Raw genomic sequence first — 51,850 nt, 5'->3', positions numbered from 1 at the left:
GCCGGCGCTGCGGCGGCGCCCTTGGCGGGCGGCGTCGTCTGCGACCAAGCTGCGCTCGACGCGAGCAACGATACGGTCCCTGCGAAAATCAGACCTGCCGCAATGCGCATGGCGTGTTCCCTGCTGATCGCGCTCCCGGTGCCGGCACTGCCGCAACCAAGGCCGCTTCACCCCCAACCGATCGTACCCTAGTCACAGTGCCGACGCCAAGGCAATGAACGTGGCGGGGCCCTGTCCGAAATCCCAGTTAATTCCGGGGATTACCGCCGCCTCTCAGGCCGCCGCCAGTGCCCGTGCGATCCCGGTCTTGATGCGCGTGTCGTCCGGCGTGACCGACTCAGGGAAGACGTCGGCGATATAGCCGTCGCGGCCGATCAGGTATTTGTGGAAATTCCAGCGCGGCACGTCCTTGGGCCGTGTTTCCGCCGCCCAGCGGTAAAACGGATGCGCGTTTGCGCCCTTGACCACGGCCTTCGCCGTGATCGGGAAGGTGACGCCGTATTGATGCTGCGCGGTCTCGGCGATCTCGGTCGGGCCGCCGGGTTCCTGGCCGCCGAAATCATTGGAGGGTACGCCAATGATGACGAAGCCGCGATCGCGGAATTCGTTCCACAATTGCTGCAGGCCGGCATATTGCGGCGTGAAGCCACAGAGCGAGGCCGTGTTCACGATCATCAGCGGATGGCCGGCATAGTCGGCAAGGCGAATGTCGCCGCCAGAGAGTGCCGGGAATGAGAAGGCGTAGGCGGTGATCCGGCTCATCGCCGGCTGCTCCGCATGCAGCGCACGGGATCCTGCGGCCGCGGCGAACGCCGCCACGATCAGTGTCCTGCGGTCCATCATGGTCTCGTCCCCGGAACAGATGTCGCTGACATCATAATCCAGCGGGCAGGCGCAAGCTTTCAAGAAGGCGTTATAGGTCGCACTCAGCGCAGGGGCAGGATGAAGTCGGTGCCTTCGCCGGTCTCGCCCTGGTTCACGCCGAGGTCGGAGACGATGATCGATCCGCCGGTGCCGAGCGCTTCGTTGATCCGCGCCATCGCGTCGGCCGGGATCGAGATGCGGTCGAGCGCCTCGGCCGGGGTGTCGGTCGCCGGCTGCGGCTTCGCCTCGACCGGCGCTGCGGCCGCCAGCTTGCGACGATGCGCGGCACGCTCCTCGACGTCGATCCGGGCGGCGTTGCGGGTCGGCAGCGTCACCACCGACCAGCGCAGCAGGTTCGCATCGGTCTTGTCGGCTTCCGCGGTGAACACATGCGTGCCGAGCGGCCGGTCGCTCGCCGCGATCGTCACCGGCGCCTCGAACAGCGGCGCAAAGTTCTGCCGCACATAGAGCTTGGAATCCTTGCGGCTGATAAATACCGCGATCTGTCCGGCGCGCCTCGGTGCGTCGATCTTGGCCACGCCCGGCAGCCGTGCCGGATCCTTGGCTGCGTCCTGCTTGGCATCGGGGGTATCAGCGGTGGTTGCGGCCTCGGCGGGCTTGTCCGCCGTCTTGACCGTATTCGCCGCATTGGCGGCGTCCTTGGCCGCATCAGCCTTCGATGCGTCGGCCTTGGGTGCCTCGGCAACGCCGGGCCTGGCGGCGTCCGGCTTGGGCTCATCGGCCTTGGCTTCGGCCTTCACCGGGTCGCTTGCGGACACCTCGGACTTCGGCGTGTCGGTGCTGCCGGTGACTTCGCCGACGGTCTTGTCGTCGGTGGCAGCGCTGCTGTCGTCAGCGGCCGAATTGGTGTCGGCCGGCTTGTCGGCCGCGGCAGTCTCGGTCGCGCTCGTCTTGGACTTGTCAGCCGCGATCTTCTCCGCAATGGCGTCGCGGGCGGTCGAGGAGGAGGCATCGGACATCGTCGCCGACGCGCTCGCCGCCGGCATCGCGCCGCTGGCGTCGGCGGTGTGGGTGTTGTCGCGCAGCGACGCGGGCGCCGCCGCATGGCCGACGCTGGTGCGCAAGTCGAGACTGGATTGCTTGTCCGCACCCTTGTCGCTCTTCACGCCGAGCGGCGCATCCATCTTCAGGACGTCATCGGCAACCGGCTGCTGCGGGATGACCTTCTGCGTCGCCAGCAGCGGATGCGAGAAACTCTCCGGCGAGATCGTGCCCGGCGTGACGAACACGCGGGCGCCCATCCGCGTCCAGTTGTACATCTTGACCGCAAACGACATCGGCATGCGGATGCAGCCATGCGAGGCCGGATAGCCCGGCAGCACGCCGGCGTGCATGGCGATGCCCGACCAAGTGATGCGCTGCATGTACGGCATCGGCGCGCCGCTGTAGATGTTGGACTGGTGGTATTTCTGCTTCTGGATAACGCTGAAGACACCCATCGGGGTCGAATGCCCCTTCATGCCCGTCGATACCGGGCTCTCGGCGTAGAGGCCGTTGGTGTCGTAAATGCTGACGCGCTGCTGGTCGATCGAGACCGAGATGATCAGGGGACCCTGCGGCTTGCGGCCGGCCTCCTTCTCGATCGCCGGATTCTTCTTGACCGTGCTGCGCTTCGGCTTCGGCCGGGGCTGCGGCGGCATCGGCTCGACATCGCCGTAATAGCCGGAGTCACGGTTCCAGTAGAACAGGGCTGCATCGGCCTGCGAGGAGGCGGCCACGGTGCCGGCCGCCGTCAGAATCGCAAACTGCCAGAACCGCCCATTCGCAGAATCAAAAATTGAAATCCGACGTCCGCGTGCGCGCATATTCCGAATCCCAGTCCAAACTATCTGTTGGTTGTCGCAGACGCCGAACGCGTTCACCAGCGCAAGCGATCTAACCGTTCCGTGAGGGGCAGATTTTCGACGAAACAGTAGCAAAAAAGCCTCACAGGAGGTTAAAGCGCCCGGCCTGATCACCGAACTGTCAGCGCCTTCCTGTGCGGCGTTTGCGCACTACATAGGCGGGACCCACCCCGCGGAGACCTCAATGACATCGAGAAATGTGAGCTTGTGTGACGTGCGATTGTTGTCTCGATGGGGCTGTGCGGCGCTGCTGATGTTGCTGGCTTTGGGGCAGGCAGTTCCCGCGGCCGCGGCCGACGAACCAGACCTGATCTTTCGTCGCTCGACAGTGTTCAAATGGGTGAGCCCCAACGACAAGCTCGCGACCTATGGCGTCGACGACCCCGAGGTCGAGGGCGTCGCCTGTCACTTCACCGTGCCCGAGAAGGGCGGCTTCAAGGGCTGGCTCGGCCTTGCCGAGGAAGTCTCCGATATCTCGCTGGCTTGCCGGCAGATCGGGCCGATCCGCTTCAAGGGCAAGCTCGGCCAGGGCGACGACATGTTCAGCAAGCGGCGGTCGCTGTTCTTCAAGAAGATGCAGATCGTGCGCGGCTGCGACGCCAAGCGCAACGTGCTGGTTTACATGGTGTATTCCGACAAGCTGATCGAGGGGTCGCCGAAGAACTCGACGTCGTCGGTGCCGATCATGCCGTGGGGCGCGGCCGACGCTACCGCCGTGCAGAAGTGCGGCGAGTTCATTCAGTAGCGGGACCATGGGCTTGGCTCGGGTGGCTGACGCGACGGATGAGCTACGCATGATCCGGAAATGTGCGAAGCGGTCTTCCGAAACGTCATGCGCAAACAAGTAGCTAAAGCGCGCTCTTCATCGCGTTTTAGCTACTTGATTTGCCCGAACTGCTTGGCGCCGATACTGAGGCCTGGCTTGACCTTCGGGTCGCGGCAGCCGACGAGGTGGACCAGCTTCTGCTGCGCGCACTCATTGTCGCCCATCACATAGGCGCCTTGTTGCGGCATCGCGGCCGTCATCTGTTGCTGCCGGCCGGATTTGCCGGCCGCGGATGGATTGCCAACACCGACGTTGCCATTGCCCACGACTGACATCCTTCGTTGGATCGGGAATCACCACAACGTGCCACCGCCGAGATGGTTGCACCGCGCCCAGATGAGTCGGCCAAACCGCCGGCCGGTTCACGCCGCCCTTGCTGTACTGCTTCCTGTCTCAGCAGAGGAAAGTTAAGAAAGCGCGGTAGCCCGCTCAATTTGCACGCATAATCCGCGGGCTGAGTGCAGCCGCCGGGCGGCTCCCCCCGATGCGCGAAATTTTGAACGCGCTTATGGGCGTCGCACCTTCACTGAAAACATTGGTGTTTTCCGGCCCAATGTTTCGTGGGCTGCCCGCCGACGAAACAATTCTCCGGCCGACGAAACCATTTTCAGCTTGTTCCGCAGAACTCCCGAAACGGCAGATCGTTATCAGTCCGTCAACAGAACGGCGACGCCGAACAGGAATGACGGAGACTGCCAGATGCGGACCATGAGCCTGATCCTCGCCTTCGCTTTCGTGATGGCCGGTTCGTCGATGGCTGGTACCCCGGACAATGGTTTGCCCGGCATCGGCACCTTCTCCTACAACGGCTCGCCGGTGGTCACCTCGGCCCCGATGGTGATGGCGCAGGCCAACTGAGCGCGACGCGACAGACAGAACTGCCGGTAAAGGCTCCCCATGTTGCTCCGCATCTGTTCCGCCGCGATCCTGGCATCGCTCGCCCTCTTAGGTTCCGCGCAGGCCCAATCGCAACTTCCGCTCGACTCGATACAGATCCGGTCGCTCTACCGCGTGCCCGAACCGCGCGACGAGTTCGTGCGCCAGTGCGCGCCGCATATGCTCGGGCGCTGGGCGCATCCCGAGGCCGTGTGCGGTTGCCTGCATGACCATGCTGCCGCGACGGTGGACGATCCCGATCTGCGCCAGGCGCTGCTGCGTGGCATCAGCGAGACCGGTGTGCCGACCATCGAGACCGATTGGGTGCCGCCATCCAAGCAAAACGAGATTGGCCCGACCTTCACCAAGATCGCCAAGCCGACGCTGCAATGCATGTTCGAGCCGATCTCGAACTGAGCGGCGCGTTACCGATGCAATGATGGACGAGGCGCCTCGCGACAGCGGGGCGCTTTACTTTTTGGCGAGGCGCGGCACGCAGCTTTGGGTCCGCATCACACCGTTCTGGCTCAGCTTGGCGCCGATCACCTGCTTGATCTGCCCGGCCGGGCAGGAGCCGTCATCGACCAGGACGCGCTGACCGACCCGGAGGTCGACGATGTCAGCCTCGCGCATGACGGTCTGTGCGGAGGCGGCATGAATGATCGCGACAAGTGCTGCGGCGCTGACCAGCGCGACCAATCCAATGCGCGGCATCGCAGCCTCCTTCACTTGTTCTGGATCTTGACCCCGTCGGGGCCGACATTGATCTGCAATCCTTCGGGCTGCTTCTTTGCCTGATACAGATTGTAGCCGAGCATCCCTGCGATCACGACCAGCGCGCCGATCACGAGATACAGGACGTTGCGATTGGGCATCCGGTATCTCCGTAGGCGGACACTGACTGAACGCGGGCGACCTTAGTCAGGTGGTTGCGATTCTCCTAGAGCGCTGCGGCCTGGCGGATGGCTTCACCGATATCTTGCGCGTCGCGCGCAGCGCAGTCAGCGTTGTCTTCGCCAATTGTTCCGCCGACGCGACGAGTTGCGGAACCGGATGACCGGAAAATCCCAGCACGAAGCCAGGCAGTGGGCGTGCGCGATGATAGGTCTCGGCGAGCAGCCAGCCGCCGACGCCGGCAGCCGCTTTGGCCTGTGCGGCAACCAGCGGATCGGTCGCGGGATCGAGCCGCGCCACGAGATGCAGGCCTTGCGACGGCACCGGAACCGTGAGCTCGCCCTCGGATGCGCGGGTGAGTGTCGACGCCAGCACGTCGCGCGCCTCGCGATAGAGCTTGCGCGATTTGCGCAAGTTCGCAGCGAAGACGCCGGAGTTCAGCATGTCGGCGACCGCGCCTTCCATCAGGGTGCCGGGAAAGCGATCGAGCGCGGCGCGCGCCGCCGTCACCGGACCGATCAAGGCTTCGGGCAGCGCGCAGTAACCGATCCGCAATCCCGGAAACAGCGTCTTCGCAAACGTCCCCATGTAGATCACGCGGCGCAGATGATCGATGCCGGCGAGCGACAGCAGCGGCGCGCCGTCATAGCGGAACTCGCTGTCGTAATCGTCTTCGAACACGAAGGCGCCGGCGTCCCTGGCCCAGTCGAGCAGCTCGAGCCGGCGCGGCATCGCCATCTGCACGCCGAGCGGAAACTGGTGCGACGGCGTGACGTAGGCGGCGCGCGCCGCGGCAGCGGATACGCGTCCCCTATCGATGCGCATGCCTGATCCATCGACCGGCACCGACACCGGGCGATAGCCGCAATGCTCGATCGCGCGCCGCGCCGCCGGATAACCTGGGTCCTCGCACCAGACCTGGTCGCCGGGCTTGAGGATCGCGCCAAGCACGATGCGCAGCGCATGCAGTGTGCCCGAGGCCAGCATGATCTGGTCGGGATCGCAGCGCAGCCCGCGCGCCGACAGCAGATGGTCTGATATGGCTGCGCGCAATTCGCTGCTGCCGCGGGGATCGCCGTAGTGCAGGTGCTCGGAGCCGAAGGCGCGCAGCCGTCGGCCGGCAAAGGCGCGGAAGCGCTGCAACGCGCGGTCATCGATATGCGTGCAGCCGAGCGACAGCGCATTGTGCTGCGGCGGCTCGATCTCGATCTTCGCGCGTCGCGGCGCTGTGGCCTGCGCCGGAATGCGCGCGGCGACGAAGGTGCCGGAGCCCGTGGTCGCCACCGCAAAGCCGTCGGCGATCAGCCGCTCATATGCCGTGGTGACCGCGTTGCGGCGAAACCCGGTCTGTCTGGCCAGCGCGCGCGACGGCGGCAGCGGCTCGCCCGGCTTGACGAGGCCGCCAACGATGGTGTGGCACAGCGCCTGATAGAGCCGCTGCTGCGAGGCCGCTGCCGCCGTCACGTGCGGGCCGGTGAGGTCGAGCGGCAGCTCGGGCTTGCGCGCCGCGGGCTTGCGGGAATTGGTCGGAATTTTTCGCATGGAATTGGCACTATCGCAGACCAAATGGGCCGCTACAACTCTGGACAGATTCCAGATTTCGAAAGGCACTGCCGTGACCGAAGGCGCGTCCACTCCGTCCTACCCCATGTCGTCCCGCAACCGGGTCAAGCGCCGCCACGACCGCGGCTTCTACGACCACGCCACTGTGCACAAGATCCTGGACGCCTCGATGCTGTGCCACGTCTCCTACGTGATTGACGGTCAGCCCTATTGCACGCCCGACCTTCTTCTGGCGCGAGGGTACCAAGCTCTATTGGCACGGCTCCAGCGCGAGCCGGATGCTGGAGAACCAGTCGGAAGGGCAGCGGGTGTGCCTGACGGTCGCCCATCTCGACAGCCTGGTGCTGGCGCGCTGCGGCTTCAACCATTCGGCCGACTATCGCGCGGTGATGGCGTTCGGGTCAGCCTATCTCGTCACCGATTCCGCGGAGAAGGAGCGCGCGATCGTCGCGATGGTCGACCGCTTCTTTCCCGAGCGTACCGCGAGCTTGCGCGCCAGCAACAAGCAGGAAATCAAGGCGACCTCGTTCATCGCGATGGAGATCGAGGAGGCCTCGGCAAAGGTGCGCGCCAAGGGCGTCGCCGACGACGACGAGGATTACGAGTTGCCGATCTATGCCGAGCGCATTCCGGTGCGCACGGTGCTCGGCGCGCCCGAGCCGTGCCCGCGGCTGCTCGACGGCGTGACGCGGCCGACAACGCTCGATGGCTATTCGGAAGGCCGTCTGCTCGAAGATGCATTGCGGGATGCCTATTTTGCGCAATACAAGGAGGGGTGAAATCGGGTTACGGTGCGGCTCCCGCCCTTTCTGATGTCCCCCATGGAGCTGCCGAATGACTGCCGAGATGCAACAACGAATCCTGGCTGCCGTTGACGAGGGATTCGATGCGCAGCTTGCGACGACGCAGGCCTTTGTCGCGATCCCCTCGACCCGCGGCGCCGAGGGGCCGTGCCAGGACATGATCGGCGATTTCTTGCGCGAGCGCGGCTATGAGGTCGACGACTGGCACATCAATCTCGACGAGCTGAAGGATTTGCGCGGCTTCGGCCCGATCGAGCATGATTTCTCCAAGGCGCGCACCGTGGTCGGCACTTACCGCCCGGCCACCAATGCCGGCAAATCGCTGATCCTGCAGGGCCACTGCGACGTGGTGCCGACCGGTCCGCTCGAGATGTGGGAGACGCCGCCGTTCTCGCCGGTCATCAAGGACGGCAGGATGTACGGCCGCGGCGCCTGCGACATGAAGTCCGGCACGATTGCCGCGCTCTACGCGCTGGATGCGATCAAGCAGGCCGGGCTGAAGCCGACGGCGCGGATTCACTTCCAGTCTGTGATCGAGGAGGAGAGCACCGGCGTCGGCGCGCTCTCGACCTTGCAGCGCGGCTACCGCGCCGATGCCTGCTTCATCCCGGAGCCGACCAACGGCAAGATGATCCGCTCGCAGGTCGGCGTGATCTGGTTCCGCCTGAAGGTGCGCGGCTTCCCGGTGCATGTGTTCGAGGCCGGCGCCGGCTCGAACGCGATCATGGCGGCGTACCATCTGGTGCACGCGCTGGAGAAGCTCGAGATCGCCTGGAACGAGCGCGCCAAGGCCGACCGCCATTTCAAGGACGTCAATCATCCGATCAATTTCAATCCGGGCATCATCAAGGGCGGCGACTGGGCCTCCAGCGTGCCGGCCTGGTGCGATGTCGACTGCCGCATCGCAGTGCTGCCGGGCTGGTCGATCGCCGAGTGCCAGAAGGAGATTCTGGCCTGCGTGTCGGCCGCAGCGCGCGATCACCGCTTCCTCTCCAACAATCCGCCGCAGGTGGAATGGTCTGGGTTCCTGTCGGAAGGCTATGAGCTGGTGAACTCCGAGGCGCCGGAAGCGGCCTTCGCCAGGGCGCATCAGGCGGTCTATGGCGGGGCGGTGGAAGACCGCGCCTTCACCGCGTTGACCGACACGCGCTTCTACGGCCTGAACTACGACATCCCGAGCCTCTGCTTCGGCGCCAGCGGTGCGGCGATGCACGGCTTCAACGAATATGTCGAATTGGACTCGCTGCGGAAGTCGACCAAGGCGACCGCGCTGTTCATCGCGGAATGGTGCGGGGTGGAGAAGGCGTAGCTGCCCCGTTTGCGTCATTGCGAGCGCAGCGAAGCAATCCATCTCACCACGTGCGAGACATGGATTGCTTCGTCGCTTCGCTCCTCGCAATGATGGCGGAGAGATTCACGCGCGCTCCGCCCATAACGCCTTGACGATCGCATCGAGCCCATCGGTCAGCGCGGCGGGGCCGGGCTGCAGGATGATCGGCGACTTGATCTCGACGATGCGGTTGTTGCGCACCGCCGGAATGTCGCTCCAGCCATCGCGCTTGCGGATGCGGTCGGGCACGACCTTCTTGCCGCACCAGGAGGCCAGGATCACGTCGGGCATTGCCGCGCGCACGGCGTCGGGCGTGACGATGCGATCCCTGGCGGCCTTGTGCGTGCGCAGATGCGGCAGCGCGTCCTCGCCGCCGGCGATCTCGATCAGTTCGGACACCCAGCCGATGCCGCTGATCAGCGGATCGTCCCATTCCTCGAAGTAGACCTTTGGCCGCGGCGCCGGACGTGGCGTTGCCGCGATCGCGGCCAGCCGTTGTTCGAGGCCTTGCGCGAGTTGCCCGGCGCGCTCGGCGGCACCGACTATCGCACCCAAAGTGCGGATCATCGCAAGGATCCCGGCGACGTCGCGCTGGTTGAAGACGTGGACGGCGACACCGGCACGCACGAGATCGGCGACGATGTCGGCCTGCAGATCGGAGAAGGCGAGCACCAGATCGGGATCGAGCGCCAGGATCGTTGGGATGTCGGCGGAGATGAACGCCGACACACGCGGCTTCTCGCGGCGGACCTGCGGTGGCCGCACCGCATAGCCGGAGACGCCGACGATGCGGTCCTGCTCGCCGAGCAGATAGAGAGTCTCGACCGTCTCATCTGTCAGGCAGACGATCCGGCGGGGAGGGAAGTCACGCATCCACAACGGTATGCAGACTGACCAGGGTTTGTCACGGCGGCCATGACGTCATCCGAATCATTACCTCAGAGGTCATTGCCCGGCCCGATGAGGCAATCCATCATGCCGGCACCAATCTCGAAGAAGCCCGCACAAGCAGGGAGTGCCCATGACGCCGCTCGAAAAGATCCAGTCGATGAAGATGCCGTTTGCGGAACTGAAGGGCGTCACTTTCACCGAGGCGGGCCAGGATCGCGTGGTCGCGAAGATGCTGGTGCGGCCGGACCTCTGCACCCTCCGCAACACCATCCACGGCGGCGCGGTGATGGCCTTCGCAGACTCGGTCGGCGCTGCCGCCACCGTGATCAACCTGCCTGAGGGCGCCAAGGGCACCACGACGCTGGAGAGCAAGACCAACTTCATCGGCGGGGCCAAGGAGGGGACCACGGTGATCGCAACGGCGACCCCGGTCCATCGGGGCCGGCGAACCCAAGTCTGGCAGACCAGGCTGGAAACCGAGGACGGCAAGCTGGTCGCCGTCGTTACGCAAACGCAGCTGGTATTATGATGGGGTGATGATGTGATTTTTAAATCACAACATTGTTTATTCAAATGAATCTATGTACTTGAATTATATGCTGCGACGCACAATATAAGGACCACTAGGGACTCGACGCCTCCTCGAGGGCTACCAAGAGGAGTTATGAAATGAACTATGATTCCATACGTCCGACGTCCGCCAAGGGCACCGTGCGGACGTTGAGCCGGCAGGAGGAGCTTCCTCTGCTGCGCGATCACCTGCTGCGACTGGATCGTACCAGCCGCCATGATCGTTTTCATGGCTTCATCGACGACAGTTTCATCCGCCGCTATGCCGAACGCTGCGCCAACGACGGCACGGTCATCATCGCCTATTTCGAGGATGGCGTGGTCCGCGGTGCGGCCGAGTTGCATCCGCCGGAGCAGTCACCGGATGCGCAGCCGGAAATCGCCTTCAGCGTGGAGCGGTCGGTGCGGCGCAAGGGCGTCGGCAGCACCCTGTTCCGCAAGCTGATCGCCGAGGCGCATGCCAATGGCTACAGCAGCCTGCGCATCACCACCGGCGCGCAGAACGACGCGATGCGGGCGCTCGCTACCAAGTTCGGTGCGCAGCTGAGCTTCCGTCATGGTGAGTCCACCGGCAGCATCGACCTGACCGAGCAGAATCAGCCCGAACCGGCGCCGGCCGCTGCACCGGTTACGCCGGTCGAGGCCGCGCGCGTGATCGTCGACATGAACCGCGCCTACTGGCGAATGGTGATGCAGATGTCCGGCTGGGGCCGGGCCGCCTGAGCCGATAGCGTTTCCAAGCGAACGGGACACCAGTTCGCGGGAAGGAAACGCGTCCAATAAGAATCTCAGATCAAACGTAAAAAGGGCAATCCGTTCAGCGGATTGCCCTTTTTCTTTGAGTAACCGGATGTTGTATTTCAGGTGCCGGTGCGCTTGGCGGGCACGAGACGGCGGACCACGCGGCGCTCGACCACGACCGAGCGCTGCGCGCCCTGTTCGCCGGCGATCACGCGGGTTGCCGTGCCGGTGCGGGCGCTGACGCGCGCGGTCTTCTTCACCTCGGCCAGCACCTCTTCATAGGGCAGCCCCATCAGCGACGACGCGATTTCGGCCTGGGCCTCCACGTCATCGGTGATGCCGATGGCGGCGAAGATTGCCTCCTCCAGCGTCGGCGGATCATGCCGCACGCGCCGGGTGCCATACTTGGTGTTCCAGTCTCCGCTCATCGCCGCCTCATCTTTGAATCGCGGGAGATACGTAAGGTCCCCAATGTTGCATTGCAATATGAATATGAGATGGCAATCCAGCCATGCAGCTAGAGTCTCTCAATCTTGTGAGCGTCATAAAGTTCGATGGTGGTCGCTGCGGCCGCAAGAGATTGCAGGGAGCGGACGAAATCGCGCGAGGCGGGGACCGCGAAATGCGCCGCCAGCGCGGCGCGGTCGGCCCATTGCTCGAAAAACACCAGCCTGAGCGGATTCTCGCAGTCGACCTGGACCGCGTGGGAGATGCAGCCGGGCTCTGTGCGCGAGCGATGGACATGTTCGAGGCTCAGCCGACGCACCTCGTCGAACGAGTCGGGGCGGGCGGTGACGCTGCCGGTGACGACAATCATGATTTCCCCCAATCCGTTACGGGGCGGCTTCCGCCCCAGACGCATTGATCGGTTGCTGCGGCCAGCGCATTCAGCGCGGCACGGCCGGCATCGGTCAGGACATAGATGCCGCGCTCCGCGCGGTCGAACCAGCCGTAGACATTGTGCTGCAGGATCTTGCCGGCGTCGGGAATCTCGGCGCGGAGGTCGCGCACTCGCCGGGGCCCATCCGACAGCGCACAGGCGCAGGCCAGCGCCTGCTGCCGGTAGGCGGTCATGATCGGCGCGCGCGTCGATCCGCCCATGGCTGGATCGCCCTTGCGCTTCCGGTGCTCGGTGATCAGGCGCGAGCGCTTCTTCGGATTGCGGCGCGGTGCCGCAGTCGGCGGCGGCACCAGCACCTCGACGTCGCCGCGGTCGGTGACGCCGAGCATGCCGAAACCGAGCCGCCGGCACAGATTGCGATAGCGCGCGTCGCTCTCGCGGCCCTTGCCGCGGGCCGAAACCTTGGCCGCGATCCACACCTCGTCGGCGGCGGCGGCGCGATCGACCGCCTGCAGGATCAGTTCGAGATTGAAGGCGAGCTTCAGTTCGCCGATCACCACGACAGGCAGGTCGCCGCCGCTCAATGCCACGAGATCGCAGCCGCCGATCTCGCCCTTCACCGTGAAGCCGAGCTTTTCGAGGAAGCGTTTGACGGGCAGATAAAGCGCGGTTTCCAACAGGCAGGCTCCTGCGGCATCCGGCCGCGACTCAGGTGCCAGCATAGCGCGGAATTGCGCCCACTGAGGTCGATGGAATTTGCCCAAAGCGCGGCCAGGCGGCTATTATTGGACCGGGACAGGGCGCGACCATTTTCATGATCCGGAACGGCCTCTATCACATCACCGTCGAATTTCTCGATGGCGTCTCTGGCGGCAACCAGGGCGTCATGGTGCTGCGCGACGGCCAGATGCGCGGCGGTGACTCGTTCTTCTTCGCCCATGGCAGCTACACCGCGGCCGACGGCAAGTGGAAGGGCGAGGTCACCAACGAGGAGCATTCGCCGACCTATGGCGAGCGCCCGGTGTGGGAACGCAAGGTGGTCACCATCGGTTTTACCGGCACCTACACCGACGAGACCGCCGAGGGCGACGGCATGGCGCTGGCCGGCAAGCAGAGCATCCGCTTCAGGTCGAAGCTGCGGCTGTTGGTTGCCGACTAAACCCGTCCGTTGACCGGCAGCAACGCGCCGGTGACGGCGCTTGCGGCGTCGCTGGCGAGGAACAGGATCACGTCGGCGAGTTCCTTCGGCGTCACCCATTTCGAAATGTCGGCCTTCGGCATCGCGGCGCGATTGGCGGCGGTGTCGATGATCGAGGGCAGCACCGCGTTGACCGTGACCTTGCCCTTGAGCTCCGCGGCGAGCGACTCGGTGAGGCGGTGCACGCCGGCCTTTGATGCCGCGTACGGACCCATCCCGGACGCCGCCTGCAGCGCGCCGAGCGCGCCGATATTGATGATGCGTCCGGCGCCGGATTTGGTGAGATACGGGATCGCGGCATGCGACGTGTTGAAGGCCGTCATCACGTTCATCGCGAACATGCGCTGCCAGGTCGCGGGATCGCCATCGCTCACCGCCTCGAAGGTAAAGCCGCCTGCGATATTGATCAGCCCGTCGAGCCGGCCGAAATGCGCAGCCGCCCTGTCAATCGCAGCCGTCGCCTGCGCGGTGTCGGTGAGGTCGACGCCGCCGAGCTCGATACGATCGGCCGTCGCGGCAAGCTGCGAGGCCGCATGATCGATGCCGGCAACGCGCGCGCCGCGCGCCAGGGCTTCTTCGGCGACCACCTTGCCAAGCGCGCCGAGCGCGCCGGTGATGACGATGGCTTTTCCGTTCATGGCGCTCTCCGTATCAGCAACAGGTTGCTGCCCACTATGATCAGGCGGATTTCATTTGCAATGCTGCCAATTTCGTCTCCTACTGCGCGCATTCATCAATTCATTCGCCTCAAGGATGTTTGCGATGCCCACACCAAGGCCGTGCGAAACCCATCTCGAACTCGTCAAGTTCAGCTACGGATTGCCGCATCTTGCGCAGGCGCTCAAGCGCGACCGGAAGGTCAAGATCGTTGCCCTCGGATCATCGTCGACCGCGGGAGCCGACAAAATTCTCCCGTTTCCACCGCGGCTGGAGATCTTATGGCGAAGCCAGAAGCAGTCCTTCGGCCGGATGATCGACATCGTCAACCGAGGGATCGGCGGGCAAGAGGCGCCGGAAGAGTTCTCGCGCATCGAGTCCGATGTCATCGCTGAAGCACCGGTGATGGTGATTTGGCAGGTCGGCACCAACGCCGTGTACAGGAACTACAACTTCGATCAGGTGCAAGCGACATTCGAGGCAGGACTCGATGTGCTCGCCGGCCTGCCGCTCGACGTCGTGGTGATGGATTCGCAATACACCCAGGCAATCATTGGCGCGCCAGACGTGCTCAAGCTCGCCAACCAGTTCATGCCAATGATCGCCGACGTCGCTGCAAGCCGGAAAGTCAACCTGTTCCGCCGCTTTGCGCTGATGAAGCAATGGGTCGCTGCCGGAATTCCGCTCTCCGAACTCGACGATGGTGCACAGGAGCATCTCCATACGAGCGAGTGGGCGACCGATTGTGTCACGCAAGCGTTGCTCGGTGCGATCAACGATGCAGTGGCACGCAGCGCGAGCACGTCGTCTTGACTACGTAAGACTACGGAGGTGGGCCGGTTGGATAAAATTTGCGGCAGTTCCGTAAGTCGTTTTCAGAACCCTTTGCTTAGAAGCGGAACTCTAGCCAAGGTAGGGGTTATGCGAATGGGAAATCTTCCGGATCACGGTTTACCGCTCGTTCAGCTTAAGGAGCAGCGGCGCGATCTCGTGGTGGCGCTGCAAAACCGCAACGGACCAGTGGGCAGCTGGGAGCTGATGCAGATCGCAGCGATTCAGCAGGCGATCTCGGCGTTCGAGGATGTGATTGCCGACCTCGATGCGGAGCTCGAGCTCGAGGCCGCGGCGGCCTGAGCTTTTTTCAGTTTGGCCGCGTTTTCATCACGCGAACCGGTGTCCATCCCGCATCACGTGCGGGACAGGCTTCACACGAAAACGCTCTCGCGTAAATTGATCAGGCCTGCAGATAGCGGCCTTCAAGCGCCTTGCGCTCGGCCTGGCCGAGCCCGAGGCCTTCGCGGAAATAGCCGTCGAGGCCGCCATAGTCGGCATCGATCGCCTCGAACGCCGCCTCGAGAAACGCCGCGCGTACGGTGCCGAGCACCTGCTTGACGTCATCGGGCAGCTCGGTGCTGTGGGCCGGGTCGCGCTTGTAGAACTGGTTGGTCAGGAGATAGTCGTCCGCGATCACCTGATCGGACACGCCGAGCGCGTGCAGGATCAGCGCGCAGGCAAAGCCGGTGCGATCCTTGCCGGCGGTGCAGTGGATCACCAGCGGGGCACGGTCCTCGAGCAGATGGGCAAACAGCGTGCGATAGCGCGGCGTGTTGTCCTGCACATAGCCGCGGTAGGAATCCCGCATCACATCGATCGCATCGGCTTCCGATAGCTGACGGGTGCTGGCGATCGCTCGCAGCGAGGCAACCACCGTCGGCTCGACCGGAAGCGAATGCACGGTCACGTCGCTCATACCGCACAGCGCCTCGGCGCGCTCGGCGACGCCGCGGAAATCGAATGCGCTCTTGACCCCGAGCGAGCGCACCACTGCGACGTCCTGCTCGGTGAGATGCGCAAGATGGTTGGAGCGGAAGATCTGCCGCCAGCGCACCGTCCGGCCATCACGCGTCTGGTAGCCGCCCAGGTCGCGAAAATTGCTGGCGCCGGCGAGGTTGAGGTGACGGGCAGGGGCTTCTGACATCGGGCGGACCTGTTGCAGCTGATGAGGTCTTGGCGCAGGAATCCTGGCAGACAAATCCTGGCAGAGAAATCCTGGCGCAGGAGTATGGGCGCAGACAGGTCTATAACCGGCCTCTCGGGGGGAGAATATGACTTATCGCGGAGGCGCCATTCTTGTCGGCGCAATTCTTTTCGAGATTTTTGGTTCCTCGGCAGCGTCGGCGCAGTCCGCCTTCCGGAATTATCACTGTGCCGACGGTACGCAGTTCATTGCCGCCTTCTTCAACGGGGACACCCGCGCGCATCTGCAACTCGACGGCAAGGCGGTGACATTGACGAAGCGTCTGTCGCTGACGGGCGCGCGCTACAGAGGCAGCGGTGTCACGCTTGAGATCACCCGGGCCGGATTGACCAGGCTCCGGCACGCGAAGCGGCCGGTGACGGCCTGCGAGCTGGCATGAAAAAAGGGCCGAAACGCTTCGTTCCGCCCCTCTCTTACTGCTCTGTTGCTGTCTGACGTTTTTGCGCCACGCCTCTCTGCCTGATCGACATCAGTGATCGCGGCTCGGTTTGGCATCGTCGATGGCCGCCTGATGGTACCAGCTCTCGCTGCAGGCGGAGGTCGCGACCTCAGCGGTAAGCTCGCGCGCCGTCCGCATCTCGCCGTAACGGCGTCCGCCGAGAGCCGCGCGACCCCCAGCCGGGAATTGATAGATCGTTGCCGATCCCTGATTTTGGCCCGTCGTAATCATGTCAAAATCTCCTATGGCCGGAGCGAGCCTCCATGGTGCGCCCGACTCATTCGCGTGTCGTTACCGTCGTTTTGATATGGCCCGGGTCCGGCAGGGTGCAAGTTGACCAAGAAACAGTCATTATCTGTCTAATTCGTGTGCAAATCCCGGTTTGCATCCTGCGAGGCAGGATGCAGCTGACCAACGCTTGGGCCGAGCCGATGGTTGCTCGGCGCCCGATGGTTGGACACGAACTGTCACATGGCGCTGCCGCCGCATTAATCGGCGGCGGACGCGGTAGCTGAATTTGCTGCAGAAACGAGCGGCGGAGGGCGCTGAGAGAAGATTTTGGCTGACCACGACGCATGCCAGCTGCGCTGCTTTGTCGCAGCTAAAAATGCGATGTCCGCTGTGGACATCCGCGGGCCTGGCGGGTGCCGCAGTGCAGCGACTGGCATTTTAATTGCTTAGTAAGAGCCGGCCGATGGTGGCCGGGTACGCGTGCGGCGGCCGACTGGCTTTCGGTTCCTCACGGTTTTGCATCATCAACAGAGAGGTTCAATGACCAAGTACAAGCTCGAGTATATCTGGCTCGACGGATATACGCCGACGCCGAGCCTGCGCGGTAAGACGCAGATCAAGGAATTCGCGTCGTTCCCGACCCTCGAACAGCTCCCGCTGTGGGGCTTTGACGGTTCGTCCACCCAGCAGGCTGAAGGCCACAGCTCTGACTGCGTGCTGAAGCCGGTCGCCTGCTACCCCGACGCGGCGCGCGAGAACGGCGTGCTGGTGATGTGCGAAGTCATGATGCCCGACGGCAAGACGCCGCATGTCTCGAACAAGCGCGCCACCATTCTGGATGACGAAGGCGCCTGGTTCGGCTTCGAGCAGGAATACTTCTTCTATAAGGACGGCCGTCCGCTCGGCTTCCCGGAAGAGGGTTATCCGGCGCCGCAGGGCCCGTACTACACCGGCGTCGGCTACAAGAACGTCGGCAGCGTCGCCCGCAAGATCGTCGAAGAGCATCTCAATCTCTGCCTCGCCGCCGGCATCAACCACGAAGGCATCAACGCCGAAGTGGCGAAGGGCCAGTGGGAATTCCAGATCTTCGGCAAGGGCTCCAAGACCGCCGCTGACCAGATGTGGATGGCCCGCTATCTGATGCTGCGCCTTACCGAGAGCTACGGCATCGATATCGAGTTCCATTGCAAGCCGCTCGGCGACACCGACTGGAACGGCTCGGGCATGCACGCCAACTTCTCGACCAAGTACATGCGCGAAGTCGGCGGCAAGGAGTACTTCGAGAGCCTGATGAAGGCCTTCGACAAGAACCTGATGGACCACATCGCCGTCTACGGCCCGGACAACGACAAGCGTCTGACCGGCAAGCACGAGACCGCGCCGTGGAACAAGTTCAGCTATGGCGTGGCTGACCGTGGTGCGTCGATCCGCGTGCCGCACTCCTTCGTCAACAACGGCTACAAGGGCTATCTGGAAGACCGCCGTCCGAACTCGCAAGGCGACCCCTACCAGATCGCTTCGCAGATCCTGAAGACGATCTCCGAGGTGCCGACCGGGGCCAAGGCTGCGGCGTAAATGGCTGCTGCTTAATGGCTGCGGCTTAATGGCCGCGACCTAGCAGCTGTCGGACCCGGATGGAGCCATCCGGTACCGCTATCGGGTCCGCCAGGGCGACTGCCTTGGCGGACCTCTGCTTTTTAATGACAGTCTTTGCGGCGGGCTTGCCGCCGAAAGCGGTTTCGCTGCGTTATGAACCGCGCTAGACAGCGGTTGTATCTTGGCTGCCGGGGACACGGCGCTTGTTTGAAGGGTTTTACAAGGTCCGGTTCGAGCTGGGCGGCGCCGTCGGCCGCAGCGTGATGTATGTCGGCGACGGCAAGATGCTCGGCGGCAACTCGGCCTTCGCCCATATCGGCACCTACGAGAAGGCCGGCGACGAGGTCGCGGTCGAGATCCAGACCGTCCGCCACAACCCCGATCCGAACTACCGTGCGATGGCGGGCACCGATGACGCGACGCTCATCGCCAAGGGCGGGTCCGACGGCGAGCTCTATCGTTTCAAGGGTGAGCTGAAGGAATTACCCGGCGTGCCGTTCCAGTCGGTGATGACGCCGATCACCGGGGATGAAGTCCCGATCGCAGGCAGCGTCGGCGAGGGCGGCATCATCAACGGGCTCTATTCGATCCACATCCAGCTGCTCGACGGTGTCGACGGCAGCCTTACCGGAGTGATGCTGCTGAACAACGGCCGCATCCTTGGCGGCGATGCGTTCTTCTACTACCTCGGCACCTACACCTCCGAGAAGGGCCGCTGGAAGGGGCAGATCCTCAATCAGGAGCACACCTCGGCGATGGGTGAGAACCCGGTCTTCGGCGGCCATGAGGTCGGCATCGGCTTTGCCGGTACCTGTGACGCGGAAGGCGCCGTTCTCGAAGCAACCGCGCTCGCCGGCAAGCGCAGCCTTCGCCTCAAGGCCGCGCTCAAGCTGATGCGGCGGGCGTAAGCGGGATGGACAATTCGGTTCGCGTGCTCTCGACGCTGGCGCTGAAGGGTGCGGTCGCGCGCCTTGCCGCAGCTTACCAGGCGGCGAGCGGCGCGCGGATCGATGCCGATTTCGCGCCGACGCTGGCGCTGCTCGAACGCCTGCGCGGCGGCGAGGCCGCCGACCTGGTGATCCTGACCCGCGAGGGCCTCGACCAGATGACCGGCGAGGGCCGCGTTGCGCGGGAAAGCGTTGCCGATCTCGCGCGCTCCTATGTCGGCGTCGCCGTGAGGGCGGGCGCTGCGCATCCCGACATCGCGACCGAAGCCGCATTGCGTGCGACGCTGCTCGGCGCGCGGGCGGTGGCCTATTCGCGGCTCGGCGCCAGCGGCATCCTGTTCGCGCAGCTGATCGTGCGTCTCGGCATTGCGGAGGCGATCAACGCCCGTGCGGTGATCATTCCGGTGGGCTTCACCGCGGAAAGGCTCGTCACGGGCGAAGCTGAGCTTGCGATCCAGCAGATCAGCGAGTTGAAGCAGATCGATGCCATCGAAATCGTGGGGCCAATTCCCCTGGGCTTGCAGACGCCGGCGGTGTTTTCCGCGGGCCGCATGGTCGCCTCAAAGCGCGCAGCGGCCGCCGATCATCTGCTGCGTTACCTAGCGTCGGCCGATGTCGCACCGGTGCTGCGCGAGACCGGGCTCGAGCCTTGAATTTGCCCGCACCGCGACGCAACCTGCCGGTCATGTTCAGAACACTCCATGCAATCGTCCTTACCGTGGCGCTGGCCGCGCCTGTGCTGGCCCACGCGCAATCGGCCGACCTCGTGCTGTGCGACCGGCTTGCCGCCGATCCCACCGATCCCGACAAGCCGGCTGACGTGAAGGGCGTGCCCGAAATCGCGCCGGCGGATATCGCGACCGCGATCAAGTATTGCGCGGTGGCGGCAAAATCGTCGCGCCGCGCGATGTACGAGCTCGGCCGTGCCTATGCCGCCAACCGGCAGACCGCGGAAGCAATGTCGGCCTGGCGCAAGGCGGCCGACAAGGGCTCGACGTCGGCGATGGTCGAGCTCGGCGTGCTCTACGGCAATGGCACCGGCGTTGCCAGGGACGAGGCGCAGGCGCGCAAACTGTTCGAGCGCGCGGCGCAGGCCGGCAACGCGCGCGGCGTCAGCAATCTCGCTGCCCTCGGCGGCAGCATCGCATCCGACCCGGCGCGCGCGCGCGAATTGCTGGCAAAATCTGCCGAGACCAATGCGGAGGCGCAATACCAGCTCGGCATGATGCTGGCGGAAGGCAAGGGCGGCGCGCAGGACGATGCCGGCGCGCGGGCGCTGTTCGAAAAAGCCGCCGCGCAGAACCATCCGGGGGCGCTGGAGCGAATGGGCGCGTTTGCACAGGCCGGCCGCGGCGGGCCGAAGGATAGCGACGCGGCAAAAGCCTACTACGAACGGGCGGCAGCGCTCGGCGATGAGGATGCCAAGAAGGCGCTGGAACGGGCGCGCTGTCCCTACGTGATCAAGGACAAGCGCGGCAATGCGGTGACCAATCTCTGCTTCTAGGAACGCTCGCGGTCGCATGTCGTTGACATGCTACAGGCATTGGTGAGGCGATGTCATGATCCGCAAGCTGCGTTCCGGCGAGTACCGGCTGTATTCCCGCAAGGTCAATCCGAAGACCGGCAAGCGCCGCAATCTCGGTACCTTCAAGTCACGCGCGGCGGCGGAAAGGCACGAGCGCGACGTGCAGTACTTCAAGCGCCGCTAAGCGTGTGCGGCTAGAGCGCCGGGCACGCCGCGCCAGTCTTGACCCAGGCCTCGACCAAGGCACCGGCCTCTGCTTGCGTGCCGGGTGCCGGCGAGCGGCCGAAGCCGGGATGCCAGGCCCAGCCGACCAGCGTGTCCTTGCCGATATGCTCGATCAGATCCTCGATCTTGCGGCCGCCATTGCGCGCGGGGTCGCGGATTTGGGCGCAGATTTCGCCGATGGTCTTGCCGGCCCAGGCCATCTCGCGCGGCGCGAGGTGCCATTCCGGGTGACCCGGCACCCGCCCCGGATCGAAATTGGCGTGTTGGTGGCAGATCGAGCAGCGCATGGCGTTGGTGCCGTGGCCATCGGCACCGCGCGTGACCGGGGGCTGGTGCATGCGGCTGATGTCGCCCTGCCGCGGGCTGTCGCCGGCGGGATGGCAATTGGTGCAGCGCGGATGGGTCAGCACCTTGCCGAGCTCGGTGAAGATCGCCGCAGAGCGCTGTTCGACATTCTCGATCCCGGCAAAGCTTTCCGGCGAGGCGAGGGCGTGGCTCGCGCTCTCCGACGCCGCATAGCCGGCGCACAGGCTGGTCGCGAGTGCCGTCAGCACTGCAATGATCCGAAACCGCGTTTCCGATGTCATCGCGCGAGGGCTCACTTGTTGGCGGTCAGATAGCGTTTGGAATCGGCGAGGATCACATCGCGTACCGCCTGATGATATTTGATGTAGCCGGTGCAGCGGCACAGATGGCCGTCGAGCGCTTCCGCGATGATTGTCTTGAGCTGGTCCCGCGCGACCGGCGTCTTCGCCAACCGTTCGAGCAGCACCTGGCCCTCGTTGAGGAAGCCGGCCGTGCAATAGCCGCACTGGAACGCAAAGTGGTCGATGAAGGCGCGCTGCAACGCGGAGAGCTCGCCGTTCTTGGCGTGGCCCTCGACGGTGCGGATCGCCATGCCATCGAAATTGGCTGCCGGCACCACGCAGGTCGGGCTGGTGTAGCTCGTGCCGTCGGGGTTATCGATGATGACCGCGCAGCTCAGGCATTGCGCGGCGCCGCAGCCGAACTTGGTACCGGTCATGCCGAGCATTTCCCGAAGGAAATCGTTCATCGAGAGGTCGTCGCGGATCTCGATCGGGCCGTGCTTCCGGCCGTTGATGGTGAGGTTAAGCGTCGTCACGCAAGCGCTCCCTTGAGCAGGCTTGTTGTCACCGGCAACGAGCGGAAGCGGTGGCCGGTGGCATCGTTGATGGCGTTGAGTAGCGCCGGCACGATCGGGATCATCACCACCTCGGCCATGCCCTTCGGCGGTTCGTCCGGCGTCAATGGCGGCAGCATCTCGATCTCGAGATCGTGCAGCGGCAGGTCGGAGCCGCGCGCGATCAGGTATTGGCCGAGATTCCACTGCCCGTTGCCGGGCCCGCCTTCGAACGGCGGCAGGGTTTCGAGCAGCGCGTAGCCGACGCCCATGGCAAAACCGCCATGCGACTGGCCGAGCACCACCTCGGGCACCAGCGCCTGGCCGCATTCGAACACGCTGTAGGCCTTGGCGATGCGCAGGATGCCGGTCGCGCGCTCGATCTCGACACGGACCAGCGTGCCGCACATCGAGGTGTAGGCGGTGCCGATCCGGTTGTTGTCGGTCGGCGGGAATTTCACGCTGACGCGATCGATCCGCTTGAACCGGCCGCGGCCGCGCCGGATCGCCAGTGCGTCGATCTCGGCGCGGTATTGCTCGCCGAACAGCGGGAAGCGTGCACGCGACCAGGCCCAGCGCGAGAAGCTGTGCGCCACCGCGCCGGTGACGAAGCCGCGCGCATGCGCGGTCGCGGCAAGCATTGGCAGCGGCAGCGGCGCGAGATCGTCGAGCACGAGCTGGCCGTCGTTCCAGCGCGCCCTGTCCCATTGCCGGGCGCGGGGATCGGCCTTGCCGATGTGCCAGAGCTCGAGCGCGGCCGGCCACAGGCCGAAACGGAAGATGACGCGGGCGGCCTCGGCCGAGGAGTGCGTGCCGACATGGGCGCCGATCGACGCACTCGTCGCCGAGCTGATCGCGGGCACCCAGCGCGGATTTTTCTCGACGAGATCCTGGGTCTTCTGATCCATCGTGTAGGGATCGCCCGACGTGACGAGCCCGAGCACCTCGTAACTGTCGACCCGGGAGACCGCGACCTCGTCGGCGATGGCGCCGAGATGGCCGGCAACGCGGTTCGCAAGCGCGGTGCCGATGCCGTTGCCCATCTCGACGTGATCGCAGAAGATCGCGATCCGTCCCTCGGGATCGATCTCGACCCGGCCGAGCGAGCAATCCGCGCCCGCGCCATAATCCTTGGTGACGCATGCGACGCCGGTGCCGACCAGCTGTCCCTCCGATGCCTTCTGCTTGAACGCGGCGCGCTGCTGCCAGATCGGATGCTTTTCGAGCTTGTCGAGGATGTCGGGTGTGCGCACCGACACGATGTAGGGATTGCCGGTCATGGTCCGGCCGTTCTGCTTCAGCGCATTGTTGCGGCGGAACGCGATCGGATCGACCTTGAGCTCGCTCGCCGCCTCGTCGATCAGCACCTCCAGCGCGGTCATGGTCTGTAGCGTGCCGTAGCCGCGCATCGAGCCCGCGGTGACGCCACGCGAATGCAGCGCCACGGTGGTGACGTCGACCTTCGGGACGTCGTAGATGCCGATCGCCGCGGTGGCGGCGACGGTCGCGACGTTGGCGGAGAAGTTGGCGAGCCCGCCGCCGTCGAGCACATGATCGGCGGCGAATGCCGTGATCTTGCCGCTCTTGCGATCGATGCCGATCCGCGAGCGCATCTTGATGGGGTGGCGTTTGATGCCGCCCTGGAATTGCTGGTAGCGGTCGTGCGCCAGCCGCACCGGCCGTCCCGGGAAGAACATCGCCGCCAGCGCCACGTAAAGCACGAACGGGGTGTGGTCGCGGCCGCCGAAGCCGCCGCCGACATGGGCGAACTGCGCGTTGATATGTGAGGGGCGGAAGGGCGGGCGGGCCTTGTCGAGCATGAAGGCGATCGACTCGGTCGCCTCATAGGGCGACTGCACGCCGAGCACCAGTTCGAGATTGCCGCTGTTGTCGCTGTACCAGGCGAGCCCGCTCTCCGGCTCGAGGAACATCGGATCGACCGACTGGGTCTCGAACTCGCGGTCGAGCACGAGCTGTGACGGATCGTCCTTGCCGAGCTGGGAGCGGATCGCTTCGCCATGGATTGCGGCCTTGGCGTAATCGGCCTTGGTCTCCTTGGCGAGCGGCAGCCAGACCGGCAGCGCCGCGTTCTGGATGCGGCTCGGCGAAACCCAGCCGGCCTGGATCGGCGAATAGACGTCGGGCGCCTCAGGCGTGGCGCCGGCGACGCGTGTGAAGCGATAGGCACCGTAGTTCGGAAGGATGACCGGGCCGGTCTCGTCGCCGAACTTGACGAAGCCGACATCGCGCAGCGCGAGGCGTGCCCGGTCGAAGGCGTCGAACTGCTCGAAGATCAGCAGCGCGACCGGCTGCCCGAGATAGAGCGGGGTCGTGCCGACCGGGCAGAACAGATCGCCGGTGTAGAACTCCGGTACCCGCGTGCCGATCCGGTCGAGATCGGCCGACGTCACGACGACCGAGGGCTTCGCCGGACCATCGAGCCGGGCGAGGTCCATGCCGGCATAGACATGCGTGGCGTCGTTGGCGCGGACCAGGATGGCGTGCGAGGTGGTCGCAGGCCAGCCCGGCATGTCGGCGGCGCGAAAGTCGGAGGCGTAAAGCTTCGCGCCGGTGACCTTGGCCACCCCGTCGACGCGGCCGGCGCCCTTGGCCGCCGGATTGAAATGGCCGCGCCCGGGAAGCGTCTCGCGACTTGCGAAGGCCGGTTCCTTCGCAAGCGCCAGATGCGACAGGCTGACCGAGATGCCGCCTGCCGACAACCACTTCACGAAGTCGCGTCGCGAGGGCTGCATGGTCTGATCTCTCATCAACGCTTCGGCGGCGTATCGCGCCGCAGTTTATGAACTGAAAAAATACACGCTGCAGTGTTGCGGCAAAGCGAGCGCGATCGCAATGCCGCAATAGGTCGTAGCCTTCTCACTTGTAGATCTGGCCTCACTTGAGGTCGGCGATGGTGGCCGGTCCCGGACCCGGGGTGATCAGGGTCGGCCATTGCTTGGAACCGAACGGCACCAGCGGCGGCAGGAAGGTCGTTATGCCGCGCTTCTTGGTCTCGGCGATGATCGCCTCGCGCGCATCGCCCCCCATTCAGTTCGTAGTCCATCAAATGGTAGCTGCCGAAGAACAGCGCGCCCACGGAGCGGTCGGCGATGATCCGGGTCAGCGACTCCAGCATGTCCGACGGCGTGGTGGTGAAGGAGATCGTCTCGATCAGCATCAGGCGGCTGTTGATGGCGTCAGGCCCGAAGAACTGCGCCAGCACGCTGAAGATCACGTTGTTCTGCCGCGCGACGTAGATCGTGTTGCTCGCGCCATAGGTCTTGTCCCAGTCGGCGCCGAGCTGGGTCTTCCAGTCGGCCATGACGGTCATCCAGTGCGCGACCTGGGTCTGCGCGGCCCAGGCGACGTTCCTGGCGAGCAGCGGCGCCTGCTTCTTGCCGAATGCTTCGAGCGTCGCGAAGGGGATCGCGCCGGCGGTGAGGCATTCATCCATGAAGGCGATGTTGTTCTTGAGGATGGCGCGGTTGTTGTCGCGCCAGTCCGCCTGCATTGGCGTGGCATCGAGCCCGTCGAGCGCCGACTGCATCCGGCTGCGATAGGCCAGCATCGAGCCGCGCCACGCCTTGTCGTCGGGATTGTCGACATAGGGGCCGACCACCTCGGCCAGCGCCATCGTGCTGTGGCCGACCGATTTGAGCAGCTGATAGACGACCGGCACCTGCGGCGCTTCGGTCGGCGGCTTGCCGGGCCGGTACAGGATCAGGCGGCCGCCGGCGCCGGAGAACAGGCCGAGGATCACCGGATGCTTGTCGAGGATGTTCTTCTGGAAGATCCGTGCCGCATCGCCATAGAGCTCGAACATGCCGGTGTTGAGTGCGAGCACGTCCTTGGTCGCGATATCGGCCGGCGTGGAGGTGGTCTTGCCCGAAATCGGCGCCATGTAGTCGGGCAGCGACTGGGCCAGCGCCGCGCCACCGCTGCCGAGCAACAATGCCAGCGCAGCGGCCAGGCGAAAGCGATTGATCATCTGATGCTCCTCGAAGCCTCGCGCCAACGTCGCGGCCGGATGTCGCCACGCGACCTTTGGCGGGATGCGCAAATGCTTGGACGCAATGAACCGGAGAGTAGAGAAGTGAGAGTACCCCGCGTGACGCAGCACGACGCGGGCGGTGCCTACAGCTAAGCGACGAATCACCTGCTGTCCACACCCGGACATTGCGGGGCTTGCCCTGCGCCAAAACACCCAATGGTGCGGGCTTCGGCCCGGTGCTATCTCGCGAACAGAATCAATTTTTTATTGGATTTTTGCGTGCTCAACGGACTTTACAAGGTCGAGTACGGCATCAACGGCGCATTCGGCCGCAGCATCATGTGCTTGCACGACGGCAACATGATGGGCGGCAATTCAGGCTTCGCCCATCTCGGTACCTATCAGGTGACGAACGGAGAGATCGTCGGCGACGTGATCACCGCGCGTCACAATGACGATCCCAGCTTCAAGCCGCTGATGGGCGCCGACGTCGCCGTCATCAAGGTGCGCGGCCGAACCGAAGGCTCGACCATCCTGCTCGAGGGCCGGGCGGACGCGATGCCGGACGGCGTGTTTTGGGCGAATTTGGCGCCGCTCGACGATGAGGCCTTACCGCCGCGCGGGGAGGTCGGGCCAGGTGGCATCGTGAACGGGCTCTATTCCATTCATCTCCTCGCGCTCGACGGCGTCGATGCCGGCCTCACCGGGGTGATGCTGGTGATGGACGGCCGCATCCTCGGCGGCGATGCGTTCTTCTACTATCTCGGCTCGTATTCGTCCGCGGACGGACGCTGGAGAGGCGAGATCGTCAACCAGGAACACACGCCGGCGAAGGGCGAGTACCCGGTGTTCGGCGGCTACGAGGTCGGCATCGGTTTCGCCGGGACCTGCGCCGAGGACGGCGTCGAGCTTGAAGGCATCGCTCTCGCCGGCAAGCGCAGCCTTCGCCTCTCGGCCATCTTGCGGCTGATGCGCCGTGCGTAGTTCAAGCGCGGCCGTTTCCTCAATCCTTGATCAGAAGCACGCCGCCGATGATCAGCGCGATGCCGGCCAGTCGTGAAATCGACACGGGATGCTGCGCCAGCCCGAATACGCCAAAATGGTCCATCGCGATGCCTGCGGTCATTTGACCCGCGACCACCAGCGCCAGCAAGGCCGCGGCGCCGAGCGACGGCAGCAGCAGGATCATCAGCAGGATGAAAACGCCGCCGAGGATGCCGCCGCTCCAGGCCCACCACGGCACAGCCGATACCAGTTTCCACGACGGCACCGGCTCTCGTGTCGCGACCAGTACGACCGCCATCGTCACGAAACCGCCGAGATAGCTGACGAGCCCGGCCCAGGCCGGCGAGTTCAGGGCGGACCGGAGGTTGCCGTTCAGGACCTGTTGAACAGCCACGGCGATGCCGGCGCCGAGCGCGAGCAGATAGAGAAACCAGACTTGCATGTGACGCCCCAAAACCGGTCGCTGAAATATTTCATGTTATATTCGATCGGCAACGTTCGTGGCATGCGTAAAGCACGGCGCGAAACCCTAAGGATTGGGCTTCCACCCACGTCCCAGATCGAATAAGAGGCCGCAAACCCTCAATTCCCAGTATGAGAGCATGATCCGCCTCGATAACGTCTCCAAGCAAGTCGGCCACCAGATCCTCTTCATCGAAGCCTCCGCGGCGCTCCAGAAGGGCGAGAAGATCGGCCTTGTCGGCCCGAACGGCGCCGGCAAGACCACGCTGTTCCGGATGATCTCGGGCCGGGAAATCCCCGATGAAGGCCAGGTCTCGCTCGATCGCGGCATCTCGATCGGCTATTTCAGCCAGGATGTCGGCGAAATGTCCGGCCGCAGCGCAGTCGCCGAGGTGATGGATGGGGCGGGACCCGTCAGCGTGGTGGCAGCCGAGCTTCGGGAACTGGAGGCCGCGATGGCCGACCCCGACAAGGCCGATGAGATGGACGACATTATCGCGCGCTATGGCGAGGTGCAGCACCAGTTCGAGGAGCTCGACGGCTACGCGCTCGACGGCCGCGCGCGCGAGGCGCTGTCCGGTCTCGGCTTCAGCCAGGAGATGATGGACGGCGACGTCGGCAAACTCTCCGGCGGCTGGAAGATGCGCGTCGCGCTGGCGCGTATTCTTCTGATGCGTCCCGACGTCATGCTGCTCGACGAGCCGAGCAACCATCTCGATCTGGAAAGCCTGATCTGGCTGGAGCAGTTCCTGAAGGGCTATGAGGGCGCGCTGCTGATGACCTCGCATGACCGCGAGTTCATCAACCGCATCATCAACAAGGTGGTCGAGATCGACGGCGGCCAGCTCACCACCTATTCCGGCAATTACGAGTTCTACGAACAGCAGCGCGCGCTCTCCGACAAGCAGCAGCAGGCGCAGTTCGAGCGGCAGCAGGCGATGCTTGCCAAGGAGATCAAGTTCATCGAGCGTTTCAAGGCGCGCGCCTCGCACGCAGCTCAAGTGCAAAGCCGGGTCAAGAAGCTCGACAAGATCGAGCGGGTCGAGCCGCCGCGACGGCGGCAGACCGTGGCGTTCGAATTCCAGCCGGCGCCGCGTTCGGGCGAGGATGTCGTCAGCCTGAAGAATGTCCACAAGGCCTATGGCAGCAAGCGCATCTATGACGGGCTCGACTTCATGATCCGCCGCCGGGAGCGCTGGTGCGTGATGGGCATCAACGGCGCCGGCAAGTCGACGCTGCTGAAGCTGGTTGCCGGTTCAACCGAGCCCGACGACGGCGCGGTCGCGGTCGGCGGCAGCGTCAAGATGGGCTATTTCGCCCAGCACGCGATGGACCTGCTCGACGGCGAGCGCACCGTGTTCCAGTCGCTGGAGGACGCATTTCCGCAAGCCGGGCAGGGCTCGTTGCGCGCGCTCGCCGGCTGCTTCGGCTTCTCGGGTGACGACGTCGAGAAGAAGTGCCGGGTGCTCTCGGGCGGCGAGAAGGCCCGGCTCGTCATGGCCAAGATGCTGTTCGATCCGCCGAACTTCCTGGTGCTGGACGAGCCGACCAACCACCTCGATCTCGCCACCAAGGAGATGCTGATATCAGCGCTCTCCGAGTTCGAGGGCACCATGCTGTTCGTCTCCCACGACCGGCATTTCCTCGCCGCGCTTTCCAACCGCGTGCTGGAGCTGACGCCGGACGGCATCCACCAATATGGCGGCGGCTACACCGAATACGTCGCGCGCACCGGACAGGAAGCGCCGGGGTTGCGGAGTTAGCTCACGTTTTCCACCGTGCGCAGAACGCCTCGACGTCGCCGGACTGGAATTCCGGTAGCCGCTCCCAGATGGTTTCGGGTGGCCAGTTCCACCAGGCGATCCGCGACAGCTCGGCCGCGATCTTGCGGTTGAACCGCTCCTTGATCGGCCGGGCCGGCACGCCGCCAACGATGGTGTAGGGCGCGACATCGCGCGAGACCACTGCACCGGCCGCGAGCACCGCGCCGTCTCCGACGGTGACGCCGGGCAGCACGATCACGCCATGGCCGATCCAGACGTCGTTTCCGATCACGACGCGGTCGGCGCGCCGATCGCTGAAGAAGCCATGATCGCGCTCGGCAGAGGCCGAGTAGTATTCAGGGCAGTAGGTGAAACGATGCTGCGAGGGACGCTCGATCGGATGATTGGGCGCGCCGATCCGGACTTGCGCCGCGATCGCGCAGAACCGGCCGATCTGGGCGTCGGCGACGATGCAGCCGCTGCCGAGGTAGGAGTAGGCGCCGAGTTCGGTGTATTCGATCGCGGTGTCGCCGAGGACTTCGCAGCAACGGCCGACTTTGACCTCCCGCAGCTTGACTGTCGGCTCGATGACGGTTTCGGCAAGCTTGGGGAGGGAAGGCTTCGGTTCGGTCATAAGGTTTGTCCTCGATCCGGCGAGCGGCGGCTTCAGTCGCACGATTTCTATTACGGCGAGATGACAGGAGACGCCGGATCTACCGGCCGGTGAGGCGGGCGATGGTCTCGATCTCGTTGGTCCAGATGCCGCCGGAATAGTTCTCGGGCAGGCGCCGGAATAGCTCGGCATCGTCGACCCCGGTCGAGAATTCGCCGCCCTGATAGGGGCCGAGCACGAACACCACGCTGTTTGCCGCCGCCATGCGGTTGAGGAAACGGTCCGGCCATCCCCATAGCCACGGCGCGTAGTTGATCGGCACCAGCACGATGGCGTTGCGGCAGGCATCCGGCACGATGCCGGTCCAGCCATAGCCGAGATAGCGAACGAGGCAGCTCTTGATCGCTGCGCGCGAGACCGTCCGCGTCCCCGGCGCAAGACGTCGGATCGCCTCGATCGGATCGTCGCCGCCATAGACCATGATCAGCTTGCGTCGCTCGGTGGGAAGCCGATTCAAGGCCGCCGCGAGCTTCTCGCCCTCGGAGGGATCGCGGCTCTTGACGTTGATCAGGAACCGGCGATCCGGAAAGGTCGTGAGCACCTCGTCCAGCGATGGCATCAACCCGATGCCCTTGCCGCGGAATGGAAAGGTCTTGCCGCCATCGGCGGTGTAGCCATAGCCGATATCGAGCATCTTCAGCCGTGCCATCGGCTGTTCGCGGGTGACGCCCTGGCCGTCGGTCCGGCAATCGACCGTCCAGTCGTGAAACACCGCGAATTCGCCGTCGGTCGTCGGATGGACGTCAAACTCGACGATATCGGCGCCGCGATCGAAGCTCGCCTGCATCGAGCGGATCGTGTTCTCGAGATAGTCATGGGTGGGCGGCTGCATGCGCGCCGCGGTGCAGGTGTCGTTCCTGAGGTCGCGTTCGTCGAAGCGTTGCGCGATGCCGCGATGGGCGAGCAGCACCGGCTTGCCGCCGGCGCGGGTTGCGAGAAGGCTGCTGTTGTTGAGGTAGATGCCGGCGGTGACGGCAACGATTGCCGCTGCCGCGTATTTCAATTTCCTGCCCAAGCGACTCGTGTCCCTGCTGGATGGTCGCTCCGGGTAGGAGGCGTTTCTGGTCGATTTGCGGCTGAGCAAGTCCGCGCGTGGAATCAAGGCGCTAACCGGGTCGAGAAATATACACTGCGGATTGTTGCGCTATCGAAGGTATTGCGATTCGCATGCTTGCGTTTCAGGCCTCGATAGGTTCTAAGCCCGGTGGCTTCATGACCGTTGGCATGAACAAGAAGCGCGCTGCGTGGCTTTACCACATTCTGGACAGAGTTACATCGTAGCTCGCGCGCCCCCAAATTCAGAGGATTTCAGCATGGCCAAGATGACGAAGAATCAATTGATCGACGCGATTGCCGAGGGCACGCAGATATCGAAGAACGACGTGAGGACCGTCATCGAGCATATGGCAACTGTTGGCTACAAGGAGCTGAACGAATCCGGCGAGTTCGTCATTCCTGGCTTTGTGAAAATGTCTGTCGTGCATAAGCCTGCCACGGAAGCGCGCAGCGGTGTAAATCCTTTCACGAAAGAGCCGATGGAATTTGCAGCGAAGCCGGCCAGCAAGTCGGTCAAGGCGTCACCTCTCAAGGTCGCCAAGGACGCTGTTTAAAGACTACGGTTTGCGGCAAGCCACGCGCGCAAGCAATGCAACGGCGCATGGCCTGCCGCGCTGTGTCCGGCTTGTCCGGATCAGCATCGCCCGCTACGCTTCACGGAAAAGTGGGAGCGAAGCGGCATGAAGCAGATCAGGATCGGCGACATCACGATCGACGCGGTGATCGAGCGCGAGGGGCCGTGGCGGCGGCCGCAGGATTTCTTCCCGACCTATGACGACGATGTGTTCAAGCATCACCTGAAGACCATGGAGCCGGAGGTCTTCGACGCCGCGCGCGGCATGATGTTGATCACCTATCAGACCTTTGTGGTGCGGACGCCGCGCTACACCATCCTGGTCGACACTTGCACCGGCGAGGACAAGGGCCATCCGCCGCCGTTCGATTTCCCGGGCAAGGAGCGCTGGCGCAACGAGCTGTTCGCGCTCGGCATCTCCTATGAGCAGATCGACTACGTGTTCTGCACCCATCTGCATATCGATCACACCGGCTGGAACACGACGCTGCGCGACGGCCGCTGGGTGCCGACCTTCCCGAACGCGAAATACGTCTTCCACAAGGGCGAGTATGCCGCCTGGGAGGCCGAGAACGCCAAGGGCGCCAATCCGCCCGGCACGGTGTTTCGCGACAATTGCCTGCCGATCGTCGAAGCCGGGCAGGCGCTCCTGGTCGACGACGACTATGCGCTCGACGACACCGTCACGCTGACGCCGACGCCCGGCCATTCGCCCTGCCATTGCTGCGTCAACATCTTCTCGAAGGGACAGCGCGCCGTGGTTGCCGGCGACCTGATGCACCACGCGATCCAGTGCCGCGAGCCGGAGTGGTCGGCCAAGCCAGATTGGGATCCGAAGCAATCGGCGGTCTCGCGGCGAAAGTTCTTTGCCTCCGTTGCCGGGACCGACACGCTGATCCTGCCGATCCATTTTCCGGCTCCCACGGTCGGCCTGATCAAGGCGGACGGCGACCGCTTCGACTATCGCTTCAAGCGCGAGTAGGCGGCGCGGGCGTTCGGGGGCAATGTCAGCCGGACCGCGCCGCGCTGGTCCGGCGCGGAACCTGGGTCAGAAACCGTTCGAGATCGCTGCAGAGGCGATGGGCGAGTTCCTCGTCGATCTCGAACGTCGCGACGCTGCCGGCACAGTCGATTGCGATGGTGCCGCGCAATGGTGCGGCGGAGACCGCCGATACCGCGATGCTTGTTGCTCTCTGCATGGTCATGTCGTCAACTTCCCCTCGGACCGGTTGCCGCCAATCCTGATCTCGGAATGACGGCACGTCCCTTTCGCTTTCGTTCTTCGATGAATCTCACGCCGATCTCGGTGCCGTCGACACGAACCAGTTCGCAGCGGCGGAACGCCAGTCCGCGCGAGGACAAGACCAGGAAGAACTCCTGGGCCTTCAGCACATCAAGCGTTCCGTCAACCTCGAGCCGGGCACCGCTTTGCGAGACGTCGAGCAGGATGCAGCTCCGCCGCCACGTGCCGTCGACCCCCATGAGATTGACGGGATGGCGGGTGTCGAGCTTGACGCGCTCCGCCCCTGCGATCACCATACGCCATTGCGCCACTCACACTGCCTGAAGGGGTTTTGCAGCGAGACCGGCATCGATGGCGGCGCGGATCGCGTGCTGGATCTCGGGGCGCGCGTTCTTGAGCAGCCGGGCTTGCTGGCGCGGCGTGGATCGCACGACGAGGTCGGCAAGAACGCGGTGAGGCAGGTCCTTGCGCGAGATCAACGCGGCTGCGATGTCCTCGTCGCGCTCGGCGGCATCGACCATCATGGCAAGGCCTGCGCTGGTCATGTCCGCGCCGGGATTGCCTGCGAGAGCGCGAAGCACATTGCTGTCGCCGCGCATCAGCAGAATGTCCGTGAGCTCCTGGTTGACGGCCTTGCGTCCGGCGATGGCGCAGAGATGTCCCTCGGCCCGCATCCAGGCAATGTCGATCAGATCGGCGTCCGGAATGCACTCGCATTTTCGCAGGATCGGGGCGGCGACATCGGCATCGTCATGGTTGGCCAGGCGACGGGCGAGCTCCCGCGGAACCAGATGCAAGTCGGCGAGCGAGCGGCTGAGCGTGGTCAGGGTCCGCAGCTCGACGCTCTCGGTCAGACGGATCAGGATGTCGTCGAACAGACTGACCTGGTGCTCGCTGAGGCGGTGAGCGTCGTCGAGAAACAGCCCGGCCACCTCCTGCAGCATGCGCGTGCGGAGGTCTGGGGGACCGGCTCTCAAGACGTGGTCGAGCTTGGCAATAAGATCGGGCGAGGCAATGGCTGTCATTGCGGTCCCTAATAATGTTCCGCGACGGGGAACAGCATCGTTCCCACCGTCAATCTGCTCCCCGAATCTTTAATAGGGGTATAGAAACTGATGTGGAGGCTGATCCCAACGGTGGATATCCCGGCAAACACTATCGAAATTCGGCAGCAGCGCTATTTTCCCAGATTGTCCGGTTCAACCAACGGACCGCATTTTTGCTGATTGAGCTCATTGGACGATTCGTATTTTGTGCACGGAGTTTATCAATGCGGCCGGCCGCGCTGTGCGCGGCGCCGCATGCAAATTTTAGAGATCATTTCACAGGAGCGGTCATTTGACGGCGCCGTTGCTGGTGCCGAGAGTCTTTCGTTTTGACGATGTTGATGCATTCCGGAGTTCGATCCGAGATCTGGATGTTGATTTCACGCCACTTGCGCGGAAGATTTCGGCCGAGCAGGTCATCCTGAGTTTGCCGGGATGCGAGCTCAACTACACGCAGTCCTTTCCGCGGATCGTGGACGCGCAGCTTGCGCGGCAGACCACCGCGGTCGGCTTCACGATGGATGACGGCGTTCCGATGCGGTTCAACGGCGTCGAGCGCGATCGTGCGGTGATCGTGCTTGGCGGCGGCGGCGCGTTCTACACCTCCGTGGAGGAGACGCCCCGCCAATATGTCTCGATGATGTTCACGCCCGAGATTGTCGACCGCGGCTGGCCAAATGCCGGGCTCCATTTCAGCATTCACGAGATTTCTCAACGCGCGCAGGATCGGCTGCGCGAAGTGGTGAGACAGGTTCTGCTCGTCACGTCAGACCGGGTCACGATTGCGGAGTTCGCGACGGGCGCGTCGATCAAGGAGACACTGCTCGCCGCAATCGACAACGCGTTCGCCGAGATCGTGCCGGCTAGGTGGGCGACGCGGGCCAACACGACGCGCCAGTTCAAGGTCTTCAACGACGCGCGCGCCATCCTGGCCGGCGACGTGGCTCACCCGATCTACAGCGGCGAACTCGCCCGGCAGATCGGCGTGTCGGTGCGCACGCTGCATGACGCGATCCAGCGCTACCGGGGCGTCAGCCTGCATCGCTATCTGCGGCTCCGCCGGCTCTGGCTGGTCCGCCAGCAGCTGCTCGCCGGCGCTCCGAGCGTCAAGGCCTGTGCGCTGGCCTACGGGTTCTGGCACCTCAGCGATTTTTCGCGGAGCTACCGGTCGCAGTTCGGGGAAGCGCCATCCGTGACGCTGGCGGCCTCGCGCCGCACTGGCGTCATGCCCACCCGATCCGGCTGGCGGCAGACATGATTCGTAACAATTCGCCTGAACGGAATCTTAACGGCCGCCGAGGAATCTGTTGGTACGATTCCACCAGAGGCGGGCTGATGCATCCCCGACGATTTGCGCGTGTTCGTCCGACAGGATGTGTGTCCGGCGTGGTCAAGCTCCAGCTGGAACCGAAGGCGCCGCTGATCGAATGCCGGCTGGTGGACTATTCTGCCGGCGGGGCTTGCCTGGAATTCTCCAAGCCGGTCCAGTTGCCCGAACGCTTCGAGATGTTTCACGGCAACACCCGGAAGCGTTGCCGGCGGGTCTGGAGCAAGGGCGTCCGGGTCGGCGTCTCGTTCTGAGGACACCGATCAACAGCGGTTCGGGCCGCGCCCTGCGCGACCCGATTGAGTCCCGATGAAGTCTGTCGATTGAGGGGGCTAAATAAGCGCCGCCGAGAGGCTCAGGCGCCGCTCTGGCACTTCTTCATGAACGAGGTCTTGGCCGCGCCGGCGAGCTTCTTGCCGTCGGAGCCGACCGCCTTGGTCTCGCAGGTATCCATCGTGCACTTCTTCATGAACGAGGTCTTGGCCGCGCCGGCCAGCGGCTTGCCGTCCTTGCCGACGGCTTTCGTCTCGCAGGAGGCGTCCTGTGCAAATGCCGAACCGGCGGCAAAGGTCGCGATCACGGCCGCCAAGAAAATCCGCTTCATCTGGGTTCTCCCTAAACCAAACCAGTGGCCGGATTGGATATCGGATTCTTGGCCCGATCAAGTTCCCACAGCCGAATTTGTCTATAAAATACCCGGATTGCCGTGAGAAATTTCCGTGTGCAGCGCGGAACAAAATGGGGGAAACGCGGAATGGAATTCGAGACGCTGGTACAGACACGCAAAAGCGTGCGCGGGTTCAAGAAGCAGCCGGTGTCCCGGGCGACCGTCGAGGAGATCATCGAGGTGGCCAAGCGCGCGCCGTCCTCGATGAACACCCAGCCTTGGCACGTCCACGTCCTGACCGGGGGCGCCGCTGGAAGAAGTGCGCCGCCGCAACATGGAGGAGATGATCGCCGGCGCCAAGGCCAAGCGCGACATCATCAGCCATGGCGAGTATCAGGGCGTGCACCGCGGCCGTCAGGTCGACATCGCCAAGAAGCTGTTCGGCGCCATGGGGATTGCCCGCGACGACAAGCCGATGCGGCAGGATTGGGTGCTGCGCGGCTTCCGCCAGTTCGATGCCCCGGTCTCGCTGGTGCTGGCCTATGACCGGATCCTGGATCCCGGCGCGGTCTGCCATTTCGACCTCGGCGCGCTCTGCTACGGCATCGTCCTGGCAGCCTGGGATCGCGGCCTCGGCAGCGTGATCAACGGCCAGGGCATCATGCGCTCCGACATCGTGCGCGAGGTCGCCAATATCCCGGAAGACCAGGTGATCATGACCTGCGTCGCGATGGGCTATCCCGACGACAGTTTTGCCGCCAACGCGGTGCGGTCGGACCGCGAGGCCAACAGCGATTTTGTCCGCTATGTCGGCTTTGCCGACTAGGAAGGCTGCGGCCAGTGCGGGGGCATCGGCGATCTGATCGTCGATCGCTTGCTTGCAGCCAATAACCTTGTGCTGCGTGATCGGTTGCTCGATGCGCCCGAGCGTCCGGCGCAATTGCGCGCGTGCTGACCGCGCCGCGGGATATTGAATTCCGCTCCATGAAACCCTCGCGCGACAGTGAGCGCGAGCGCGCGTTTCCGCTATTTGTGCCGACAAAAAATGCGCTACTGGTTTTGTGAAGCGAAACAGCACAGGCGAGGAATCCCAGATGAGCGATGACGAACAGACAGCCATGATCCGCGAGACCGTCGCGAGATTCGTCGATCGCGAACTCATCCCGCTCGAGCCGCAATATCTGAAGTCGAAACTGCCCGGCAGCGATCATCCCGAGCTCACCGCAGAGCAGCGCAAGCGGCTGCGCGATGTCTCGAAGGAACTCGGCCTCTGGGGCCTCGATGCGCCCGAGGATCTCGGCGGCCACGATTTGCCGACGCGCACGATGGCCGCGGTGCATGAAGAGCTCGGCCGCAGCTGCGTGCCGTTCGTGCTGCCGCCGGATTCGCCGAACCTGCGTATGCTGCAAGCGGTCGGCACCGAGGCGCAGAAGAAGAAATATTTGCAGCCTTACATCGAGGGCCGGATGGCGTCGGCGATCGCGATCTCCGAGCCCGGCGCCGGCGGCGATCCCGCGGCCATGAAGACGCGTGCGGTGCTCGAAGGCGAGCAGTGGGTGCTGAACGGCCGCAAGATATGGATCAGCAATGCGCGCGCCGCCGACTTCATCATCGTGATGGCGCGGGTCGGCAACGATCAGCGCCAGGGCGGCATCACCTCCTTCATCGTCGAGAAGGGCACGGCGGGCTTCATCATCGAGCGCGAGATCCCGATGGTCGGCGGCGGCTCGACCTATGAGATCGTGTTCGAGGACTGCCGCATCCCGAAGGACTCGGTGCTGGGCGAGGTCGGCAAGGGCTATGCGCCGATGCAGCTGCGCCTGCGCACGCGGCGGCTCGAGATGGGATCGACCTGCGTCGGCATCACCAAGCGCGCGCTCGACATGATGTGCGAGCACGCCAAGCAGCGCGAGACGTTCGGCGTCAAGCTCGCCGAGCGCCAGGCGATCCAGTGGTGGATCGCCGACATCTCGACGCGCATGCATGCCTGCCGGCTGATGGTGCGCGAGGCCGCCGACAAGACCGATCGCGGCGAGGACATCCGCCACGAGGCCTCGATGATCAAGGTGTTCGCGACCGAGATGGCCTATGACGCCTGCGACCACGCCATGCAGACGCTCGGCGCACTCGGCGTGACGCTGGAATTGCCGCTCAACGCGCTCTGGCAGAAGGCCCGCCTGATGCGGGTTTACGAAGGCCCGAGCGAGGTCCATCGCCAGGCGATCGCCCGCCGCGTGCTCGGCCTGCGCGGCGGCTGATCAGCGCGTGAGGGCTATCGTCGGCTCGCAGCAGCCTTGATGATATCCTGGGCGATGTCGCCGATCTCGCGCGGGCCGCCGCGACTGCGCGTGAACACCGTGAACTCGACCTCGGGAAGTCTGGGCAAGCCGGCTTCGCGGCCGAGCGCCCGCAACTGCGGTGTGAGCAGGCTGCGATAGAGAGGGCACACTGCAAGCTCGGCCGCAGCGGCGGCACGCAGGCCGCCAACGCTCGGGCTCACCACAGTGATGCGGGCTTCACGGCCGGCCGCAGCGAGCGCGGCCAGCGCGGCGTCGCGATATGGGCAGGGCTCGGGAAACAGCGCGAGCGAGAGCGGCGCCGTGGTATCCGGCGCCGCGCCCTTCGCATAGGCCCACACCAGCGGCTCGCGCCACAGCAGCTGGCCGCTCTGGTCGCCCTCGCATCGGCCGCAAACCACGACATCGAGTTCGCCCCGGTCGAGCCCAGCCAGGAGCAGAGCGGTGTTCGCGACCCGCACCTCCAGCGTCAGACCAGGGTGACCATGCTGGAATTGCGCGAGCGTGCGCGGCAGCCAGTTGCTCATGAAGTCGTCGGATGCGCCGAGACGCAAATGAACGCCGCGGTTCTTGCCTGACAACCTCAGGCGCGCGTCCTCGTTGAGGCGAAGGATGGCACGCGCATAGCCGAGCAAGGCTTCGCCCTCGGCGGTCAACGCGACCGACCGCGTGTTGCGTTCGAACAATGGTCGGTCTGCCTGAACCTCCAGGCGACGAATATGCGCGCTGACCGCGGACTGCGTGAGATTCAGCCGGCGCGCTGCCTTGGTGAAATTTGCCTCCTGCGCGACCGCTTGAAACGTCCGGAGGAGCGTTGTGTCGAACATCGATATATCTCGAACTGAGATTAATTAGGTCACTATATATCATTTCTCTCACTGAGCGGAAGCTGCTCTGTTGGGCCGCCACCAGCCCCGGAGATTCCAGATGACCCGCATCCTCTATGTCGAAGCATCCCCGCGAAAGAACCGCAGCGCGTCGATCGAGGTGGCACACGCCGCGCTCGCTGCATGGAGCGATATCGAGCCCGATCTCAGCGTCGATGTCCTCGACCTATGGTCGACGGAGCTGCCCGAGTTCGACGGTCCGGTCATGATGGCGAAATACGCCGGACTGGCAGGAAAAACGCCTGAGCAGGCCGAAGCGTGGGCACAGATATCCGCGATCGCTGCACGCTTTCTCGCAGCCGACGTGATTCTGTTCGCGGTGCCGCTGTGGAATTTCTCGATACCTTACAAGTTGAAGCAGCTCATCGATGTCGTGTCGCAGAAGGATCTCTTGTTCACGTTTGACGGACGGGCGTTCGGCGGTCTGCTGCACGGGCGGAAGGCTCTGCTGGTGCTGGCGCGGGGGCTCGACTATGCGCCGACGGCAATCACGCCCGCCGGCACCTACGACTTCCAAAGGCCCTACCTGGAGATGTGGCTGCGGTATATCGGCATTACCGACATCACGACGGTCGTGGTCGAAAAGACTCTCGCGGGGCCTGACGTCGATCATGCCTCGCGTGCAGCCGCCAAGCGGGCCGCGGTCGAGGCGGTGAAGCAGCTTGCGCATTCGCCATCACGCGCGGTGACGTCATAGCGATGAATCGCCACCGGGCGCTGTCACCATGGTCAAAGCAGCTGGGTGGTTTGCGCTGCCGCTCCGTCTCTTGGTCGGGGGCGCTCTTACGCCGCCCGCACGTCGGAGAGGAAGCGGTTGACCTGGCCGGCTAGGTCCTTGGACTGCGTCGAGAGCTGTTCGGCCGCGCCCAGCACCTGGGTCGCCGCAGCGCCGGTGTCGTCGGCGGCGCGCTGCACGCCGGAGATGTTGGAGTTGACCTCCTGGGTGCCGCGCGCGGCTTCCTGAACGCTGCGCGAGATCTCCTTGGTCGCCGAGCCCTGTTCCTCGATCGCGGCGGCAATCGCAGTGCCGATCTGGTCGATCTCGGTGATGACGTCGACGACGCTCCGGATGGCGGTCACGGTCTCGTCGCTTGCGGTCTGGATCGCGGTGATCTGCTCGGAAATTTCCGTGGTCGCCTTCGCGGTCTGGCCGGCCAGCGACTTCACTTCCGAGGCGACCACGGCAAAGCCGCGGCCGGCCTCGCCGGCGCGCGCCGCCTCGATGGTGGCGTTGAGCGCGAGCAGGTTGGTCTGCGCCGCGATGCTCTGGATCAGCGTCACGACGTCGCCGATCTTCTGGGCGCCCTCGGCCAGCGAGCGCGCGGTGTCGCCGGTGCGCCGGGCATGGTCGACCGCACGTGCGGCGATCTCGGTCGAGGTCGCGACCTGGCGGGCGATCTCCGAGATCGAGGAGGCCAGTTCCTCGGTCGCGCTCGCCACCGTCTGGACGTTGGTCGAGGTTTGATCCGACGCCGCGGCGACGACCGCGGCCTGACGGTTGGTGGCAGCGGCGGTGGCCGACATCGATTGCGCCGTGTCCTCCATCACCGAGGACGCGGCAGACAATCCGCCGACCAGTTCGGTGACCTTGGCTTCGAAGGCGCGGGTCAGATCGTCGAGCACGCGGGCGCGCCGCATCTTGACGTTGTTCTCGGCTTCCTTCTCGCTCGCGAGGCGATCGGCTTCGATCCTGTTGTCCTTGAACACCTGCACGGCGGCGGCCATCGCGCCGATCTCGTCGTTGCGCGCGGCGCCCGGGATCGCCTCGGCGACGTCACCCGCGGCGAGGCGCGACATCCGGCCGGTGAGGGCGGCGATCGGGTTGAGGATGCGGCGGCGGACCACGACGATGAGGCCGGCACTTACCGCAACGACCGCGAGCAGCCCGATCAGCGCGATCACGAAGCTGAAGCGCGCCGACGAATAGGCGCTCGCAAGCACCTGCTCGGCATTCTCGTAGAACGCGTCGCGCACGGTGATGATGGCGGCTAGGCCGATCTGCGATTCCGGATAGTAGGTGTCGAGATCCAGCTCGTACTTGCCGGTCACTGCGCCTTCCTTGGCAAGCTTCAGGGCTTTGCCGAAGCGCTCGACATAGTCGGCCTGCATCTTGCCGAGCGCCGTCATGACGTTCGCGGGTGTCGCCGGATTATTGCGCAATTCCTGCAGCGTCGAGAGGATCTGCTCGGTGCGGCCGGTCGAGCGGTAGAGTTCCAGCTTCTCCGGCTCGGTCGCGACGCGCTTGGCGCCGACCAGCGCCTTGTGCAGGCTGGCATTGAGGCCGCCGGTGTCGCGCAGCATCCAGGCAACGTTGGCGTAGCTGGCCTGGCGATAGGCATTGCCGTCGAGGCCGGCGAGCCGGCGCACCTGCTCGTCGAGCAGCGTGGTGACACCGGCGTTGAACACGGAATTGTCGGCGACGATCTTGCCGGCGGCGGCGCGGCGGGCATCGGCCGGACCTGCGATTGCAGTCGCGATGGCGTCGCGCAGCCCGGCAAACTTCACCTTCAGCGCGTCGATCTCGCGCGCGATGGCCTCGCCGTCGTCGAGCGAGCCCGGCAGGGTGGCGCGCACCTGATTGACCTTGGCCAGCGCGCCGTCGGTCAGCTGGCGCTGACGGTCGAGTTCGGCGATCTGCTTCGGATCGATCGTACTGCCAGCGAGCAACAGGTTGGTGGCGTAGCCACGCTCGGGGTTCATGTAGCGCGGGATATCACCAACGGCGCGGACGATCTCGAGCCGGCTCTGCGCGGTCGACACCTTGTTCATGGTCTGGTACTTGGTCGCCGCGACATAGGCCGCCAGGCCACCGCCGACCGCGGACAATGAGACGATCGCGGCCGTCAGGAGAGTACCGATTTTCATGGGATGCGCGCCATTTCTTGACGAAAGAGGGAAGGCCTCAACCGTACCGGGTGCGCATTAAGCTTGGGTTTATGATCGAGCGTTCACTCGAGCGGCAACAACCGGAGGTACTCCGGCTGGGCCGTCGCCTATTCCAGCGGCTGGACCGGCGGCATTGTCGTTGCCGTCTCGAGGGGAGGCGGCGGCGGTGCCGGCGCCGCCGCAGGGAGTGCCGCCTGACGGTCCGGTGCGGGTTGACGATACTTCGTGGATGCCTGCGCCTGTCTGACGGATTTGGTCCGCCGCGCATGTGTCTGATGGCTACGGACGCCGAGCGAGTGAGAGATGGAAGGTCCGGCCGTGTAGCCGACGACGGCGCCGGCGACGGCGCCAATGGGGCCGAATATGATCCCGCCCGACAACGCGCCGAGCGCGGCGTCGCCGCCGCGATGCTGCTCCGCAGCTTCCGATGGTATCAATGGAAGCGCGAGCGAAATCCCAAGTATCGCGATTGCCACTCGTTTGAACATCCGGCTCCCTCCGTAAGGAGAGAGGTTAAGACCGGGAATGCGGCGACAGCTGTACGATACCGTGTCCGCCGATTGGCGTACGCGCAGCGGTTCCCACAGAGACTCTAGCGTGAGTCTTCGTCGGCGCCCTTGGTCGCGGCGCGGTGCTGGGTCGCGCCGCCGGTGCCGGCCTCGCCGCAGGGAAGCTGGTTCCAGGTGCCGTCGGCGGCCTGTTGGTAGGCCTGGCAGCCGGTCGAATTGGTTGTGGTGGCGGCTTTCTCGTCGGCCTTCTGCCGCTCGGCGCTCTTCGCCAGCGCTGGCGTGGCAACGGCAGCGATGGCCGCGAGCGAGCCTGCGAAGACCAGCTTTGCGATCCGCATGTCGGGTTCTCCTTCTCGAAGCGAAAAACATATCCAGAAAACAAATCTGGCGATTTTTGGCCGCGGCGAGCGACCTGCGACGAATTGCTTAATGCCGGGAAAACGCGCCGGAAATGCCGTTAATATCTGCGCGCCGGCCGCGCGACGGGTGTCGCAGCGCCGTGGTAGGATCGCGCCATCATGACCCACCGCATTCTCGTTCTCTACGGCTCCTATCGTTCGGATCGCATGGGCATCCGCCTGGCGCATTTCGTCGTCGACGGCCTGCGTGCGCGCGGCAACGATGTCGAGTTGATCGACGCCAAGGAGGTCGGCCTGCCGATGCTCGACCGGATGTACAAGGAACATCCGAAGGGCCAGGCGCCGGCCGAGCTCGAAACGCTCGCCCGGAAAGATCCGCGACGCCGACGGCTTCCTGTTCGTCACCGGCGAATACAATTGGGGCATCCAGCCCGGGCTGAAGAACCTGACCGATCATTTCCTCGAGGAATGGTTCTGGCGTCCGGCGGCGATCGCGAGCTACTCGGCCGGGCGTTTCGCCGGTGCGCGCGCCGCGACCGCCTGGCACGGCACGCTGTCGGAGATGGGCATGGTGGTGGTGTCGAGCACGATCAGTGCGGGGCCGATCGCGCAGACCCTGTCCGCCGAAGGCAAGCCGATCGGCGAGGGCGGCAAGTCGCTCGAACGTGCCTTTCCGCGCTTTGCCGACGACTTCACCTGGTGGATCGAAGCCGCCAAGGCACAGCGGGCGCGCAAGGCGCCGCCATACTGAGTGCAGGCCTGCACTCCTCGGAGATCGGCATCATGAGCCTCTTCACATCGCCCTTCGATCCCGCGCGCGAGGCAGCCCTGGTGACCGGTGCCGGCAACGGCATCGGCCGCGCGATCGCGCAGGCCCTGGTCGGCGAAGGTGTGCGCACGGTGTTCGCCGACCTGCATGAGGACAAGGTATTGGCCGCCATCAAGGCCGCCGCACGTCCCGAACTTGCCGTGCCCTGGGTCGGCGATCTCGCGCAACGTGCGGCGTGCGACGCGCTGCTGGCGCATGCGCAAGCCACGGTCGGGCAGGTGACGCATTTCGTCCACAGCGCCTCGCCGCCGCGCCGCGAGGCCGATCATGCGATGGCGGTCGATGAAGAGACCTGGCGGCAGATGCACGCGGTCAATCTCGATGCCGGCTTTCATCTGTCGCGCGAACTGGCGCGCAAGCTGATCGCGGCGACGACGCCTGGCTCGTTCCTGCTGCTCACCTCGCTGCACGCGGGCACGCCGCGCAACCTGCCGCATTACTCGACGGCGAAGGCCGGCATGGCGATGCTGGTGAAGGAGTTGGCCAAGAGCTGGGGCTGCTATGGCATCCGCGTCAATGCGCTGGTGCCCGGCGCGATCGCGGCCGGCGGCTTCGTCGCGGATCCCGCGCTGGCCAAGCACATTCCGCTCGGGCGGCTTGGTCAGGCGGACGATCTCGCGCCGATGGCGCTCGCCGTGCTCTCGCACAAGCTCTCCGGCTACGTCACCGGCGCATCGATCGTGGTCGACGGCGGCCTGTCGCTGACCAACTGGTTCGCGCCGCCGGAGCTCGATTGAGATCGAAGTTTACTACTTGGTCCTGATGTAGCCCGCGAGCCGCGTCTTCTGGTCTTGGCACCAGGTCGTCATGCTGCCGGCGCGGCGCTGGTCGAGGTCGGTGCTCTGGGTTGCGATCGCGACTTCGGTCATCAGGTCGTCGGCCTGCTTCTCGCCCATCTTGCCGCCGGTGTGCATGAAGGCGATCGCCTTGCGCACCTGTTCGGTGGTGCCGTCGGGCAGGTGCATGTCCTGCGCGCGCTGCACGAGGTCCTGATAGACGAGATCGGTGCCGGGGCACTCGACCTTGGCGGCGAAGATCGGCCTGCAGCACCATGGTGACATAGGCCGCACGCGGATCGGCGTGGGCCGGTGTTGCCGCGACGATCAGGCCGCCGATCAGCAGAGCGTAACGCATCGAATTCCTCCCGATGTTTTAGACATTTTGCCGCAAGGCTAGCGTCCGCGGGAACCGACTGCAACCGGAAGGACACACTTGCCGAAGGAACCGATCAAACAGCCGTGTTCCAATCTGCGCTGCCACGATTTCAGCACGATTTCGGCAGCAAGTGCCACAACTTGACGCAGGGGAGAATGATCGTGTCGAAGTTGGGGCTTGCTGCGGTGCTGATGGGTTCGTTCGCACTTGGCGGCTGCATGCAGGCGACGCTGTCGCCGGTGACGGATGCCGCGATGACGCCGCGCGATCGGCAATTGCTGGCGCATCCGCCCTATGCGGAGGCCAAGATTCCGGATCAGTTCCAGCGCCACATTGTCGATTACACGCGGAAGGAGCAGCCGGGTTCGATCCTGGTCGATACCGACGCGCGCTACCTCTATTACGTGCTGCCCGGCGGCAAGGCGATCCGCTACGGCGTCGCCGTCGGCGAAGAGGCGATGGCGTTCTCCGGCGTCGCCACCGTAGGCCGGCTCGCCGAATGGCCGGATTGGGTTCCGACCAAGGATATCCAGGAGCGGCTCGGACCGTATCCGGCGCGTGTCGCCGGCGGACCGGCCAATCCGCTCGGTGCCCGGGGCATCTATCTTTACCAGGGCAACAAGGACACGCTCTACCGCATCCACGGCACCAACCAGCCCGAATATATCGGGCAGGCGATCTCGTCGGGCTGTATCCGCATGAACAATGCCGACGTCATCGATCTCTACCAGCACGTCAAGCCGGGCGCGACCGTGGTCGTGCTGCCGCCGGGACAGAGCGCGTAATTCGCATATTGATGTGCAAAGGCGCCGATTGCGTCATCGCGATCGGCGCCTTTTCTTTCACCCGTTAGCAGGCCGTCAGCGCAGCGGCATCGGCGGCCGAACCACGGGGCCGTTATCATCAGCATCGACAACCGAGGACTGCTGCGATTGCACCGGCCGCGGCGCGGCAGCCTGCGATGCGACTGCGGCGGGCGCCGGCAGCGGTGCTGCTGATGCCGGCGGTGGCGGCGGGATGTAGGCCTGTGCCGGCCGGCGGATCGGCGGCGGAGCAACAGCCGTGCGTGGCGCCGTCGCGGGCGGCGTGATCGCGGCACGCGGGCGCGGCGCGACCGGCCGCGGTTCGACGGCCCTGGTCTCGGTCGTCCTTGCGACCCGCTGCGTCAACTGATCCTGGCTCACCTTCAGCTGATCGATGCTGGTCTTGAGTTGCTCGATCTGCTGTCCCATCGACGCGAGATCGCGCGCCATCGACTGCAACAACTGGGTTTGGTCAGGTGCGGCTGCGGCTGGTGCCGCCGGGGCAACCGGCGCCGCCGTTGCAGCGGGTGCTGCGGCCGCCGCTGCAGCGGCAGGAGCGGGCGCGGCCGTTGCGACGTCCTGTGGCGCAGCCGCCGGAGCAGCCTCAGCCGGCTGATCGGCGGCAGCCACCTGCGCGGGCGGGCCCGCCTGGTCGGCTGCGGGAGCGGCCTTGCCTGGCAGCAGCGACGTCAGGGCCTCGACCTGGGGCACGTACTCCGCCACCACCTGCTTGACGCGATGGCCGTAGTGTTGCCACGCCGCGGTGCCCATGGCGCCGGCGATCGCGAACACGAACCAGAAGGCACGGATCGCCCATTTGTTGGTCGGACGCGGCGCGCGTTCCAGTCTGATGTCGTCCAGCCTGCCGTCATGGCTTGCGGCGCTGTACTCCGGCGCGGCCGGCGGCGCCGTCACCGGTATCGGCGTCACCGGTGGCACCGAGGCGACCGGAGCGCCCGGTGGCGTGGAAGAGGGGGCGAGGCTCGGGCCGAACCAAGGCTCGCGTTGCCCCGGCGCTCCCCTGGCGGCGGGTGCCGGCGCGGTGGCGGAATTGTCCGGGCGGGTTGCAGTGAAGCTAGGTTCGATCGCGAAAATATCGTGCGGATCTGCGTCTTTCAGTGTCGATTGCATGGCGGTCCCCGTTTCAGTCCAAGGTCAACCGCAAATGGGCGGCCGGCAATTTGAGCTCTGTATCGACCCCTGGCCCTGACCCCACGACTCCAGTCCGGTTTGACCAAAGCAAGGCGAGAGGGTGGAGAGGTTGGGGAGTTTCGGGAACCAAACTGGGAGCCGAGGGGCGGTCGCCGACCTGCGTGCCTGGGGAAGCTCCGGGGTCGCATGTCCGGGTGAATCTCCCTGGTTGTGTGGCGCATCCACCACACCCGAGGGGAAATCGGGTCGCCTGCGGCCCGTCCGACCGCGCTCCGCCACCGTTCCGCCCCGATTGGATTCGGCCATGCGGGGGTTGGATTTTCGGCTTGGGCTGGGGCGCGAGTTGGGGATGCAACATGTCACGCGACGATGCAGTCATTTCGTACGTCGACGTCATACGCAGCGCGCGCGGTGCCGCGCCGGCAATTCGGTTGGCTCGTGCGCGAAAGTCTCTGCGGCTCTGCGCCATCGTCATCGGCGCCGCGTCGCTTGCGGCCTGTGCGCAGTCCTCCGTCGTCAGCCAGCGCTCGCAGGCGCTCGCGAGCCGGTCGGTGTCGGCCGAACCGACGCGGGCTGCGTCATCGGCGACGCGCGCACATGTCGCAACCGCGCGCAAGCACACGCCGTACGCCGTACGCAAGGGCGGCGACACCAGGATCGCGTCGCAGGGCGTCGCGAGCTTCTACAGCGACGAGCAGGAGACCGCGAGCGGCGAGAAGTTCAACGCGCACGAACTGACCGCTGCGCATCCGACATTGCCGTTCGGCACCAAACTGCGCGTCACCGACGTCAAGACCGGCCGCTCGGTAACGGTGCGTGTCAACGACCGCGGGCCTTACGTTCCCGGGCGCATCGTCGACGTCTCGTATTCTGCCGCACAGTCGCTCGGCATGATCGGCAAGGGCGTCGCGAATGTCAGGCTCGACGTGGTGCAGTGAGCGGCGTCGCAAGCCAGGTTCGGGATTTTTGCCGGACGGATCGGGAAAAAGTCCCGGTGTTGCGCGCGCTTTAATCCCGTTGTCCGAACGCTGGCGACAAATAGAATTGATGCCGCTACTTCCCGCGCTCTCCTTTTCCAGGCGCGTGGATTTCAACCCAATGAACCTTCCCCGCCTTGGCGTCCCACCGAGGCGGGGTTTTTCTTTGAGGCATGCGCGCCGCATGTGTTGACAGGGCCTGAGCCATCTGCGGCAAGATCCGGCACATGCTGGATATGCCGACCTTGATGAGCAAGTTGAGCTAGCCGCGACCGCACGTTGCGCTCTGCCGCTTCTGGCGCCTGTGCTTCCACCAAATTGTCATGCTACCGGCGAATTGCGGCCCAACGCCGCTGCCAACACACCGCCGAATGGATGACGTCGGCGAGGGACAAGCGTTGGCCTACAAGATGATCGCAGAACGCGAGAACGAAACGGTCAGGATCGAGCGGGAGAGCACCTTCATCATCGTCGCCAAGGCCAAGGTCTGGGCGAGCGAGGGATGGCAGGTGGTGATCACCGACACGGACGGAAAATCATACCCGCCCGAGGAATTCGACAAGCTGCTCGCGGCGTAATGCTAGCGCTGCGCTGACACCAGCATCATCATCGGCCGTTCCAGCTCGTCGGCCAGTTCGGGTACAGCCTTGATCTGCTCCCGCGTCGGGGAGAATTCCTCGACGTGGCGAAGCGTGAAGCCGGCGCCGATCAACGCATTGAGCGTGGTGCCGATGGTGCGGTGATATTTCAGCACGCCCTTCACATACCAGTCGGTCCGGCGTTCGCCTTCGATGAAGTAGCGGTTGACCGGCCAGATCTTGCGGCCGTCCTGGTCCTGTCCCCAGCCGGGATGAGTGGCGGCCATGTAGATCGGATGCTCGATGGTGAAGACCAGGTGCCCCTCCGGGACGAGGGTGCGATACAGCATCCGTGCCAGGCGATCGAAATCCCTGATGTAGTGGAAGGTGAGGGCGCTGTAGGCGAGGTCGAACGTGGCCTTCGGCAGCTCCAGCGTTTCGAGGTCGGCGATCTCGTAGGTGATAGCCGGATCCTGCGTCATCGCCGTGGCGCGCGCGATCATGTTCTGCGAGAGGTCGACGCCGAGCACGCCGGAGGCGCCTTGCTCGCGCATCCAGCGCGACATCCAGCCGAAGCCGCAGCCGAGATCGACCACGCGCTTGCCTGCGATGTCAGGCAGCATGGCGCGGATCGCGGGCCATTCGGGCGCGCCGAGCAGCCCGCGGAGCTGCCGCGGCAGCTGGCTGTAGCCGGCGAAGAAGCCGGGGTCGTCATAGATGTTCTGCGCCATGGTCTCGGCAACTCGGGAAGGAGCAGGGTCCGCCTCTCTGTATCCGCCGCCGCGGCGCGTGGAAACGGTCGATTCCGTTACGCCGGCCGGGATGGTGGAACCAGACGTGGCGTTCGGCGGTTTTGATGTCAGCCCGCGGGGCGGCGCGGTCACGCCTGTCCCTGCGGCGTCAGACAGCAGAGGAGGACGCCATGATAGCCGAGATGCAGATCCACACCATCGCGCGGCAGATGCTGGAGAAGCACGGCCTGGAGGCGATCGCCCAGGCCGCGCAGAACGCCGTGGCCTGTGAGAGCAAGGGCGAGACCGAGGAAGCCCGCGAGTGGCGCCATATCGAGGACGCCATGAAGATGATGCGCGGACCGCATCAGAGCTGACCGCCGGAAGTCACTATGCCTGATCGAATGATCCGGCGCTGCGCGCTGGAGCATTCGACTTGCGAATCCCCAAGGTTGCTTGCCTTCTCCGGAAATTCCGGGAACTCTGTTCCGGCAAGCATCAGACAAATTTTCTATATGGGGGAATTCGCCATGACCTTTTCACTCTACGACGCGACCGTTGCCAACTATCTGCAGATCCTCGGCGCCGCCTCGGGCTTTCTCGACAAGAGCCTCGCGCATTTCAAGGACAACGGCATCGATCCGGCCGAGATCGTCGAGACCCGGTTGTTTCCGGACATGTTGCCGTTCCGCTTTCAGGTGGTCTCGCTCGCGCATCATTCCCGCGGCGCGATGGAGGCTGCGAAGAACGGCGTGTTCGTCCCGCCGTCGGGCAAGCCCGATCTGGATTACGCCGCACTGCAGGCGCTGGTGAAGGACGCGCTCAGCGAATTGTCGGCGCTGACACCTGACGCGGTCAACGCGTTGCTCGGGCGCGAGGTGATGTTCAAGCTCGGCGAGCGCTCGATGCTGTTCACGGCCGAGGGATTCCTGATGTCGTTCTCGCTGCCGAACTTCTTCTTCCACTCGACCACCGCCTACGACATCCTCCGCCACAAGGGCGCGCCGCTCGGCAAGCGTGACTTCATCGGCCGGTTGAACGTGAAGAAGTGATCGGACCGCGCGGCGACTGGTCTTGCTGAGGCGGCAACACCGGCCGCCCCGCACGCAGCAAGATCAAGACCGCGCGCGGACGGGCGCGGTCAACAGAGTCTAAAGCCTGCCGGCGCTAGCCGGCCCTGCGCCAGTGCGGCACGGGGTCGAGCGGCGTCCGGTAGAGTTCGCGCCGGTCGATGTCAGTGACGCGCACGGCGCAGCCGCGTGCCTTCAACTCCGGCTTGACCTGCGACAGCTCGTTGGCGAGCTGATCGGCGCGATCGGAGGCAAGGCTGATGTCTTCGAGGATGATCGTTCCTTGATTCCGGAACTCGTCCCCCACCACGAGATCGAAGGTGTAGTACGGCATCCGAAGTTCTCCGTTTCGGTTTGCATCACAGGGTAACACTGAGTCGTGCGTTCCCTAAGATGCATCGCGCACAATTGTCGGGCGATCGGCGCAAAAACGATGTGCAACGCTCCACGCACGATCAACGACTACACGCGCAGCACGGCGAAGGAGTCCTGTCATCCAGCTCACCGCCATGCCGTTAAGATTTGATTAAAACTGTCGTCGCAAGCTTGGGACCAGGTGGAATTGCGGCGGAACCGGACTCCGGGAACCGGCAGCCGCAGGAGAAGGCCGGTGGCGTAACGCCCATCGGCCTTTTCTCGTCGCTCAAGCCCTCGGACTAGTCGCGCAGCGTGGCCTGCCGCCTGGCGCGGCATTTCGGACCCGGCCCGCGCATGTAATACAGCTCGGGGCGGTAGGGGTCGATGACGCCCTCGATCAGCGCGACGCAGCGCTGAGCGAGGCGGGCGAGGCGGCGCCGCAAAGGCTGCAGGGCGAGTTCCATCGACGTCATGGCATGCCCTCAGTGCAATTCGCCGAGGACGGCGGTGAACGGCAGCTCGAAGATCTCGGTACCGATATCGTCGGTGACGTGGACCGCCCAGTTGCGCCAGTCCTCCACACTCGGTGTCATGACAAAGCTGCGCGCCAGCTGCTCCGCATGCACCCGCACCTCGGAAAAATCCATCGCGGCGCCGATGCGATCCAGGATGACGTGCTTGTCGTCGGAGCAGTGAAAGAAAACTGCGGACATCTTCCGATTCCCATGCCGAAGCGATTCTCGTGCGCTGGAATAGCAGCGCGCGCGGGCACTTAGAATCCGGGTGATCCCCCATCGGTAAACTACGGGGAATCCAGACGATTTGAATCACGCGGCCGTGATCGGGGGCGGCGTCAGAAAATCGGCTCGCCGATCGCAACCTCGCTGCGCGGGCCGAGTACGATGACTTGGCCGCCGGCATCCTTGGCGCCCAGGATCAGCAGTTCCGAGGTGAAACCGGCAATGTTCTTCGGCCCGAGATTGCAGACGCAGACGACCAGCGAGCCGATCAGCGCCGCCGGCTCATAATTCGTGATCTGCGCGCTCGACCACATGATCCGCCCGGCGCCGACATCGACGCCGACCTTCAGGGACGGGTTGCGGGCGCGCGGAAACGGCTGCACCTCGACCACCTTGCCGATCCTGATGTCGAGGCGGGCGAAGTCGTCATATGTGGCTTGCGGCTTGAGCGGCGACATCAGCGCTCCTGAAACGCGAGGCGGATGCCGAGCGCGATGTAGATCGTGCCGACCACGCGGCCCTGCCACTGGCCGATGCGGCGATGCCGCCGGATCCACGGGCTGATCTGGCCGGCGGCGAGCGCGAGCAGCGAGGTGTAGGCCGCGCTCATCGCGACGAAGATGAGGCCGAGGGTCGCGAACTGCGCCACGGCGGAGCCGTGGCCGGGATGCACGAATTGCGGCAGGAAGGCGAGGAAGAACAGCGCGGTCTT

Annotated in this window: 63 protein-coding genes and 5 pseudogenes (2 of these 68 running past the window's edge); 32 read left to right on the top strand and 36 right to left on the bottom strand. The window is 64.8% G+C overall.

What is annotated here, in order from left to right; all coding sequences use genetic code 11:
• The 3 genes from ACVWW1_RS12565 to ACVWW1_RS12555 form a co-directional block, all read right to left on the bottom strand.
• Positions 1-110 carry the start of a polysaccharide deacetylase family protein gene (locus tag ACVWW1_RS12565; RefSeq protein WP_456655981.1) on the bottom strand. The gene continues 880 nt to the left of window position 1, outside the view, so only the first 110 of its 990 coding nucleotides appear in the window; its start codon is at positions 108-110; its stop codon lies off the left edge, out of view.
• Between the two features lie 163 nt (positions 111-273).
• The gene (locus ACVWW1_RS12560) at positions 274-843 is read right to left on the bottom strand and encodes a glutathione peroxidase (RefSeq protein ID WP_456655980.1); all 570 of its coding nucleotides are present in this window, start codon (positions 841-843) and stop codon (positions 274-276) included.
• Positions 844-926: 83 nt separating this feature from the next.
• Positions 927-2,690 (bottom strand): L,D-transpeptidase family protein, encoded by a 1,764-nt coding sequence (locus ACVWW1_RS12555; RefSeq protein WP_456655979.1) that lies wholly within the window; start codon positions 2,688-2,690, stop codon positions 927-929.
• A 223-nt stretch (positions 2,691-2,913) separates the two neighbouring features.
• On the opposite strand from ACVWW1_RS12555, the gene ACVWW1_RS12550 reads away from it, so the two are divergent.
• Entirely contained in the window at positions 2,914-3,474 is a 561-nt protein-coding gene (locus ACVWW1_RS12550) for a CreA family protein (protein WP_456655978.1), read from the top strand.
• Positions 3,475-3,605: 131 nt separating this feature from the next.
• Here ACVWW1_RS12550 and ACVWW1_RS12545 read toward each other — a convergent pair whose 3' ends face one another.
• Entirely contained in the window at positions 3,606-3,830 is a 225-nt protein-coding gene (locus ACVWW1_RS12545) for a hypothetical protein (RefSeq protein ID WP_456655977.1), read from the bottom strand.
• A 424-nt stretch (positions 3,831-4,254) separates the two neighbouring features.
• On the opposite strand from ACVWW1_RS12545, the gene ACVWW1_RS12540 reads away from it, so the two are divergent.
• Both ACVWW1_RS12540 and ACVWW1_RS12535 read left to right on the top strand, forming a co-directional pair.
• Entirely contained in the window at positions 4,255-4,413 is a 159-nt protein-coding gene (locus ACVWW1_RS12540) for a hypothetical protein (protein WP_171947546.1), read from the top strand.
• 39 nt (positions 4,414-4,452) lie between these two features.
• A complete protein-coding gene (locus ACVWW1_RS12535) occupies positions 4,453-4,848 on the top strand; it encodes a hypothetical protein (protein WP_207838996.1) in 396 nt (131 codons plus the stop codon).
• A 54-nt stretch (positions 4,849-4,902) separates the two neighbouring features.
• Here the strand turns inward: ACVWW1_RS12535 and ACVWW1_RS12530 are convergent, their stop codons facing one another.
• Genes ACVWW1_RS12530 through pdxR form a run of 3 tightly spaced genes read right to left on the bottom strand, consistent with a single transcriptional unit; the run spans position 4,903 to position 6,867 of the window.
• Positions 4,903-5,145: a DUF6719 family protein gene (locus ACVWW1_RS12530; protein WP_456655976.1), complete on the bottom strand. Its 243-nt coding sequence runs from the start codon at positions 5,143-5,145 to the stop codon at positions 4,903-4,905.
• Positions 5,146-5,156: 11 nt separating this feature from the next.
• Positions 5,157-5,306, bottom strand: coding sequence for a hypothetical protein (locus ACVWW1_RS12525; RefSeq protein WP_165445530.1), 150 nt, complete (start codon positions 5,304-5,306; stop codon positions 5,157-5,159).
• A gap of 46 nt (positions 5,307-5,352) precedes the next feature.
• Entirely contained in the window at positions 5,353-6,867 is a 1,515-nt protein-coding gene (gene pdxR / locus ACVWW1_RS12520; protein WP_456655975.1) for a MocR-like pyridoxine biosynthesis transcription factor PdxR, read from the bottom strand.
• Positions 6,868-6,973: 106 nt separating this feature from the next.
• Between pdxR and ACVWW1_RS12515 the strand changes: the two are divergent.
• Positions 6,974-7,667, top strand: a pseudogene (locus ACVWW1_RS12515) (pyridoxamine 5'-phosphate oxidase family protein).
• A gap of 55 nt (positions 7,668-7,722) precedes the next feature.
• Positions 7,723-9,000 carry an ArgE/DapE family deacylase gene (locus ACVWW1_RS12510; protein ID WP_456655974.1) on the top strand — a complete coding sequence of 426 codons (1,278 nt, stop codon included), beginning with the start codon at positions 7,723-7,725 and terminating at the stop codon, positions 8,998-9,000.
• Positions 9,001-9,105: 105 nt separating this feature from the next.
• On the opposite strand, the gene ACVWW1_RS12505 is transcribed toward ACVWW1_RS12510, so the two are convergent.
• The gene (locus ACVWW1_RS12505) at positions 9,106-9,894 is read right to left on the bottom strand and encodes a cobalamin-binding protein (protein WP_456655973.1); all 789 of its coding nucleotides are present in this window, start codon (positions 9,892-9,894) and stop codon (positions 9,106-9,108) included.
• A 148-nt stretch (positions 9,895-10,042) separates the two neighbouring features.
• On the opposite strand from ACVWW1_RS12505, the gene ACVWW1_RS12500 reads away from it, so the two are divergent.
• Positions 10,043-10,441 carry a PaaI family thioesterase gene (locus ACVWW1_RS12500; protein ID WP_456655972.1) on the top strand — a complete coding sequence of 133 codons (399 nt, stop codon included), beginning with the start codon at positions 10,043-10,045 and terminating at the stop codon, positions 10,439-10,441.
• Positions 10,442-10,581: 140 nt separating this feature from the next.
• Entirely contained in the window at positions 10,582-11,205 is a 624-nt protein-coding gene (locus ACVWW1_RS12495) for an N-acetyltransferase family protein (RefSeq protein WP_456655971.1), read from the top strand.
• A 137-nt stretch (positions 11,206-11,342) separates the two neighbouring features.
• Here ACVWW1_RS12495 and ACVWW1_RS12490 read toward each other — a convergent pair whose 3' ends face one another.
• The 3 genes and pseudogenes from ACVWW1_RS12490 to ACVWW1_RS12480 form a co-directional block, all read right to left on the bottom strand.
• Positions 11,343-11,651 carry a hypothetical protein gene (locus ACVWW1_RS12490; protein ID WP_176531725.1) on the bottom strand — a complete coding sequence of 103 codons (309 nt, stop codon included), beginning with the start codon at positions 11,649-11,651 and terminating at the stop codon, positions 11,343-11,345.
• A gap of 89 nt (positions 11,652-11,740) precedes the next feature.
• Complete coding sequence (locus ACVWW1_RS12485; protein WP_176531724.1) at positions 11,741-12,040, bottom strand: putative quinol monooxygenase; 300 nt, start codon at positions 12,038-12,040, stop codon at positions 11,741-11,743.
• Between the two features lie 16 nt (positions 12,041-12,056).
• Positions 12,057-12,741 (bottom strand): annotated as a pseudogene (locus tag ACVWW1_RS12480) (DUF2161 domain-containing phosphodiesterase).
• A 137-nt stretch (positions 12,742-12,878) separates the two neighbouring features.
• Here ACVWW1_RS12480 and ACVWW1_RS12475 point away from each other — a divergent pair.
• A complete protein-coding gene (locus ACVWW1_RS12475; protein ID WP_092113555.1) occupies positions 12,879-13,223 on the top strand; it encodes a GrlR family regulatory protein in 345 nt (114 codons plus the stop codon).
• Here the strand turns inward: ACVWW1_RS12475 and fabG are convergent.
• Complete coding sequence (gene fabG / locus ACVWW1_RS12470; RefSeq protein WP_456655970.1) at positions 13,220-13,900, bottom strand: 3-oxoacyl-ACP reductase FabG; 681 nt, start codon at positions 13,898-13,900, stop codon at positions 13,220-13,222. The genes ACVWW1_RS12475 and fabG overlap by 4 nt on opposite strands.
• 115 nt (positions 13,901-14,015) lie before the next feature.
• Here fabG and ACVWW1_RS12465 point away from each other — a divergent pair, with 115 nt between their 5' ends.
• Both ACVWW1_RS12465 and ACVWW1_RS12460 read left to right on the top strand, forming a co-directional pair.
• Positions 14,016-14,732 carry an SGNH/GDSL hydrolase family protein gene (locus tag ACVWW1_RS12465; protein ID WP_224943187.1) on the top strand — a complete coding sequence of 239 codons (717 nt, stop codon included), beginning with the start codon at positions 14,016-14,018 and terminating at the stop codon, positions 14,730-14,732.
• Between the two features lie 114 nt (positions 14,733-14,846).
• Complete coding sequence (locus ACVWW1_RS12460; protein WP_038375209.1) at positions 14,847-15,053, top strand: hypothetical protein; 207 nt, start codon at positions 14,847-14,849, stop codon at positions 15,051-15,053.
• A 100-nt stretch (positions 15,054-15,153) separates the two neighbouring features.
• Here the strand turns inward: ACVWW1_RS12460 and ACVWW1_RS12455 are convergent, their stop codons facing one another.
• The gene (locus ACVWW1_RS12455; RefSeq protein ID WP_207839061.1) at positions 15,154-15,897 is read right to left on the bottom strand and encodes a tyrosine-protein phosphatase; all 744 of its coding nucleotides are present in this window, start codon (positions 15,895-15,897) and stop codon (positions 15,154-15,156) included.
• A 127-nt stretch (positions 15,898-16,024) separates the two neighbouring features.
• On the opposite strand from ACVWW1_RS12455, the gene ACVWW1_RS12450 reads away from it, so the two are divergent.
• Positions 16,025-16,336: an MliC family protein gene (locus ACVWW1_RS12450; protein WP_456655969.1), complete on the top strand. Its 312-nt coding sequence runs from the start codon at positions 16,025-16,027 to the stop codon at positions 16,334-16,336.
• A gap of 90 nt (positions 16,337-16,426) precedes the next feature.
• Here the strand turns inward: ACVWW1_RS12450 and ACVWW1_RS12445 are convergent, their stop codons facing one another.
• Positions 16,427-16,627, bottom strand: a complete 201-nt coding sequence (locus ACVWW1_RS12445) for a DUF2735 domain-containing protein (protein ID WP_207839081.1) — start codon at positions 16,625-16,627, stop codon at positions 16,427-16,429.
• A 540-nt stretch (positions 16,628-17,167) separates the two neighbouring features.
• Between ACVWW1_RS12445 and ACVWW1_RS12440 the strand changes: the two genes are divergently transcribed.
• The 5 genes from ACVWW1_RS12440 to ACVWW1_RS12420 all read left to right on the top strand — a co-directional run bounded on the left by ACVWW1_RS12440 (position 17,168) and on the right by ACVWW1_RS12420 (position 20,879).
• A complete protein-coding gene (locus tag ACVWW1_RS12440) occupies positions 17,168-18,202 on the top strand; it encodes a glutamine synthetase beta-grasp domain-containing protein (protein ID WP_207839084.1) in 1,035 nt (344 codons plus the stop codon).
• Between the two features lie 224 nt (positions 18,203-18,426).
• Positions 18,427-19,131: a GrlR family regulatory protein gene (locus ACVWW1_RS12435; protein ID WP_456655968.1), complete on the top strand. Its 705-nt coding sequence runs from the start codon at positions 18,427-18,429 to the stop codon at positions 19,129-19,131.
• Positions 19,132-19,136: 5 nt separating this feature from the next.
• A complete protein-coding gene (locus ACVWW1_RS12430) occupies positions 19,137-19,823 on the top strand; it encodes a substrate-binding domain-containing protein (protein ID WP_456655967.1) in 687 nt (228 codons plus the stop codon).
• 32 nt (positions 19,824-19,855) lie between these two features.
• Positions 19,856-20,674, top strand: a complete 819-nt coding sequence (locus ACVWW1_RS12425) for a tetratricopeptide repeat protein (RefSeq protein ID WP_456655966.1) — start codon at positions 19,856-19,858, stop codon at positions 20,672-20,674.
• Between the two features lie 55 nt (positions 20,675-20,729).
• Positions 20,730-20,879, top strand: a complete 150-nt coding sequence (locus tag ACVWW1_RS12420; protein WP_456655965.1) for a hypothetical protein — start codon at positions 20,730-20,732, stop codon at positions 20,877-20,879.
• A gap of 10 nt (positions 20,880-20,889) precedes the next feature.
• Here ACVWW1_RS12420 and ACVWW1_RS12415 read toward each other — a convergent pair whose 3' ends face one another.
• Genes ACVWW1_RS12415 through ACVWW1_RS12400 form a run of 4 tightly spaced genes read right to left on the bottom strand, consistent with a single transcriptional unit; the run spans position 20,890 to position 26,049 of the window.
• The gene (locus ACVWW1_RS12415; protein ID WP_456655964.1) at positions 20,890-21,507 is read right to left on the bottom strand and encodes an Isoquinoline 1-oxidoreductase subunit; all 618 of its coding nucleotides are present in this window, start codon (positions 21,505-21,507) and stop codon (positions 20,890-20,892) included.
• 11 nt (positions 21,508-21,518) lie between these two features.
• Complete coding sequence (locus ACVWW1_RS12410; RefSeq protein ID WP_456655963.1) at positions 21,519-22,043, bottom strand: (2Fe-2S)-binding protein; 525 nt, start codon at positions 22,041-22,043, stop codon at positions 21,519-21,521.
• Entirely contained in the window at positions 22,040-24,814 is a 2,775-nt protein-coding gene (locus tag ACVWW1_RS12405) for a xanthine dehydrogenase family protein molybdopterin-binding subunit (RefSeq protein ID WP_456655962.1), read from the bottom strand. The genes ACVWW1_RS12410 and ACVWW1_RS12405 overlap by 4 nt, the downstream gene beginning before the upstream one ends.
• A gap of 14 nt (positions 24,815-24,828) precedes the next feature.
• The gene (locus ACVWW1_RS12400) at positions 24,829-26,049 is read right to left on the bottom strand and encodes a hypothetical protein (RefSeq protein ID WP_456655961.1); all 1,221 of its coding nucleotides are present in this window, start codon (positions 26,047-26,049) and stop codon (positions 24,829-24,831) included.
• A gap of 282 nt (positions 26,050-26,331) precedes the next feature.
• On the opposite strand from ACVWW1_RS12400, the gene ACVWW1_RS12395 reads away from it, so the two are divergent.
• Complete coding sequence (locus ACVWW1_RS12395) at positions 26,332-27,036, top strand: GrlR family regulatory protein (protein ID WP_456655960.1); 705 nt, start codon at positions 26,332-26,334, stop codon at positions 27,034-27,036.
• Positions 27,037-27,055: 19 nt separating this feature from the next.
• Here ACVWW1_RS12395 and ACVWW1_RS12390 read toward each other — a convergent pair whose 3' ends face one another.
• A complete protein-coding gene (locus tag ACVWW1_RS12390; RefSeq protein WP_176531711.1) occupies positions 27,056-27,499 on the bottom strand; it encodes a DMT family transporter in 444 nt (147 codons plus the stop codon).
• A gap of 160 nt (positions 27,500-27,659) precedes the next feature.
• Here ACVWW1_RS12390 and ACVWW1_RS12385 point away from each other — a divergent pair, with 160 nt between their 5' ends.
• A complete protein-coding gene (locus ACVWW1_RS12385; protein WP_092113584.1) occupies positions 27,660-29,282 on the top strand; it encodes an ABC-F family ATP-binding cassette domain-containing protein in 1,623 nt (540 codons plus the stop codon).
• A 1-nt stretch (position 29,283) separates the two neighbouring features.
• Here the strand turns inward: ACVWW1_RS12385 and ACVWW1_RS12380 are convergent, their stop codons facing one another.
• The gene (locus tag ACVWW1_RS12380) at positions 29,284-29,916 is read right to left on the bottom strand and encodes a DapH/DapD/GlmU-related protein (protein ID WP_456655959.1); all 633 of its coding nucleotides are present in this window, start codon (positions 29,914-29,916) and stop codon (positions 29,284-29,286) included.
• Positions 29,917-29,995: 79 nt separating this feature from the next.
• Positions 29,996-30,970, bottom strand: coding sequence for a glycerophosphodiester phosphodiesterase family protein (locus tag ACVWW1_RS12375; protein WP_456655958.1), 975 nt, complete (start codon positions 30,968-30,970; stop codon positions 29,996-29,998).
• A 298-nt stretch (positions 30,971-31,268) separates the two neighbouring features.
• Between ACVWW1_RS12375 and ACVWW1_RS12370 the strand changes: the two genes are divergently transcribed.
• Both ACVWW1_RS12370 and ACVWW1_RS12365 read left to right on the top strand, forming a co-directional pair.
• Positions 31,269-31,565, top strand: a complete 297-nt coding sequence (locus ACVWW1_RS12370; protein WP_092113589.1) for an HU family DNA-binding protein — start codon at positions 31,269-31,271, stop codon at positions 31,563-31,565.
• A 126-nt stretch (positions 31,566-31,691) separates the two neighbouring features.
• Positions 31,692-32,567: an MBL fold metallo-hydrolase gene (locus ACVWW1_RS12365; protein WP_456655957.1), complete on the top strand. Its 876-nt coding sequence runs from the start codon at positions 31,692-31,694 to the stop codon at positions 32,565-32,567.
• Positions 32,568-32,592: 25 nt separating this feature from the next.
• Here ACVWW1_RS12365 and ACVWW1_RS12360 read toward each other — a convergent pair whose 3' ends face one another.
• Genes ACVWW1_RS12360 through ACVWW1_RS12350 form a run of 3 tightly spaced genes read right to left on the bottom strand, consistent with a single transcriptional unit; the run spans position 32,593 to position 33,853 of the window.
• Entirely contained in the window at positions 32,593-32,790 is a 198-nt protein-coding gene (locus ACVWW1_RS12360; RefSeq protein WP_176531705.1) for a hypothetical protein, read from the bottom strand.
• Positions 32,791-32,794: 4 nt separating this feature from the next.
• Positions 32,795-33,124, bottom strand: coding sequence for a PilZ domain-containing protein (locus ACVWW1_RS12355; RefSeq protein WP_456656663.1), 330 nt, complete (start codon positions 33,122-33,124; stop codon positions 32,795-32,797).
• Positions 33,125-33,139: 15 nt separating this feature from the next.
• Positions 33,140-33,853: a DUF2336 domain-containing protein gene (locus ACVWW1_RS12350; protein ID WP_456655956.1), complete on the bottom strand. Its 714-nt coding sequence runs from the start codon at positions 33,851-33,853 to the stop codon at positions 33,140-33,142.
• A gap of 556 nt (positions 33,854-34,409) precedes the next feature.
• On the opposite strand from ACVWW1_RS12350, the gene ACVWW1_RS12345 reads away from it, so the two are divergent.
• Both ACVWW1_RS12345 and ACVWW1_RS12340 read left to right on the top strand, forming a co-directional pair.
• Positions 34,410-35,132 (top strand): helix-turn-helix domain-containing protein, encoded by a 723-nt coding sequence (locus ACVWW1_RS12345; RefSeq protein WP_456655955.1) that lies wholly within the window; start codon positions 34,410-34,412, stop codon positions 35,130-35,132.
• 77 nt (positions 35,133-35,209) lie between these two features.
• Positions 35,210-35,455: a hypothetical protein gene (locus ACVWW1_RS12340; RefSeq protein WP_456655954.1), complete on the top strand. Its 246-nt coding sequence runs from the start codon at positions 35,210-35,212 to the stop codon at positions 35,453-35,455.
• Between the two features lie 101 nt (positions 35,456-35,556).
• On the opposite strand, the gene ACVWW1_RS12335 is transcribed toward ACVWW1_RS12340, so the two are convergent.
• Complete coding sequence (locus ACVWW1_RS12335; protein WP_076860250.1) at positions 35,557-35,805, bottom strand: hypothetical protein; 249 nt, start codon at positions 35,803-35,805, stop codon at positions 35,557-35,559.
• A gap of 150 nt (positions 35,806-35,955) precedes the next feature.
• Here ACVWW1_RS12335 and ACVWW1_RS12330 point away from each other — a divergent pair.
• Positions 35,956-36,634: pseudogene (locus tag ACVWW1_RS12330) on the top strand (nitroreductase).
• A gap of 268 nt (positions 36,635-36,902) precedes the next feature.
• A complete protein-coding gene (locus ACVWW1_RS12325; protein ID WP_456655953.1) occupies positions 36,903-38,066 on the top strand; it encodes an acyl-CoA dehydrogenase family protein in 1,164 nt (387 codons plus the stop codon).
• A 14-nt stretch (positions 38,067-38,080) separates the two neighbouring features.
• On the opposite strand, the gene ACVWW1_RS12320 is transcribed toward ACVWW1_RS12325, so the two are convergent.
• The gene (locus tag ACVWW1_RS12320; RefSeq protein WP_456655952.1) at positions 38,081-38,932 is read right to left on the bottom strand and encodes a LysR substrate-binding domain-containing protein; all 852 of its coding nucleotides are present in this window, start codon (positions 38,930-38,932) and stop codon (positions 38,081-38,083) included.
• 100 nt (positions 38,933-39,032) lie between these two features.
• Between ACVWW1_RS12320 and ACVWW1_RS12315 the strand changes: the two genes are divergently transcribed.
• Positions 39,033-39,689, top strand: a complete 657-nt coding sequence (locus ACVWW1_RS12315) for an FMN-dependent NADH-azoreductase (protein WP_456655951.1) — start codon at positions 39,033-39,035, stop codon at positions 39,687-39,689.
• Positions 39,690-39,775: 86 nt separating this feature from the next.
• On the opposite strand, the gene ACVWW1_RS12310 is transcribed toward ACVWW1_RS12315, so the two are convergent.
• Together ACVWW1_RS12310 and ACVWW1_RS12305 are read right to left on the bottom strand one after the other, a co-directional pair.
• Positions 39,776-41,857, bottom strand: a complete 2,082-nt coding sequence (locus ACVWW1_RS12310; protein ID WP_456655950.1) for a methyl-accepting chemotaxis protein — start codon at positions 41,855-41,857, stop codon at positions 39,776-39,778.
• A 613-nt stretch (positions 41,858-42,470) separates the two neighbouring features.
• A complete protein-coding gene (locus ACVWW1_RS12305; protein WP_456655949.1) occupies positions 42,471-42,725 on the bottom strand; it encodes a hypothetical protein in 255 nt (84 codons plus the stop codon).
• A gap of 180 nt (positions 42,726-42,905) precedes the next feature.
• Between ACVWW1_RS12305 and ACVWW1_RS12300 the strand changes: the two are divergent.
• Positions 42,906-43,497: pseudogene (locus ACVWW1_RS12300) on the top strand (NADPH-dependent FMN reductase).
• 32 nt (positions 43,498-43,529) lie between these two features.
• The gene (locus ACVWW1_RS12295; protein WP_456655948.1) at positions 43,530-44,312 is read left to right on the top strand and encodes an SDR family NAD(P)-dependent oxidoreductase; all 783 of its coding nucleotides are present in this window, start codon (positions 43,530-43,532) and stop codon (positions 44,310-44,312) included.
• 12 nt (positions 44,313-44,324) lie between these two features.
• On the opposite strand, the pseudogene ACVWW1_RS12290 reads toward ACVWW1_RS12295, so the two are convergent.
• A pseudogene (locus tag ACVWW1_RS12290) lies at positions 44,325-44,709 on the bottom strand (hypothetical protein).
• Positions 44,710-44,885: 176 nt separating this feature from the next.
• Here ACVWW1_RS12290 and ACVWW1_RS12285 point away from each other — a divergent pair.
• On the top strand, positions 44,886-45,515 hold the full coding sequence (locus tag ACVWW1_RS12285) for a L,D-transpeptidase (RefSeq protein ID WP_456655947.1): 630 nt from the start codon (positions 44,886-44,888) through the stop codon (positions 45,513-45,515).
• A 75-nt stretch (positions 45,516-45,590) separates the two neighbouring features.
• Here ACVWW1_RS12285 and ACVWW1_RS12280 read toward each other — a convergent pair whose 3' ends face one another.
• On the bottom strand, positions 45,591-46,664 hold the full coding sequence (locus ACVWW1_RS12280) for a hypothetical protein (protein WP_456655946.1): 1,074 nt from the start codon (positions 46,662-46,664) through the stop codon (positions 45,591-45,593).
• 377 nt (positions 46,665-47,041) lie between these two features.
• Between ACVWW1_RS12280 and ACVWW1_RS12275 the strand changes: the two genes are divergently transcribed.
• The gene (locus tag ACVWW1_RS12275) at positions 47,042-47,623 is read left to right on the top strand and encodes a septal ring lytic transglycosylase RlpA family protein (protein ID WP_456655945.1); all 582 of its coding nucleotides are present in this window, start codon (positions 47,042-47,044) and stop codon (positions 47,621-47,623) included.
• Positions 47,624-48,033: 410 nt separating this feature from the next.
• A complete protein-coding gene (locus tag ACVWW1_RS12270) occupies positions 48,034-48,240 on the top strand; it encodes a hypothetical protein (RefSeq protein WP_207839213.1) in 207 nt (68 codons plus the stop codon).
• Positions 48,241-48,242: 2 nt separating this feature from the next.
• Here ACVWW1_RS12270 and ACVWW1_RS12265 read toward each other — a convergent pair whose 3' ends face one another.
• Positions 48,243-48,971, bottom strand: a complete 729-nt coding sequence (locus ACVWW1_RS12265; protein WP_456655944.1) for a class I SAM-dependent methyltransferase — start codon at positions 48,969-48,971, stop codon at positions 48,243-48,245.
• A 191-nt stretch (positions 48,972-49,162) separates the two neighbouring features.
• On the opposite strand from ACVWW1_RS12265, the gene ACVWW1_RS12260 reads away from it, so the two are divergent.
• Together ACVWW1_RS12260 and ACVWW1_RS12255 are read left to right on the top strand one after the other, a co-directional pair.
• Complete coding sequence (locus ACVWW1_RS12260; protein ID WP_456655943.1) at positions 49,163-49,348, top strand: hypothetical protein; 186 nt, start codon at positions 49,163-49,165, stop codon at positions 49,346-49,348.
• A 153-nt stretch (positions 49,349-49,501) separates the two neighbouring features.
• The gene (locus ACVWW1_RS12255) at positions 49,502-50,023 is read left to right on the top strand and encodes a DUF1993 domain-containing protein (protein ID WP_456655942.1); all 522 of its coding nucleotides are present in this window, start codon (positions 49,502-49,504) and stop codon (positions 50,021-50,023) included.
• A gap of 115 nt (positions 50,024-50,138) precedes the next feature.
• Here the strand turns inward: ACVWW1_RS12255 and ACVWW1_RS12250 are convergent, their stop codons facing one another.
• From ACVWW1_RS12250 to ACVWW1_RS12230, 5 genes are all read right to left on the bottom strand, one after another.
• Complete coding sequence (locus ACVWW1_RS12250) at positions 50,139-50,375, bottom strand: hypothetical protein (RefSeq protein WP_092113629.1); 237 nt, start codon at positions 50,373-50,375, stop codon at positions 50,139-50,141.
• Positions 50,376-50,697: 322 nt separating this feature from the next.
• A complete protein-coding gene (locus ACVWW1_RS12245) occupies positions 50,698-50,871 on the bottom strand; it encodes a hypothetical protein (RefSeq protein ID WP_456655941.1) in 174 nt (57 codons plus the stop codon).
• Between the two features lie 9 nt (positions 50,872-50,880).
• Complete coding sequence (locus ACVWW1_RS12240) at positions 50,881-51,111, bottom strand: DUF6894 family protein (RefSeq protein ID WP_173643281.1); 231 nt, start codon at positions 51,109-51,111, stop codon at positions 50,881-50,883.
• A gap of 140 nt (positions 51,112-51,251) precedes the next feature.
• Positions 51,252-51,596: a tRNA-binding protein gene (locus tag ACVWW1_RS12235; RefSeq protein WP_207839222.1), complete on the bottom strand. Its 345-nt coding sequence runs from the start codon at positions 51,594-51,596 to the stop codon at positions 51,252-51,254.
• Positions 51,596-51,850, bottom strand: partial view of a LysE family translocator gene (locus ACVWW1_RS12230; RefSeq protein ID WP_456655940.1) — the end only. 372 nt of this gene lie beyond the right edge of the window; the window shows 255 of its 627 coding nt (coding positions 373-627); the start codon falls outside the window, past its right edge — the gene reads right to left on this strand; the stop codon is at positions 51,596-51,598. Before ACVWW1_RS12230 ends, ACVWW1_RS12235 begins: the two co-directional genes overlap by 1 nt.

It is taken from the genome of Bradyrhizobium sp. JR3.5 (assembly GCF_054057015.1).
Note: the sequence above shows the minus strand (reverse complement) of the source record. Positions and strands in the feature narration are given on the sequence as shown.

What these genes read in the sequence shown, in the direction of transcription:
- ACVWW1_RS12560 (WP_456655980.1), bottom strand. Translation starts at nt 843, where the DNA reads ATGATGGACCGCAGGACACTGATCGTGGCGGCGTTCGCCGCGGCCGCA.
- ACVWW1_RS12555 (WP_456655979.1), bottom strand. Translation starts at nt 2,690, where the DNA reads ATGCGCGCACGCGGACGTCGGATTTCAATTTTTGATTCTGCGAATGGG.
- ACVWW1_RS12550 (WP_456655978.1), top strand. Translation starts at nt 2,914, where the DNA reads ATGACATCGAGAAATGTGAGCTTGTGTGACGTGCGATTGTTGTCTCGA.
- ACVWW1_RS12545 (WP_456655977.1), bottom strand. Translation starts at nt 3,830, where the DNA reads ATGTCAGTCGTGGGCAATGGCAACGTCGGTGTTGGCAATCCATCCGCG.
- ACVWW1_RS12540 (WP_171947546.1), top strand. Translation starts at nt 4,255, where the DNA reads ATGCGGACCATGAGCCTGATCCTCGCCTTCGCTTTCGTGATGGCCGGT.
- ACVWW1_RS12535 (WP_207838996.1), top strand. Translation starts at nt 4,453, where the DNA reads ATGTTGCTCCGCATCTGTTCCGCCGCGATCCTGGCATCGCTCGCCCTC.
- ACVWW1_RS12530 (WP_456655976.1), bottom strand. Translation starts at nt 5,145, where the DNA reads ATGCCGCGCATTGGATTGGTCGCGCTGGTCAGCGCCGCAGCACTTGTC.
- ACVWW1_RS12525 (WP_165445530.1), bottom strand. Translation starts at nt 5,306, where the DNA reads ATGCCCAATCGCAACGTCCTGTATCTCGTGATCGGCGCGCTGGTCGTG.
- pdxR (WP_456655975.1), bottom strand. Translation starts at nt 6,867, where the DNA reads ATGCGAAAAATTCCGACCAATTCCCGCAAGCCCGCGGCGCGCAAGCCC.
- ACVWW1_RS12510 (WP_456655974.1), top strand. Translation starts at nt 7,723, where the DNA reads ATGACTGCCGAGATGCAACAACGAATCCTGGCTGCCGTTGACGAGGGA.
- ACVWW1_RS12505 (WP_456655973.1), bottom strand. Translation starts at nt 9,894, where the DNA reads ATGCGTGACTTCCCTCCCCGCCGGATCGTCTGCCTGACAGATGAGACG.
- ACVWW1_RS12500 (WP_456655972.1), top strand. Translation starts at nt 10,043, where the DNA reads ATGACGCCGCTCGAAAAGATCCAGTCGATGAAGATGCCGTTTGCGGAA.
- ACVWW1_RS12495 (WP_456655971.1), top strand. Translation starts at nt 10,582, where the DNA reads ATGAACTATGATTCCATACGTCCGACGTCCGCCAAGGGCACCGTGCGG.
- ACVWW1_RS12490 (WP_176531725.1), bottom strand. Translation starts at nt 11,651, where the DNA reads ATGAGCGGAGACTGGAACACCAAGTATGGCACCCGGCGCGTGCGGCAT.
- ACVWW1_RS12485 (WP_176531724.1), bottom strand. Translation starts at nt 12,040, where the DNA reads ATGATTGTCGTCACCGGCAGCGTCACCGCCCGCCCCGACTCGTTCGAC.
- ACVWW1_RS12475 (WP_092113555.1), top strand. Translation starts at nt 12,879, where the DNA reads ATGATCCGGAACGGCCTCTATCACATCACCGTCGAATTTCTCGATGGC.
- fabG (WP_456655970.1), bottom strand. Translation starts at nt 13,900, where the DNA reads ATGAACGGAAAAGCCATCGTCATCACCGGCGCGCTCGGCGCGCTTGGC.
- ACVWW1_RS12465 (WP_224943187.1), top strand. Translation starts at nt 14,016, where the DNA reads ATGTTTGCGATGCCCACACCAAGGCCGTGCGAAACCCATCTCGAACTC.
- ACVWW1_RS12460 (WP_038375209.1), top strand. Translation starts at nt 14,847, where the DNA reads ATGGGAAATCTTCCGGATCACGGTTTACCGCTCGTTCAGCTTAAGGAG.
- ACVWW1_RS12455 (WP_207839061.1), bottom strand. Translation starts at nt 15,897, where the DNA reads ATGTCAGAAGCCCCTGCCCGTCACCTCAACCTCGCCGGCGCCAGCAAT.
- ACVWW1_RS12450 (WP_456655969.1), top strand. Translation starts at nt 16,025, where the DNA reads ATGACTTATCGCGGAGGCGCCATTCTTGTCGGCGCAATTCTTTTCGAG.
- ACVWW1_RS12445 (WP_207839081.1), bottom strand. Translation starts at nt 16,627, where the DNA reads ATGATTACGACGGGCCAAAATCAGGGATCGGCAACGATCTATCAATTC.
- ACVWW1_RS12440 (WP_207839084.1), top strand. Translation starts at nt 17,168, where the DNA reads ATGACCAAGTACAAGCTCGAGTATATCTGGCTCGACGGATATACGCCG.
- ACVWW1_RS12430 (WP_456655967.1), top strand. Translation starts at nt 19,137, where the DNA reads ATGGACAATTCGGTTCGCGTGCTCTCGACGCTGGCGCTGAAGGGTGCG.
- ACVWW1_RS12425 (WP_456655966.1), top strand. Translation starts at nt 19,856, where the DNA reads ATGTTCAGAACACTCCATGCAATCGTCCTTACCGTGGCGCTGGCCGCG.
- ACVWW1_RS12420 (WP_456655965.1), top strand. Translation starts at nt 20,730, where the DNA reads ATGATCCGCAAGCTGCGTTCCGGCGAGTACCGGCTGTATTCCCGCAAG.
- ACVWW1_RS12415 (WP_456655964.1), bottom strand. Translation starts at nt 21,507, where the DNA reads ATGACATCGGAAACGCGGTTTCGGATCATTGCAGTGCTGACGGCACTC.
- ACVWW1_RS12405 (WP_456655962.1), bottom strand. Translation starts at nt 24,814, where the DNA reads ATGCAGCCCTCGCGACGCGACTTCGTGAAGTGGTTGTCGGCAGGCGGC.
- ACVWW1_RS12400 (WP_456655961.1), bottom strand. Translation starts at nt 26,049, where the DNA reads ATGATCAATCGCTTTCGCCTGGCCGCTGCGCTGGCATTGTTGCTCGGC.
- ACVWW1_RS12390 (WP_176531711.1), bottom strand. Translation starts at nt 27,499, where the DNA reads ATGCAAGTCTGGTTTCTCTATCTGCTCGCGCTCGGCGCCGGCATCGCC.
- ACVWW1_RS12385 (WP_092113584.1), top strand. Translation starts at nt 27,660, where the DNA reads ATGATCCGCCTCGATAACGTCTCCAAGCAAGTCGGCCACCAGATCCTC.
- ACVWW1_RS12380 (WP_456655959.1), bottom strand. Translation starts at nt 29,916, where the DNA reads ATGACCGAACCGAAGCCTTCCCTCCCCAAGCTTGCCGAAACCGTCATC.
- ACVWW1_RS12370 (WP_092113589.1), top strand. Translation starts at nt 31,269, where the DNA reads ATGGCCAAGATGACGAAGAATCAATTGATCGACGCGATTGCCGAGGGC.
- ACVWW1_RS12365 (WP_456655957.1), top strand. Translation starts at nt 31,692, where the DNA reads ATGAAGCAGATCAGGATCGGCGACATCACGATCGACGCGGTGATCGAG.
- ACVWW1_RS12360 (WP_176531705.1), bottom strand. Translation starts at nt 32,790, where the DNA reads ATGACCATGCAGAGAGCAACAAGCATCGCGGTATCGGCGGTCTCCGCC.
- ACVWW1_RS12355 (WP_456656663.1), bottom strand. Translation starts at nt 33,124, where the DNA reads ATGGTGATCGCAGGGGCGGAGCGCGTCAAGCTCGACACCCGCCATCCC.
- ACVWW1_RS12350 (WP_456655956.1), bottom strand. Translation starts at nt 33,853, where the DNA reads ATGACAGCCATTGCCTCGCCCGATCTTATTGCCAAGCTCGACCACGTC.
- ACVWW1_RS12345 (WP_456655955.1), top strand. Translation starts at nt 34,410, where the DNA reads ATGCGGTTCAACGGCGTCGAGCGCGATCGTGCGGTGATCGTGCTTGGC.
- ACVWW1_RS12340 (WP_456655954.1), top strand. Translation starts at nt 35,210, where the DNA reads ATGCATCCCCGACGATTTGCGCGTGTTCGTCCGACAGGATGTGTGTCC.
- ACVWW1_RS12335 (WP_076860250.1), bottom strand. Translation starts at nt 35,805, where the DNA reads ATGAAGCGGATTTTCTTGGCGGCCGTGATCGCGACCTTTGCCGCCGGT.
- ACVWW1_RS12325 (WP_456655953.1), top strand. Translation starts at nt 36,903, where the DNA reads ATGAGCGATGACGAACAGACAGCCATGATCCGCGAGACCGTCGCGAGA.
- ACVWW1_RS12320 (WP_456655952.1), bottom strand. Translation starts at nt 38,932, where the DNA reads ATGTTCGACACAACGCTCCTCCGGACGTTTCAAGCGGTCGCGCAGGAG.
- ACVWW1_RS12315 (WP_456655951.1), top strand. Translation starts at nt 39,033, where the DNA reads ATGACCCGCATCCTCTATGTCGAAGCATCCCCGCGAAAGAACCGCAGC.
- ACVWW1_RS12310 (WP_456655950.1), bottom strand. Translation starts at nt 41,857, where the DNA reads ATGAAAATCGGTACTCTCCTGACGGCCGCGATCGTCTCATTGTCCGCG.
- ACVWW1_RS12305 (WP_456655949.1), bottom strand. Translation starts at nt 42,725, where the DNA reads ATGCGGATCGCAAAGCTGGTCTTCGCAGGCTCGCTCGCGGCCATCGCT.
- ACVWW1_RS12295 (WP_456655948.1), top strand. Translation starts at nt 43,530, where the DNA reads ATGAGCCTCTTCACATCGCCCTTCGATCCCGCGCGCGAGGCAGCCCTG.
- ACVWW1_RS12285 (WP_456655947.1), top strand. Translation starts at nt 44,886, where the DNA reads ATGATCGTGTCGAAGTTGGGGCTTGCTGCGGTGCTGATGGGTTCGTTC.
- ACVWW1_RS12280 (WP_456655946.1), bottom strand. Translation starts at nt 46,664, where the DNA reads ATGCAATCGACACTGAAAGACGCAGATCCGCACGATATTTTCGCGATC.
- ACVWW1_RS12275 (WP_456655945.1), top strand. Translation starts at nt 47,042, where the DNA reads ATGTCACGCGACGATGCAGTCATTTCGTACGTCGACGTCATACGCAGC.
- ACVWW1_RS12270 (WP_207839213.1), top strand. Translation starts at nt 48,034, where the DNA reads ATGGATGACGTCGGCGAGGGACAAGCGTTGGCCTACAAGATGATCGCA.
- ACVWW1_RS12265 (WP_456655944.1), bottom strand. Translation starts at nt 48,971, where the DNA reads ATGGCGCAGAACATCTATGACGACCCCGGCTTCTTCGCCGGCTACAGC.
- ACVWW1_RS12260 (WP_456655943.1), top strand. Translation starts at nt 49,163, where the DNA reads ATGATAGCCGAGATGCAGATCCACACCATCGCGCGGCAGATGCTGGAG.
- ACVWW1_RS12255 (WP_456655942.1), top strand. Translation starts at nt 49,502, where the DNA reads ATGACCTTTTCACTCTACGACGCGACCGTTGCCAACTATCTGCAGATC.
- ACVWW1_RS12250 (WP_092113629.1), bottom strand. Translation starts at nt 50,375, where the DNA reads ATGCCGTACTACACCTTCGATCTCGTGGTGGGGGACGAGTTCCGGAAT.
- ACVWW1_RS12245 (WP_456655941.1), bottom strand. Translation starts at nt 50,871, where the DNA reads ATGACGTCGATGGAACTCGCCCTGCAGCCTTTGCGGCGCCGCCTCGCC.
- ACVWW1_RS12240 (WP_173643281.1), bottom strand. Translation starts at nt 51,111, where the DNA reads ATGTCCGCAGTTTTCTTTCACTGCTCCGACGACAAGCACGTCATCCTG.
- ACVWW1_RS12235 (WP_207839222.1), bottom strand. Translation starts at nt 51,596, where the DNA reads ATGTCGCCGCTCAAGCCGCAAGCCACATATGACGACTTCGCCCGCCTC.